At 34.5% G+C, this 57,671-nt stretch carries 52 protein-coding genes and 2 pseudogenes (2 of these 54 running past the window's edge); 29 read left to right on the top strand and 25 right to left on the bottom strand.

The genetic code is table 11. From position 1 onward, the window contains the following. Nucleotides 1-2,076, top strand: partial view of an ATP-binding cassette domain-containing protein gene (locus tag HMPREF3134_RS02665; protein WP_070440507.1) — the 3' portion only. 183 nt of this gene lie to the left of the window's left edge; 2,076 of the gene's 2,259 nt are visible here — the last part of the coding sequence; the start codon falls outside the window, past its left edge; the stop codon is at nt 2,074-2,076. Nucleotides 2,077-2,137: 61 nt separating this feature from the next. Here the strand turns inward: HMPREF3134_RS02665 and HMPREF3134_RS02660 are convergent. Further along, nucleotides 2,138-3,913 (bottom strand): annotated as a pseudogene (locus HMPREF3134_RS02660) (oleate hydratase). Between the two features lie 196 nt (nt 3,914-4,109). Here HMPREF3134_RS02660 and HMPREF3134_RS02655 point away from each other — a divergent pair. Then, the gene (locus tag HMPREF3134_RS02655; RefSeq protein WP_011274633.1) at nt 4,110-4,697 is read left to right on the top strand and encodes a TetR/AcrR family transcriptional regulator; all 588 of its coding nucleotides are present in this window, start codon (nt 4,110-4,112) and stop codon (nt 4,695-4,697) included. 86 nt (nt 4,698-4,783) lie between these two features. Here HMPREF3134_RS02655 and pbp4 read toward each other — a convergent pair whose 3' ends face one another. From pbp4 to HMPREF3134_RS02635, 4 genes are all read right to left on the bottom strand, one after another. Further along, entirely contained in the window at nt 4,784-5,935 is a 1,152-nt protein-coding gene (pbp4, locus tag HMPREF3134_RS02650; protein ID WP_070440505.1) for a penicillin-binding protein PBP4, read from the bottom strand. Between the two features lie 213 nt (nt 5,936-6,148). Continuing rightward, entirely contained in the window at nt 6,149-7,288 is a 1,140-nt protein-coding gene (locus tag HMPREF3134_RS02645; protein ID WP_011274631.1) for a polysaccharide deacetylase family protein, read from the bottom strand. A gap of 404 nt (nt 7,289-7,692) precedes the next feature. Then, nucleotides 7,693-9,339: a phospho-sugar mutase gene (locus HMPREF3134_RS02640; protein WP_070440503.1), complete on the bottom strand. Its 1,647-nt coding sequence runs from the start codon at nt 9,337-9,339 to the stop codon at nt 7,693-7,695. Nucleotides 9,340-9,597: 258 nt separating this feature from the next. Then, nucleotides 9,598-10,575, bottom strand: a complete 978-nt coding sequence (locus HMPREF3134_RS02635; protein ID WP_033079784.1) for an SMP-30/gluconolactonase/LRE family protein — start codon at nt 10,573-10,575, stop codon at nt 9,598-9,600. A gap of 276 nt (nt 10,576-10,851) precedes the next feature. On the opposite strand from HMPREF3134_RS02635, the gene HMPREF3134_RS02630 reads away from it, so the two are divergent. The 3 genes from HMPREF3134_RS02630 to HMPREF3134_RS02620 all read left to right on the top strand — a co-directional run bounded on the left by HMPREF3134_RS02630 (nt 10,852) and on the right by HMPREF3134_RS02620 (nt 14,154). After that, nucleotides 10,852-11,814 carry an oxygen-dependent tRNA uridine(34) hydroxylase TrhO gene (locus tag HMPREF3134_RS02630; protein ID WP_037537555.1) on the top strand — a complete coding sequence of 321 codons (963 nt, stop codon included), beginning with the start codon at nt 10,852-10,854 and terminating at the stop codon, nt 11,812-11,814. 110 nt (nt 11,815-11,924) lie between these two features. Then, complete coding sequence (locus tag HMPREF3134_RS02625) at nt 11,925-13,127, top strand: MFS transporter (protein ID WP_037537553.1); 1,203 nt, start codon at nt 11,925-11,927, stop codon at nt 13,125-13,127. 52 nt (nt 13,128-13,179) lie between these two features. Beyond that, a complete protein-coding gene (locus HMPREF3134_RS02620) occupies nt 13,180-14,154 on the top strand; it encodes a choloylglycine hydrolase family protein (protein WP_070440501.1) in 975 nt (324 codons plus the stop codon). Nucleotides 14,155-14,205: 51 nt separating this feature from the next. Here the strand turns inward: HMPREF3134_RS02620 and HMPREF3134_RS02615 are convergent, their stop codons facing one another. From HMPREF3134_RS02615 to HMPREF3134_RS02600, 4 genes are all read right to left on the bottom strand, one after another. Beyond that, a complete protein-coding gene (locus HMPREF3134_RS02615) occupies nt 14,206-15,582 on the bottom strand; it encodes an MFS transporter (RefSeq protein ID WP_070440499.1) in 1,377 nt (458 codons plus the stop codon). Between the two features lie 147 nt (nt 15,583-15,729). Next, nucleotides 15,730-17,088 carry a gluconate:H+ symporter gene (locus HMPREF3134_RS02610; protein WP_070440497.1) on the bottom strand — a complete coding sequence of 453 codons (1,359 nt, stop codon included), beginning with the start codon at nt 17,086-17,088 and terminating at the stop codon, nt 15,730-15,732. A 12-nt stretch (nt 17,089-17,100) separates the two neighbouring features. Beyond that, nucleotides 17,101-18,468, bottom strand: a complete 1,368-nt coding sequence (locus tag HMPREF3134_RS02605) for a four-carbon acid sugar kinase family protein (RefSeq protein ID WP_070440495.1) — start codon at nt 18,466-18,468, stop codon at nt 17,101-17,103. Between the two features lie 9 nt (nt 18,469-18,477). Beyond that, nucleotides 18,478-19,353: an NAD(P)-binding domain-containing protein gene (locus tag HMPREF3134_RS02600; protein WP_070440493.1), complete on the bottom strand. Its 876-nt coding sequence runs from the start codon at nt 19,351-19,353 to the stop codon at nt 18,478-18,480. Nucleotides 19,354-19,471: 118 nt separating this feature from the next. On the opposite strand from HMPREF3134_RS02600, the gene HMPREF3134_RS02595 reads away from it, so the two are divergent. From HMPREF3134_RS02595 to HMPREF3134_RS02555, 9 genes and pseudogenes are all read left to right on the top strand, one after another. Continuing rightward, nucleotides 19,472-20,083, top strand: a complete 612-nt coding sequence (locus HMPREF3134_RS02595; RefSeq protein ID WP_070440491.1) for a GntR family transcriptional regulator — start codon at nt 19,472-19,474, stop codon at nt 20,081-20,083. A 291-nt stretch (nt 20,084-20,374) separates the two neighbouring features. Then, nucleotides 20,375-21,079: a DUF969 domain-containing protein gene (locus HMPREF3134_RS02590; RefSeq protein ID WP_011274624.1), complete on the top strand. Its 705-nt coding sequence runs from the start codon at nt 20,375-20,377 to the stop codon at nt 21,077-21,079. Further along, on the top strand, nt 21,072-21,998 hold the full coding sequence (locus tag HMPREF3134_RS02585; protein WP_011274623.1) for a DUF979 domain-containing protein: 927 nt from the start codon (nt 21,072-21,074) through the stop codon (nt 21,996-21,998). The genes HMPREF3134_RS02590 and HMPREF3134_RS02585 overlap by 8 nt, the downstream gene beginning before the upstream one ends. Nucleotides 21,999-22,022: 24 nt before the next feature. Continuing rightward, on the top strand, nt 22,023-22,661 hold the full coding sequence (pcp, locus tag HMPREF3134_RS02580; RefSeq protein ID WP_011274622.1) for a pyroglutamyl-peptidase I: 639 nt from the start codon (nt 22,023-22,025) through the stop codon (nt 22,659-22,661). A 193-nt stretch (nt 22,662-22,854) separates the two neighbouring features. Continuing rightward, a pseudogene (locus HMPREF3134_RS02575) lies at nt 22,855-24,412 on the top strand (ABC transporter substrate-binding protein). Continuing rightward, on the top strand, nt 24,405-25,364 hold the full coding sequence (locus HMPREF3134_RS02570; RefSeq protein ID WP_070440488.1) for an ABC transporter permease: 960 nt from the start codon (nt 24,405-24,407) through the stop codon (nt 25,362-25,364). The pseudogene HMPREF3134_RS02575 and the gene HMPREF3134_RS02570 overlap by 8 nt, the downstream one beginning before the upstream one ends. Then, a complete protein-coding gene (locus HMPREF3134_RS02565) occupies nt 25,354-26,121 on the top strand; it encodes an ABC transporter permease (RefSeq protein WP_070440487.1) in 768 nt (255 codons plus the stop codon). Before HMPREF3134_RS02570 ends, HMPREF3134_RS02565 begins: the two co-directional genes overlap by 11 nt. Then, nucleotides 26,088-26,861, top strand: a complete 774-nt coding sequence (locus HMPREF3134_RS02560; protein WP_053022268.1) for an ATP-binding cassette domain-containing protein — start codon at nt 26,088-26,090, stop codon at nt 26,859-26,861. Before HMPREF3134_RS02565 ends, HMPREF3134_RS02560 begins: the two co-directional genes overlap by 34 nt. Continuing rightward, complete coding sequence (locus HMPREF3134_RS02555) at nt 26,848-27,480, top strand: ATP-binding cassette domain-containing protein (RefSeq protein ID WP_070440485.1); 633 nt, start codon at nt 26,848-26,850, stop codon at nt 27,478-27,480. Before HMPREF3134_RS02560 ends, HMPREF3134_RS02555 begins: the two co-directional genes overlap by 14 nt. A 72-nt stretch (nt 27,481-27,552) precedes the next feature. Here HMPREF3134_RS02555 and HMPREF3134_RS02550 read toward each other — a convergent pair whose 3' ends face one another. Then, a complete protein-coding gene (locus HMPREF3134_RS02550; protein WP_070440483.1) occupies nt 27,553-28,215 on the bottom strand; it encodes a CPBP family intramembrane glutamic endopeptidase in 663 nt (220 codons plus the stop codon). Between the two features lie 155 nt (nt 28,216-28,370). Here HMPREF3134_RS02550 and HMPREF3134_RS02545 point away from each other — a divergent pair, with 155 nt between their 5' ends. Further along, complete coding sequence (locus tag HMPREF3134_RS02545; RefSeq protein WP_083279086.1) at nt 28,371-29,189, top strand: CPBP family intramembrane glutamic endopeptidase; 819 nt, start codon at nt 28,371-28,373, stop codon at nt 29,187-29,189. Nucleotides 29,190-29,319: 130 nt separating this feature from the next. On the opposite strand, the gene HMPREF3134_RS02540 is transcribed toward HMPREF3134_RS02545, so the two are convergent. The 4 genes from HMPREF3134_RS02540 to HMPREF3134_RS02525 all read right to left on the bottom strand — a co-directional run bounded on the left by HMPREF3134_RS02540 (nt 29,320) and on the right by HMPREF3134_RS02525 (nt 33,481). Next, nucleotides 29,320-29,928 (bottom strand): NDxxF motif lipoprotein, encoded by a 609-nt coding sequence (locus HMPREF3134_RS02540; protein WP_011274614.1) that lies wholly within the window; start codon nt 29,926-29,928, stop codon nt 29,320-29,322. 164 nt (nt 29,929-30,092) lie between these two features. Beyond that, on the bottom strand, nt 30,093-30,911 hold the full coding sequence (locus tag HMPREF3134_RS02535; RefSeq protein WP_011274613.1) for a CPBP family intramembrane glutamic endopeptidase: 819 nt from the start codon (nt 30,909-30,911) through the stop codon (nt 30,093-30,095). A gap of 104 nt (nt 30,912-31,015) precedes the next feature. Continuing rightward, on the bottom strand, nt 31,016-32,548 hold the full coding sequence (locus HMPREF3134_RS02530) for a sodium:solute symporter family protein (protein ID WP_070440481.1): 1,533 nt from the start codon (nt 32,546-32,548) through the stop codon (nt 31,016-31,018). A 51-nt stretch (nt 32,549-32,599) separates the two neighbouring features. Then, nucleotides 32,600-33,481: an N-acetylneuraminate lyase gene (locus HMPREF3134_RS02525; RefSeq protein WP_011274611.1), complete on the bottom strand. Its 882-nt coding sequence runs from the start codon at nt 33,479-33,481 to the stop codon at nt 32,600-32,602. Nucleotides 33,482-33,723: 242 nt separating this feature from the next. Between HMPREF3134_RS02525 and HMPREF3134_RS02520 the strand changes: the two genes are divergently transcribed. After that, nucleotides 33,724-34,587, top strand: coding sequence for an ROK family protein (locus HMPREF3134_RS02520; protein ID WP_070440479.1), 864 nt, complete (start codon nt 33,724-33,726; stop codon nt 34,585-34,587). Nucleotides 34,588-34,646: 59 nt separating this feature from the next. Here HMPREF3134_RS02520 and HMPREF3134_RS02515 read toward each other — a convergent pair whose 3' ends face one another. Continuing rightward, on the bottom strand, nt 34,647-35,453 hold the full coding sequence (locus HMPREF3134_RS02515; RefSeq protein WP_053016214.1) for a MurR/RpiR family transcriptional regulator: 807 nt from the start codon (nt 35,451-35,453) through the stop codon (nt 34,647-34,649). A gap of 173 nt (nt 35,454-35,626) precedes the next feature. Between HMPREF3134_RS02515 and HMPREF3134_RS02510 the strand changes: the two genes are divergently transcribed. Both HMPREF3134_RS02510 and nagB read left to right on the top strand, forming a co-directional pair. Beyond that, the gene (locus tag HMPREF3134_RS02510; protein ID WP_011274608.1) at nt 35,627-36,298 is read left to right on the top strand and encodes an N-acetylmannosamine-6-phosphate 2-epimerase; all 672 of its coding nucleotides are present in this window, start codon (nt 35,627-35,629) and stop codon (nt 36,296-36,298) included. Between the two features lie 24 nt (nt 36,299-36,322). Then, a complete protein-coding gene (gene nagB / locus HMPREF3134_RS02505; protein WP_011274607.1) occupies nt 36,323-37,051 on the top strand; it encodes a glucosamine-6-phosphate deaminase in 729 nt (242 codons plus the stop codon). 68 nt (nt 37,052-37,119) lie between these two features. Here the strand turns inward: nagB and HMPREF3134_RS02500 are convergent, their stop codons facing one another. Next, nucleotides 37,120-37,368 (bottom strand): hypothetical protein, encoded by a 249-nt coding sequence (locus HMPREF3134_RS02500; protein WP_011274606.1) that lies wholly within the window; start codon nt 37,366-37,368, stop codon nt 37,120-37,122. A gap of 129 nt (nt 37,369-37,497) precedes the next feature. Further along, complete coding sequence (nagA, locus tag HMPREF3134_RS02495) at nt 37,498-38,655, bottom strand: N-acetylglucosamine-6-phosphate deacetylase (RefSeq protein ID WP_070440477.1); 1,158 nt, start codon at nt 38,653-38,655, stop codon at nt 37,498-37,500. A 218-nt stretch (nt 38,656-38,873) separates the two neighbouring features. On the opposite strand from nagA, the gene HMPREF3134_RS02490 reads away from it, so the two are divergent. Both HMPREF3134_RS02490 and HMPREF3134_RS02485 read left to right on the top strand, forming a co-directional pair. Then, on the top strand, nt 38,874-40,496 hold the full coding sequence (locus HMPREF3134_RS02490) for a BCCT family transporter (RefSeq protein WP_070440475.1): 1,623 nt from the start codon (nt 38,874-38,876) through the stop codon (nt 40,494-40,496). 274 nt (nt 40,497-40,770) lie between these two features. After that, nucleotides 40,771-41,556, top strand: coding sequence for a putative hydro-lyase (locus HMPREF3134_RS02485; protein ID WP_011274603.1), 786 nt, complete (start codon nt 40,771-40,773; stop codon nt 41,554-41,556). 66 nt (nt 41,557-41,622) lie between these two features. Here the strand turns inward: HMPREF3134_RS02485 and HMPREF3134_RS02480 are convergent, their stop codons facing one another. Continuing rightward, nucleotides 41,623-42,822, bottom strand: coding sequence for a DUF819 family protein (locus tag HMPREF3134_RS02480; protein ID WP_070440473.1), 1,200 nt, complete (start codon nt 42,820-42,822; stop codon nt 41,623-41,625). A 191-nt stretch (nt 42,823-43,013) separates the two neighbouring features. Here HMPREF3134_RS02480 and HMPREF3134_RS02475 point away from each other — a divergent pair, with 191 nt between their 5' ends. The 3 genes from HMPREF3134_RS02475 to HMPREF3134_RS12370 all read left to right on the top strand — a co-directional run bounded on the left by HMPREF3134_RS02475 (nt 43,014) and on the right by HMPREF3134_RS12370 (nt 45,342). Next, nucleotides 43,014-44,432 carry an anion permease gene (locus tag HMPREF3134_RS02475; RefSeq protein ID WP_070440471.1) on the top strand — a complete coding sequence of 473 codons (1,419 nt, stop codon included), beginning with the start codon at nt 43,014-43,016 and terminating at the stop codon, nt 44,430-44,432. 195 nt (nt 44,433-44,627) lie between these two features. Beyond that, nucleotides 44,628-44,795 carry a hypothetical protein gene (locus tag HMPREF3134_RS12135; RefSeq protein WP_011274600.1) on the top strand — a complete coding sequence of 56 codons (168 nt, stop codon included), beginning with the start codon at nt 44,628-44,630 and terminating at the stop codon, nt 44,793-44,795. Between the two features lie 25 nt (nt 44,796-44,820). Next, nucleotides 44,821-45,342 carry a hypothetical protein gene (locus HMPREF3134_RS12370; protein ID WP_235585606.1) on the top strand — a complete coding sequence of 174 codons (522 nt, stop codon included), beginning with the start codon at nt 44,821-44,823 and terminating at the stop codon, nt 45,340-45,342. A 103-nt stretch (nt 45,343-45,445) separates the two neighbouring features. Here the strand turns inward: HMPREF3134_RS12370 and bioB are convergent, their stop codons facing one another. Together bioB and HMPREF3134_RS02460 are read right to left on the bottom strand one after the other, a co-directional pair. Next, nucleotides 45,446-46,411: a biotin synthase BioB gene (bioB, locus tag HMPREF3134_RS02465; RefSeq protein WP_070440469.1), complete on the bottom strand. Its 966-nt coding sequence runs from the start codon at nt 46,409-46,411 to the stop codon at nt 45,446-45,448. 237 nt (nt 46,412-46,648) lie between these two features. Continuing rightward, nucleotides 46,649-47,842: an NADH-dependent flavin oxidoreductase gene (locus HMPREF3134_RS02460; RefSeq protein WP_070440467.1), complete on the bottom strand. Its 1,194-nt coding sequence runs from the start codon at nt 47,840-47,842 to the stop codon at nt 46,649-46,651. 240 nt (nt 47,843-48,082) lie between these two features. Here HMPREF3134_RS02460 and HMPREF3134_RS02455 point away from each other — a divergent pair, with 240 nt between their 5' ends. The 5 genes from HMPREF3134_RS02455 to HMPREF3134_RS02435 are packed head-to-tail and all read left to right on the top strand — an operon-like array spanning nt 48,083 to nt 52,177. After that, nucleotides 48,083-49,084 (top strand): LLM class flavin-dependent oxidoreductase, encoded by a 1,002-nt coding sequence (locus tag HMPREF3134_RS02455; protein WP_083279085.1) that lies wholly within the window; start codon nt 48,083-48,085, stop codon nt 49,082-49,084. A gap of 21 nt (nt 49,085-49,105) precedes the next feature. Then, on the top strand, nt 49,106-49,447 hold the full coding sequence (locus HMPREF3134_RS02450; RefSeq protein WP_011274595.1) for a glycine cleavage system H family protein: 342 nt from the start codon (nt 49,106-49,108) through the stop codon (nt 49,445-49,447). Beyond that, nucleotides 49,448-50,245 (top strand): protein-ADP-ribose hydrolase, encoded by a 798-nt coding sequence (locus HMPREF3134_RS02445; protein WP_011274594.1) that lies wholly within the window; start codon nt 49,448-49,450, stop codon nt 50,243-50,245. It begins immediately after the preceding gene. Next, nucleotides 50,229-51,143, top strand: a complete 915-nt coding sequence (locus HMPREF3134_RS02440; RefSeq protein ID WP_070440465.1) for an SIR2 family NAD-dependent protein deacylase — start codon at nt 50,229-50,231, stop codon at nt 51,141-51,143. Before HMPREF3134_RS02445 ends, HMPREF3134_RS02440 begins: the two co-directional genes overlap by 17 nt. A gap of 11 nt (nt 51,144-51,154) precedes the next feature. Further along, nucleotides 51,155-52,177 (top strand): lipoate--protein ligase, encoded by a 1,023-nt coding sequence (locus HMPREF3134_RS02435; RefSeq protein WP_037550787.1) that lies wholly within the window; start codon nt 51,155-51,157, stop codon nt 52,175-52,177. Nucleotides 52,178-52,429: 252 nt separating this feature from the next. Here HMPREF3134_RS02435 and arcC read toward each other — a convergent pair whose 3' ends face one another. From arcC to HMPREF3134_RS02420, 3 genes are all read right to left on the bottom strand, one after another. Continuing rightward, nucleotides 52,430-53,359, bottom strand: a complete 930-nt coding sequence (gene arcC, locus HMPREF3134_RS02430) for a carbamate kinase (RefSeq protein ID WP_053024404.1) — start codon at nt 53,357-53,359, stop codon at nt 52,430-52,432. A gap of 18 nt (nt 53,360-53,377) precedes the next feature. Next, nucleotides 53,378-54,376: an ornithine carbamoyltransferase gene (gene argF / locus HMPREF3134_RS02425; RefSeq protein ID WP_037550791.1), complete on the bottom strand. Its 999-nt coding sequence runs from the start codon at nt 54,374-54,376 to the stop codon at nt 53,378-53,380. Nucleotides 54,377-54,681: 305 nt separating this feature from the next. Beyond that, entirely contained in the window at nt 54,682-55,668 is a 987-nt protein-coding gene (locus HMPREF3134_RS02420) for a PTS sugar transporter subunit IIC (protein ID WP_240558777.1), read from the bottom strand. On the opposite strand from HMPREF3134_RS02420, the gene HMPREF3134_RS12625 reads away from it, so the two are divergent. Next, nucleotides 55,622-55,759, top strand: a complete 138-nt coding sequence (locus tag HMPREF3134_RS12625) for a hypothetical protein (protein ID WP_370591667.1) — start codon at nt 55,622-55,624, stop codon at nt 55,757-55,759. The two genes, HMPREF3134_RS02420 and HMPREF3134_RS12625, sit on opposite strands and share 47 nt — an antisense overlap. Before the next feature lie 647 nt (nt 55,760-56,406). Here HMPREF3134_RS12625 and HMPREF3134_RS11700 read toward each other — a convergent pair. Together HMPREF3134_RS11700 and HMPREF3134_RS02410 are read right to left on the bottom strand one after the other, a co-directional pair. Continuing rightward, nucleotides 56,407-56,811, bottom strand: coding sequence for an NINE protein (locus HMPREF3134_RS11700; protein WP_080287549.1), 405 nt, complete (start codon nt 56,809-56,811; stop codon nt 56,407-56,409). Between the two features lie 152 nt (nt 56,812-56,963). After that, nucleotides 56,964-57,671: the 3' portion of a CPBP family intramembrane glutamic endopeptidase gene (locus tag HMPREF3134_RS02410; RefSeq protein WP_037550794.1), read on the bottom strand. It continues 150 nt past the right edge of the window; 708 of the gene's 858 nt are visible here — the last part of the coding sequence; its start codon lies beyond the right edge, outside the window; the stop codon is at nt 56,964-56,966.

Below are 57,671 nucleotides of genomic sequence, written 5' to 3'. Positions count from 1 at the left end.
CAACATCAACTGACACAATATGAAAAACCAGACGTCGATCAAATTAAACATCTTCCTGTCGCAATGATTATTAATCAGAAACGTCTTGGCGGTAACTCTCGTTCAACTGTAGGTACAATTTCTGACATTTACGCGTCTGTCCGACTGCTATGGTCACGTATTGGCGAACCATTTGTCGGTTATTCAGATATCTTTTCTTTCAATAATCCTAAAGGTATGTGTCAAACATGTTCAGGACTAGGCTATGTTGAAGATATTGATTTAAATGAATTGCTTGATTATGATAAATCACTTAATGAGGATGCAATTAAATTCCCTTCATTTAGACCTGATAGTTGGCGAGGTAAACGTTATTTATATACAGGTTTATTTGATAATGATAAGAAATTAAAAGATTATACGAATGAAGAAATGGATACGTTTTTATACACCGAACCAACTAAATTAAAGAATCCACCGTCAAATTGGCCTAGAACTGCCAAATTTGAAGGATTAATTCATCGATTCCGCCGTTCATTTTTACTTAATGATAATTTCGAAAAGAAACGTTTTAAAGAAGATATTGACCGAGTGGTATCGAAACATGATTGTCCTGATTGTCATGGTCAACGTCTTAATGACACTGTATTAAGCTGTAAAATCAATGGCTTAAATATTGCAGAATTCACAAACCTACAAATTGATGAGGCGTTAGCCTTTTTAAGAAAAATAAAATCAGGCAAAGCACGTGTGATTATAGAGCCACTTAAGAAACAACTAGAAGCATTAAGTTATATTGGGTTGAATTATTTAACACTAGCGCGAGAAACAACTTCGCTATCTGGTGGTGAGTCACAACGTATTAAGCTCATTCGTCACCTTAATAGTCCTTTAAGCGACTTAATCTATATTATTGATGAACCAAGTGTCGGACTACATCCAGAGGATATTCAGCGTATCAACGATATCATTCAATCCTTAAAAGATAAGGGCAACACAGTCCTCGTTGTAGAACATGATCCAGATGTTATAAAGACCGCTGATCATATTATTGATTTAGGACCTTTAGCAGGCAAAAATGGTGGTGAAATTACATTTACTGGCTCTTATAATGAATTACTCAGTTCGAACACAAGTACTGGTCAAGCGTTGAACCGACAGCATCAACTTAAAAAAACGCCACGTAAATCGAAAGACATGCTTCAAATTGCTAATATTAGTCGCAATAACTTACAAAATGTCTCAACTAAACTACCTAAGCATGCAATGACTGTTGTTACAGGTGTTGCAGGTTCAGGTAAAAGTTCACTCATCACTGCAGGATTTGAACGTGAACAAGAGGCTATCTTTATTGACCAGAAACCTGTCCATGCATCAAATCGTTCTAATCTACTTACTTATTTAGATATCTTTGATGATGTACGTAGTTTCTTTAGTCAACATACTGGTCTTAAGAAGAGTATGTTCAGCTATAATTCAGAAGGTGCCTGTCCGGAATGTCATGGTAAAGGTGTTTTAAAAACGGAACTTGCATTTATGCCAGACTTTTCACAAGTATGTGAATTATGTGGTGGTACAAGATATCGTCCAGAAGTGTTAGAAGCTAAAGTAGAAGGTTATTCTATTGCGGATATTTTAGCATTAACCGTGGATGAAGCCATTGAGAAATTTAGCGACAGTCCAGGTATTATACGACCGCTTCAAGCATTAGCGGATACAGGATTAAACTATATGACTCTCGGACAATCATTAGATACCCTTTCAGGTGGTGAAATTCAACGTGTGAAACTAAGCCGTTACCTGACACAAGATGTGACCGATAAGATCTTTATCTTTGATGAGCCAACAACTGGGCTACATGAAGATGATTTGCCAATTCTAATCGATTGCTTTAACCATCTTATTGAAGAAGGCAATACGGTTATCTTGATTGAACATAATTTAACGATGATGACTCAGGCGGATTGGTTAATTGATATTGGGCCTTATGCTGGAGATAAAGGTGGCCAATTACTTTACGCGGGTGAACCTGAAGGCATCTTTGACATCGACAATTCCATAACCGCTAAACATTTAAAACGATATATTGGCCAATAAATAAACTAAACAAATATCCCCACATGCTAATTCGTCATGTGGGGGTGAATTTTATCTACACTTATAGTAACTTGTGTTGGTGCAACAATTCTTCGATATAGGTACCTTTTATTTTCTTCAAGAAAGCGTTAAGAGCGAGTTTCTGTATTTTGTTATGTTCTGAGAGTTCTGATAAATTTTTACCATCATTAAGTTCATATAAGGCATCCATCAATATACGAAGGTCGAATTCTGTTGCAACCACTTCAGGGACACCTCTATCTATGTCCAATAATTGGTATACTGCTTCCATAGCAGTCCTTACCGAATATTCAGTGGTAAATACAGTATCTCTTTCTGTTTCTGCAAAATTACCAATAAAGGCTATGTTGCGAGCATTTTCAGGCACGACAAGTGGTCTGTCTCCAATGGATCTAGGCATAAAATAAGAACAGATATATGGCATATAGACTGGTATCGTATTACATTGCGTTTTAGCGAGGTCTTCAATTTGATTGATAGGAACGCCCATATGATATAACCATTCTTGGCAAATTTCATTTCCACTGCACTCAGTGATAGGTTTATGGATGTAATCCCCGTTTACGTTTGAGTATAATGCATAGATCCAAACGCTCACCTCGTCTTCGGGTTGGCTTTTAAATTGTTGTTGACGATTAACAGTAAAACTCATTTGCCATTTAGAATCATTAACAGTAACAATACCACCTGTCACTGTCTTGCCGGCTAGAGGGTCTCGTTTACAAATTTGCTCGATTGTATTAATAATTGTCATGTTATTTGTCGTCGCGGTTGCTGATACAAACCAACTTTTGTCTGGTAAACGATGATAGAACTTTTCGGGACAACCAAACTCAGGGCTCTGTTTGGCAAGATTACGCCATAACGTCCAACTACCACCGATTTCTTTTGTAGGGGGTGCGGGTGTGTTGTTATCTCCATAAGTTGAACTTTCAGTGATACTACCATTTGTAACAAATACTAAATCATCTGGCGTTAGAGGAATGGTATCATCTTTACCTGAACGCTTAAGTTGTATTTCACGCGCAACCTTCTCTTTTGTTGTGATATCTACTTTTATATTCAACACTTGAACATCATATTGAAATTGCACACCGTGGGACTCTAAGTAAGCAATCATCGGAAGAACTAGTGATTCATATTGATTATATTTGGTGAACTTAAGGGCACTGAAATCTGCTAATCCTCCAATATGATGTACAAAGCGCATTAAATATCGACGCATCTCCATTGCAGAATGCCATGGCTCAAATGCGAACATCGTTTTCCAATAGATCCAGAAATTCTAATGCAAAAAGTCATTTGAGAAGACATCCGTAATCTTCACGTCGTTTAATGTCTCTTCTTTCATTAAACATAAATGAATGATTTCTTTAATGGCTTGTGGCGTCAAAGTAAAATCACCATCAGTAGATAACTGATGCCCCCTTTTCTCAATAACACGACAACGTGAGTAATTAGGATCTTCTTTATTTAACCAATAAAACTCATCTAGAACTGAAGCATTATCCATTTCAAGTGACGGGATGGAGCGAAATAAATCCCACAAACATTCGAAATGGTTCTCCATTTCTCTTCCCCCTCTCACAACATAGCCTTTCAAAGGAAGTTCATCTCCATCTAAACTTCCACCAGGTTTATATAATTCTTCTAAAACATGGATTTTTGACCCATCCATTTGTCCGTCTCTAATCAAGAAACATGCAGCAGCTAGAGATGCTAATCCGGAACCAATAAGATAAGCTGATTTAAGCTCTACATTTTCTGGTTTTTTAGGACGTGCAAATGCTTCATAATTTCCATTACTATAGTACATACGTATCACTTCCCAAGTTTTCATAGTTTTTAATTTTTAGATTGAAAAGTAGTAAACTATAAGTAATCTTAAAGAAATTAATCTACCCTTCGATAGTATTATAAAATGACGAGGGGCAAGAATTGTGTGTCACTTATGTGTGTTTGTAACATAAGCGACATTTTATTCAAACTGTCCGATATGAGGAGTGATTAAGTTGAACAAACAAGATTTACGCGTCCAAAAAACACATCAAGCCCTAATTACTTCATTTTCTGATTTACTACAAACTAAATCTTTTGAACAAATAACGGTTCAAGACTTATGTGCAAAAGCAAATGTACGACGATCAACCTTTTATCGTCATTTTAATGATAAGTATGACTTGTTAAATCATGTTGTCGGCACGTTGATTGATCATTTTAGAGAGCTATATTTACCCGACATTAATCCCGACAACCCACGACAATTTTTTGAGAAATTGATGAGAGATGTTTTGACATTTATTCACGATAATAAAGACATTGTCCGTAGCGTTATAACACTCAATTTTTACGGCGAAGTTTATACTATTTTTTATGAACAAATCTATAAAGCAGTTCAAAAGCAAATTGAATTTGATCGACAGAGTGGTCAATTTTATGTAGATGTAACAATATATGGAGAATTTTTAACTGGAGGTATTTTGAGCGTCATCACGAATTGGATTCAACATGGACAACAGCAATCGATAGATAAAGTGACGAAAGAAATTGTTAATATGATATGTGGCGCAAGAGAAGTACATTTGAAGAAACTGAGCTAAAACGCCTTTATTAAAGATATTCATTATTTGAAAAATGTCGCCAAGATGAAAACTTAGCGACATTTTTTCTAATTTAATTTATTGATTTAGAACCATTTCCATTTTTTATCAACAGCTACACGTGGATACTGACTGCCTGGTAAGAAGTCCCTATAATAATGAACATAAACTTTGCCTTTACTATTGATAGCCAGATGCCATTTGGATTTGTCTTTAGGGACAACATCATATAAATCTTTTTTTACATGATATTTCTTGCCATCTATCTCATGGTCTCCTTCAGTTAACACTTTCTTATATTCATATTTTTGACGATATTGTTTAATGATTTGATTACCTATTCTATTTCTATTGTACTTCGCATTTACATCACCAAAGGGTTTCACATTCATTATTGTTTCATTTAGACGTAATTGATCTTGCTTATTTGTTAGTGCAATGTTATAACCCTTATTACTTGTACCTGTCTTTAAGCCATCTGTACCAGGTAAATATAGTGGTTGTCCTTTTAAAGATAGATTCGTACTTTTAAAAGTATTTCCTCTTTGAGTATCCCGTGGCAACTTAGATATTTGTAATATCTGAGGATACTTCTTAATTAACGCTTGCATTAAAAGGTTCATATCTTTAGCGGTACTTTTAGGGAAATCTTGTTTTTTAAATTTTGAAGGTGCATATTGATCTAACAAACTATTTTGCGCACCTGCCGGATTGACAAAGTTTGTATTAGTCATATTAAACGATTTAGCTTGTTGATTCATTTTATTAGTAAATGTATTATTATCGCCACTTACTTTCTCACCTAATATCATTGCTGCGGCATTACTTGATGCTAAAGTGGTTTGTTTAATTAATTCTTCAATAGTATACGTTTGACCTTGTTTCAATGATACTGATGATAGGTTTGGTAGGTTGGACATGGTAGCATACTTATTTGTAATTTTCACTTTGTCATTGAGCTTTAACTTCCCATTCTCAATCGCTTCATAAGTTAAATATAAGGTCATCATTTTAGACATAGAAGCAGGGTCAACCTGATTATTTCCCCGGTAATTATATAGAATTTGCCCTTGATCAGTAGTAAGCATGACACCACTAGGCTGATATTTCGTACTAATACTACTATTCTTTTCTTTATTAGCAATAGTTACTGGCGATTCACTCGCATCACTTATCGAAGTATGTAATAACGAAATCGTAGTGATAATACCTATTCCTTTTACAAATTTACCAAACAAAATATCCCCTACTTTTTTTAATATTAATAATGTTGCACAATACCTTTTATAACAATATTATAGGAATAATACAACTATATTCAAAATCATAATCCCTTAACTATATTGTTGTTACTTACTATACATTTTGATATCCATTAAACTTTACTTGCTTTTTAATGAAAAATTGAAACTCTGAGAACTACCATAATGCAATTCTCAGAGTTCGACTAATTATTTATAACCTTTCTCACCTTTAAAATAACTACGATCTTCTTTGCTATAAACTTTGTCTGGATCTACAAATGGTTTCAACTTGTACTTAAAGTCATATAGATTCAAACCATCGATAGCAACACGGTCTTGATAAACGCTATCTTCACCAATATCAGTAAAATTATTCGGACCTACCCCAGCTAAGAATTTAAATCCTGCTTTATTCTCTAGGTACTGATAGCCTGCTGAACCTCTATCTTGCGCACCATGAGGGAAAATAAATAAATCCGTTTTGCCAATAATTGGCGTTACTTCTTTCTTCCAACGTTCTGTATCCTTCACAATACGATCATATGAACTATTTGCAAAATCAATGTGCCCCCAAGAATGACTTGCGAATGTCCAACCATCGCGTTTCATTGCATTTGCAACTTTTATCGCTTGTTCTTTACGCTTAGAGTAGTCTTTACTATCCAACTCATTCGTGCGATATCCGAGTACCCCATTGTATCCAGTTAAACCAACTACACCTTTTTGTCCATTCAATGAAAAATCTGGATGTTCTTTTACGAAACGATTTAGAATCGGAACAATATCATTCGATTCACTTTGAGTAAACTTACCATCTTTGCCTTTCGTTTGAGATACAACATGATTATATTTGTCTAATACTAAACGATCTGCATAACCATTTCCTCTCATATATTCATAATAATTCATATCATCTATTGATAAGATTAACGGTTTCTTTCCTTTAGGCAACTTAAGTGATTTCTTTTTAATAGGTTTAGAATTGAAATCATATGCATCATGTGGATCAATCAATATGTAATGATGCTTATATAATTCATCAAGTGAGCGTTTAAATTCTTCAACGGTAATCATCCAATCATTATTGCCTTTGGCTTGATTCGCTTCACCAGTAAACGCCACTTTAGGATCCGTAATTAAAGGATGGAAGAAGATATGTGCTACATCACCCTTATATTCAACCCAATCATTTTGACCAGAACTACGCTTTTTCGCATAAATATTCTCTTCTTTATTATGCGTTTCTTCTTTAGCTTTTTTCTCATGCGTTTGCGATGTCGATTGACAAGCACATAAAACAATGGCTATTAAAACAGTGAATACACTCAACAAATATTTTTTAATCATGTATTGGCTCCTTTATGTAAGAAAGTGATTTTATGCCGATCACTAAATATTATATAACATTTTTATACTATGCATAACATATCATTTCTAACTTAACGGAATTTTTACATGAAATTAATTTTATTCAGTATTAAATTATTTGTTTCTTCTTTTCGCGAGAAATTTCATACTTACATTAACTACAATCGCTAAAACGAATAAGCTTTTCAATATTAATTCATAATAAGTTATATAATCGACAAATAGACTTTTTAAGAAAATATTAATTAAGAAAACAGCTTATGGTGCACTTTGTGATATGTACCATAAGCTGTTTTATATTATTTTTTAATTTTGAAAATGAACGATTGAGGTGGAATGATATTTAATACTGCTTACTTGCATATAAATGGTTTTTTGTCACGCTATTCGCTATCACTAAATATATAATCGTATATGTCTTGTGAGACTTGTTCGAAGTTATCGACGTTAAGTGATAGGTAGAATTTGAGTTTAGGTTCTGTACCTGATGGTCTCAAAGCAATAAATCCTTCTTCTAAGAGAATTCTAATTACATTCGCTTTTGGTAATGATATTGCTTCTTCCGTGTTGTCTTCTTTATAAATGCGTTTCAATGTCTCATAATCTTCTACTGCAACAACTTTTAATCCTGCAATGACATCAGGAATATTACGTCTTAATTGATCCATTAAAGCGTTAATTTGTTGTTGCCCTTCTCTACCTTCAAAGACTTTAGACATCGGTTTATCACGATAATAGCCTACTTCTTTATGGATTTCTTTTAATTCATCGTGCAGTGTTTTGCCTTCATTTTTCAAAATAGAAGCATACTTAATAATCAATGGCACAATTTGAATGGCATCTTTGTCTCGCACGAAGTCGTCAGCTAAGTAACCATAGCTTTCTTCATAGGCAAATAAAAATGATTCTGTATCATCTAACTCACGAATGGCTTTAGCAATGTGTTTAAAGCCGATTAAGACTTCCTTCACAGTCACACCATATTGTTGTGCAAGTCGTTTACCTAACTCGCCACTTACAATAGATTGAATGACAACCGAATGATTCGGCACATTCGTGTATTCGAGCAGATATTTAATGAGTAATGCGCCGATTTCACTGCCACCAAAGTAGTATATTTGACTATTTTCATTTCGTTCTACAAATCCCATGCGATCGACGTCAGGATCTGTTGCAATAATTAAATTAGCGTCGATATCGTGAGCTTGTTGAATTGCTAAATCAAAGGCTTCTCGCTCTTCGGGGTTCGCACTTTTAACGGAACTGAAATTTGGATCTAGCTCACTTTGCGATTTGACTAAACTTACATTCTGAAAATTAAGATGCTTTAAAACGTCAGGAATAATCGGCACACCAGTACCATGCAAACTCGTATATACGACCTTCAAATCAGATTGTGGAATATCACCTATAAGATTTGTAAGTTCGTTTATGTAACTATCATAAACCGCTTCTGGTAAATCAAAGGTGTTCTTCTCAATAAGTTCTTGATTTAAGTCAATATTCAACTCAAGTGGATTACCTAAGTTATTGATATATTGAGCAACTTCTAATGAAGTATCCTCATCTAATTGCGCACCATCTGCACCATAAACTTTGATGCCGTTATAATCTTTAGGGTTATGACTTGCTGTAATCATGATACCGGCAGATGTTTGCAAGTATCGGACAGCAAAAGATAATTGTGGCGTTGTTTTATATACATCTGCCAGATAAACTTTGATGCCATTCGAAGTCAAAATTTGCGTAATAATATGCGCGAATTCTGAAGATAAATGACGAATATCATAGTGAATGACAATTGAAGGATTATCTTCTTTATCTTTTAAGTAATTAGCAACTCCTAATGCCAGACGTTGTATGGTATAGCGATTTAAACGACCTGGACCAAGTCCAAACTGGCCACGAATACCTGCAGTACCAAATGCTAATTCAGTTTCAAATCCTTGTTCTTGAAACGTCGTGGTCTGGCTATCATAGAATGATGATACAAGACTGTCATCTTTATATTTCATCCAATTGTCTTTCATCATATACTCCTTTCATACTTATGCGGATGTCTTATTATTCTATTACAGTATACTGGATATTCGAAAAAGTTTCATTGGATTAGAAAATAAGCATTACTTAGTAATCATTTATGCTAGACAAATTAAACTTGCAATAAGTTACTCATAGTGATATAATACATTCATAAATTAATTCCATTGGCAACACCAAACCCCTCACTAGGTGGATAGTGAGGGGTTTTATGGTGTGTTAGACGATGTCGCTTATTTCTTTATTACTTACTGAAATTGATAGCTTTCATGACCTTTCGCAAAAGCTTCAACGGTATAAATCATTGAACCACCTTCTGAGCCATTCTCAATGTCATTGGTACAAATGAGCAATTGATTTGTTCCAGGAATAAATTGTGGATGTGTTGAACGTAACATTTTACCTTCATCACGCCCTGGCATTAAGATTTGACCAATAGGATAGCCACGTTTGTTGAAGACTAGAACACGCCCTTGTCCATACATTGCTACGTATAAATTATCATCGCTATCAATACATACTGAGTCTGGTCCTTCATGGCCAGTAAAGTAATATGGAATCGTTGCGCCAAACGGTGCAATTGTCACGCCATCGTCCTCTAATTGAATACGATGAAGTCGGTTTGTCGTCGTTTCCGTAACCCATAGTACTTTTTCATCCGTACTTAAAGCTACACCATTCGCTACTGAAATATTCTGAATGACTGGGGTCACTGTCTTGAAGTCAGGCGAAACATAGTAGACGCCACCTTTAGGATTTGTAGAATAACCTCTGAAATCAGTGAAATAGAAACCACCTTTACTATCAAAGACCATGTCATCAATACAATATTCAGTGTTGAGTTCCGAAATGATTTCTTCAAATTGTTCACCATGTTCATTTGTGGCGAAGATACCACCTGTTGACTCGAAATCGCCTAAATAACAAGTGAATAAACGTCCATCTTTATGTATTTTAACTGCAGCTGGATTTTGTTTTGTTGATTGAAACGCTGTTGAAACCTCTTTTGTGTCTATGTCGACTTTAAAGATTTTACCGCCAAACACTTCACATAAAAATAAATTATGATCTCTATCAAAGATAAGACCTTCAAGTTGAAGTCCTTCATCTGAAATTTTTAACCAAGGTTCTGCCGTTACCGTTTGTAATTCGCTTTCAGAAATAATAGGTACTGCACTTTTTGATGCCCCAGTATATGTTAATTTTGGTAAAGATTGATTTGTCATAATTAACAATTCCTCCCTTTTCGAAAAGTATAATCTTAATTCATTATAATCCTTTACTTCACTTTCTACTTATCGTACTACATGTAATCGTTTTCAAAAAGTAATTGTACTTCTAACATAGGTCTGTTGCCCTATTTTCAAAACCGAAATATTGAAAGTTATTGTAAATTTGGTAAAATAATATAATGTTGATTTTTATAAAAAGATAAATTAATGAATAACTAAATGATACGGCTTGCCTTTACGATAAATAAATTTTTAGAGGAGAATTAGAAAATGGATTATAGAGTGTTATTATATTACAAATACACAACAATTGATGACCCTGAAACATTTGCAGCTGAGCACTTAGAATTCTGCAAATCAAACAATTTAAAAGGTAGAATTTTAGTTTCTACAGAAGGTATCAATGGTACATTATCAGGTACGAAAGAAGATACTGATAAATATATCGAACATATGCATGCAGATGAACGTTTCGCAGATATGACGTTCAAAATTGATGAAGCTGAAGGCCATGCCTTCAAAAAAATGCACGTACGTCCAAGAAATGAAATCGTTGCTTTAGGTTTAGAAGACGATGTTGATCCACGTGTTACAACTGGTAAATATTATTCACCTAGCGAATTTAAAGAAGCACTAGAAGATGAAGATACTGTCATCTTAGATGCTCGTAATGACTATGAATTTGATTTAGGTCACTTCCGCGGTGCCATTCGCCCTGATATCACACGCTTCAGAGACTTACCAGACTGGATTCGTGAGAACAAAGATCAATTAGATGGTAAAAACATCGTAACTTATTGTACAGGTGGTATTCGCTGTGAAAAATTCTCTGGTTGGTTAGTTAAAGAAGGCTTCGAAAATGTAGGACAACTACACGGTGGTATCGCAACTTACGGTAAAGACCCTGAAACTAAAGGTCAATATTGGGACGGTAAAATGTACGTCTTCGATGAACGTATTAGCGTTGACGTTAACCAAGTTGAGAAAACAGTTATCGGTAAAGAACACTTTGACGGTACACCTTGCGAACGATATATTAACTGTTCAAATCCTGAATGTAACAAGCAAATTCTTGTTTCAGAAGAAAATGAAGACAAATATCTTGGTGCTTGTTCATATGACTGTGCCAAACATGAACGTAACCGTTATGTAGCTAAAAACAACATTAGCGATGAAGAATGGAATCGTCGTTTAGAAAACTTTAAAGACGTTCCAGAACATGCACATGCTTAATATCTAAATCATATCCCTTATGAGATTTAATTAGCTCATAAGGGATATTTTTTATGACTACCTAATGCTATACTAGTGTAAAATCACAAGTGTTATTGAGGTGTGGCAATATGAGAAAACATAGTAAAGACTACTTTCATCTGTTTTATAGTCAATTGTTTGCTAACACTGGTGATATTTTAACAATTGTTGGTCTTATTGCTATTGTTTTTAATATCACATCTAAAACGACCGCTGCCTCGATGATTCCCATTATCTTTACATCTGGCATTTTTGTGAGTAGTTTTATTTCCAATTATATTTATCAATATTTTACGCAAAAGCAAGTCTTATCTATATTTCAAGGTCTTAAATTAGTAAGTTTAGCAAGTATCGCTGGTTTATTAATATTTGGCATATCTCCCATTTTTATTTTTGTTTTACTTTTTCTTAATGCTATTTTTGATGGTTTTACAAACCCAATTAAGAACTCAATGATTCCTTTTATTGAGAATAAAGATGCGATTACATCTGCTAACGCTTTAATGAATATGATGAGTAGTGTTGTTCAACTTTCTACGTGGGCATTAGGCGGCATTTTAATGAGTCTTATAGGTGCGAAATACTTATTTTTATTTGCGCTAGTACTTGAAATGATAAGTTATTTTTTTATTTTACGCCTTTCAGAACGTCAAATTTACAAAAATGAGAAGGCAAATATTTTTAGTAGTTTTAAAGCTGTTATTCGTGATAATTATCGTGATAAATTGAGTTTGTATTTAAACATTTCTATTATTTTTGAATCTTTCGCAACGACCATATGGATAGCAGCTATCATTCTTACTTATACAAGAACCTATTTACATGTCCCTGATTATTGGTTTGGACTAATCAATGCCCTTTTCTTTAGTGGCACAATTATTGCAGGACTATGGATAAACCATAAGGATCGTTTCTTCACACAAATAAACTATCCAATAATTATTTACGTTCCTTTGCTTTTAGCATTTATTAATTTAAGTTTTATTCTTCACCATTCAATAATGATCGCATTGTTATTTTCATTATTTATGGGCATTTTCGAAGACATGCGTTATATTTCACTAAATTCAATGATTCAGCGCAACACACCAAAAGAAATTCTAACTTCTACATACATATTAAACAATTTATTTAACAGCATTTTCTTCGCTTTAGGAACTTTTATTATTTCGATAATCGTTGATTATTACGGTATTACTTGGGCCTATATTATTTGTTTTAGTATGTATATAGTAACTTTTATTTTAGGACTCTTTTTCCGAAAAACTTTAAAAATTGAAATGCATAATTAGAAATCTTATAATTGATAATAATTCTCATTTTAAATACTGGAGGTTTCTACATATGTGTACAGGTTTTACGTTTCAAGCTAAAAACGGTGACGTTATTTTAGGACGTACGATGGACTATGACTATCCATTAACTGGACATCCTGCTGTGCAACCACGTCACTACTATTGGGAATCTCGTGTAGATTATAAAGGTACAACGACGTATGGTTTTACTGGTGCCGGTTCTGATATGGAAGGCTTTATTTTCGGAGACGGTGTAAATGAGCATGGCCTCGCAATATCTAATCAATATGACCGTGGTTATGCCTCATACGCTAATAAAATACACGATGGATACATCAATATTTCACAAACTGAAGTATTAACATGGGTACTTGGTTACAACAAAACGATTGAGGAACTTATTGAACAAGCAAACCAAGTTAATGTCGTTGCACATACATTGAATGATATTAATGAAGCGCCGCCATTACATTATCATGTATCGGACGCGACAGGCCGAACTGCAGAGATTACGTTTGTAGAAGGTCGCATTGTCCTTCGTGATAATCCAGTCGGTGTACTAACAAATAGCCCTGATTTAAATTGGCATTACGAGAACTTGAAGAATTATGCGAATGTGACGCCTTACAAACCACAATATAAACGCTATAAAAATTTATATATAGGCAATGAAAGTGGTACCTCTGGACTACCAGGTGGTTATACGTCAGCAGAACGTTATGTAAGAGCAGCTTATCTTGTAAGTAATATGTTGCCTGACGATGGTGATGATGCAGTATTAGATGCGTTTAGAATTCTTGATAGTGTAAGCATTCCTAAAGGTGCAGTTCGCCCTTCTGAAGATGAATTCCACTATACGCTGTACCAAACTGTATTCAACTTAACATCGCGTACATTGTATGTGAAATACTATAATTCTAATCGTATTGCTGAATTACAATTAACTGAGGAGTTATTAAATAGCGACGATTTAGTTATATTTGATCCGATTCCGCAAGGATTGTCTACCGATAAAGTAAATTAATTATATATAAACAAACAAGCGTGACTGATTAAAAAGCCACGCTTGTTTTTATTATGCTTTAACATTTTTAGGAATCAGAATAAATGCTGATATAAGTCCAAGTATCATAATAATTGCCCCGACTAAGAATGAAATCATTGCTGACATTTCTACTGAATAGAATTGTTGGCATACTGTAAATACGGTCGTATTTAACGCGATACCAAAGGCTCCTCCGAGTGTAGCGCCCATCTTATATAAACCTGTCGCAAAGCTCACTTTCTCTTCTGGCATGTTGAATACAGCAATCGTTAAGCCAGGTGTAGCAACTAACCCATTACCAATCGCACATACAACAAATGCGAAAGTTACAATACCTACATACCAACTTGGCGATAAGAAAGTGAAGCTAATTAGAATGATACCAATTGCTGGAAATAGTGGCCCTGCAATTAACATACTTTTACCGCCATATTTTTGAATTGCTTTTTCACCTAAGCGTATCATCGCTATCGCCATGAAGACATACGGCACTGTAACCAAACCAGTTTGTGCTTCGCTCATACCAAATTGTTTTTGAGCGTAACCATTGAAGACGACTGTGGTACCTACCCCAGTGTTAAGCACAAAATTATTGATTGTTGAGCCCAGAAATGCTCGATTTTTTACAATTGAAAAATCAATAAATGGTGTGGGTCTGCCTTTTTCAAAAATATAAAATACAACTAAAGCAATGAGACCAACGATTGCAACAGTTAACGTGAATCGACTTGTCCAACCATATGTAAAACCTTGAGTCATCAATAGCATTAAGCAAGCGATAATTACGCCAAAAATCACCATGCCTACATAATCGAAGGGCTGGTGATCACGTTCTTGACGTGGCACTTCTTTTCTACGACTTAAAATAAAAATCGCAATAATTGATAAAGCGATAGAAATAACAAAAATAAATTGCCAACTTAAAAAGCTAGAAATAAGACCACCGACATAGGAAGAAAATCCTATTCCGCCAACTGTCGCAATCATCATAAAACTATAAGCTTTACGGAGTGATTGACCTTTAAAGTTATCTGATACTAAGCCAATTGTAGAAGGTAGTAATACGGCAGCTGATAGGCCTTGAAAAATGCGCCCAATAACTAAGAATGGCGTGACAGGAACAATAATAAGACTAAGGCAACCAATAATACTAAAGATGAGACCTATTATTGTCATCTTGAGGTTTCCAACTTTATCTGCAATATCTCCTGCACCCACCATAAAAATACCTGTAACGAATGATACAAGGCTGATAGATAGGTTAAGTGTAGAATCTGTAGCACCAAATGTCTTTTGTACACTAGAACCAATATTTATAAATGATTGCGCAAACAACCAATATGTTAACACTGCAAAACTAGCTGCAATGATTAATTTACCGTCGAACCTACTTTGATGTGAACTCACATCTGACACTTCCTTTACTGATATAATAAAACAGTAATTGAGAATTATTCTCATCTAACCTAAAATATTATATCATGCCCTTGAAAAAAATATATAGTTTAAAATTTTAAAGAGACTTCTACTTTTTTGTAAAAGTCTCTTTGAAAATCACACTATCAAGTTAACTATCAATATCAGTCCTAAACCAACTACTGATAAAATTGACTCTAATAAAGTCCATGTTAAAAATGTTTCTTTCATAGATAAACCATAATATTCTTTAAACATCCAGAATCCCGCATCATTAACATGTGAACAAAAGATACTTCCTGCTCCAATCGCTAAAACTACTAATGCGATATTGACGTCTACTGCTTGTATTAATGGTAGAACTATACCTACAGATGAAATTGCAGCTACTGTAGTAGAACCCAATGCAGTACGTAATAACGCTGCTGCTAACCAAGCCAAAATTATTGGTGACATTTCAGTACCCTTGAATATATCTGAAATAGTATCCCCGACTCCGCCATCAATTAAAATCTGCTTAAATGTACCGCCACCGCCAATAATTAACAACAGCATTGCTATTGGCGTTATAGCATTAGTAACTGTATCCATAATATTTTTCATATTTTTATTTCTTCTCAATCCCATAGTATAGATTGCTATTAGTACAGCTATTAACATTGCAGTAGTAGATTTACCGAAGAAGAATATTACACCTTCTATACCTGTAGCCTTTCCACTTTCATTTCCTGTGATTAATTGAACACCTGTTGAAAAAAGCATAAGAATAACTGGAGAAAGTGCTGTTAATAAACTTATACCAAAACTTGGTAATGCTTGTCTTTCATCATCTTTAACTTCTCCTAACTCTTCTTGGTTACCTAATTTTTCAAAAGCTGATGGAGAAAGCTTATAAGCCAATTTTGTAAATGTACCCCCTACTATAACTGCGAGTGGAATACCAATTATAAAACCATACATTAATACATATCCAATATTGGCATCTAGAGCTTCCGCTATCGCAACAGGACCAGGGTGAGGTGGTAAAAAGCCATGAGTTATTGCAATTGAAGTTGCCATTGGTAATCCAACAACTAAGTTAGATATTTTCATTCTTCTTGCTAATGTACAAACTAAAGGAATTAATAACACAAATGCAACTTCTAAAAATAATGAAATACCAATTATAAATGAAGCAATTAACATTGCCCATGTTACATATTTCTTTCCAAAAGCATTTATTAAGGTGTCAGCAATCTTAGTTGCACCTCCACCATCAGACAATAGTTTACCTAATATTGATCCCAAGCCAAATATTATTGCTATATGTCCTAAAGTATCTCCCATACCTTTTTCGATTGTTTCTACGATTTTTTCTAAAGGCATACCTAATAAAATACCAGTTACCATCGAAGTTATTATTAACGATATAAATGTATTCAATTTACATATCATTATTAATACCAATAATATAATTACCCCTATTACAACTGCAATCAATGGCCAAAATTCTCCCATAACCATTACCCCCTAATTATTCATTTTATATACTTGTGCCAACGTTTCTTTTTCACCCACATTCCCTGGAAAAATAACATATGGCATTTTAGGATACTTAGCTTCATCACCTGTTAACCAAACTGGAACTCCTTTTGTAACTTGACCAATGACTTCGGCCTTTTTAATATTCAAGCCTTTTGTAGCAACATCACTAGAAGTAATTCCACCTTTGGCAATAATAAATTTTGGTTTTATAGATATATTTTTTACAATATTAACCAAGCTATTTGAAATATTAGTTGATATACTCAAGTTATTATTAATATCTTCAGTTTTTATAACATCTCTAGATGTATATACAACTACACTGTTTCCATTAACGATTTCATATTCAACTTTCGTAATTAAAGTATTTATATATTCTTCTAAATTATCTTTAATAATTTCTTTTACATCGAATTCAAAAGGTCTAATATTTGTATTGTTAATTAAATAACTTAATTGTTCACTTGATTTTTTTACATGTGATCCAACAATTATTAACCCTCCATTTTTATTGCTACTAAACTTATTTAAATTAATTATTTCTCCTGGAGTTACGCACATAGCTTTTACAAATGATGCTGCAGTTCTAAAAATGAATTTCTTTTTATTACCTTTTAAAAAGTTAATTAGGCAACTTGCAAAATAATCCATATCACTATCATTTAAAGCGTCAACAACTACAGCACTAAAGTTCTCCAATCTTTCAAAAACAGTGAATATTTCTTTTTCTTTTTTTTCTCTTAACATTTCTAATGAAATATAAGATACTTCACTAGACTTTATTTCACCTTCACTTTTTTCTTCGATAAAATCAAACATGGTTTCTGATGAATAACCGAATGTTGTATCGTTTGAAAACTCACTTTGAACTACGGGTATGTACTTTTGATTTTCTTTTAAATAATGTATGCCATTATAGGTATATCGATTCCCTTCGAAAAATTGCGGTAAATAAAATACTCCATCAAAAGGTTGAGTTGCTGATTCACTTATTACTTTAGGCTCAAGATAAAAATGACCTCTTAATGTAGAGTCTCCTCTACTAATAATTAAATAATCCTCATTTAATTTATTCGCTACTTTTTCTATATTCTGACTAATTTCTTTATGTAGTTTCACAGTTTCCTTTTCATTTAAAGCTCGTGAATTAGTCAAAATGTAAAACATATCATTTTTTTGCAAAAACCCATCTTCAATCCATTTCTCAGTCCATTCTGTATAAACAGGTAAATCTTTAATTGTCTGTGTGCCAGTTGGATCATCGTCTAAAACAATAATTTTATAATTAAAATCACTTAAATTCTTGTTAATGAGTTTTGTATTCTTTTGATTTACTAAATTGTCACTAATCATAAAAATCACCTACATATTGTTTATTTTTTCAATGTATTTAACTATTCCAGAATGATCATTAAGTCCATTTCCATGACTAACTTCAGATTTATACATTTCTTTTACAATTGATGATAACGGTAGCGTGAGACCGACTGTATCAGCAGTAGAATTAACATTTTTTAAGTCCTTTAAATTTATATTTATAGTTCCACCTGGTTTGTAGTCTTCATTAATCATTTTAGGAAATTTTGCATCCATGACACTTGAACCAGCTAGTCCACCTCGTATTGCTTCATACATACCATTTAAATCAATATTAAATTTTTTTGCTAAAACTACTGCCTCTGATAGAGCTGCTATATTAGTATTTACAATTATTTGATTTGCCAATTTAACTACACTGCCTGAACCAACTCTTCCAACTCTAACTACTGAATTGGCAATTGGATTTAAAACTTCTTTTATCTCTTGTAAATCATTTTCACCGCAGCCTACCATAACTGATAACTCCCCACTTATAGCTAGTGGTTCTCCTCCACTTACCGGTGCATCAAAATATTTAATTTCTTTTTCTTCAAGCACTTTACTAATTTCTAACGATTCATTTGGAGTTAATGAACTAGTATCTATAACCGCTTTTATATTTATTTCACTATTATCTAAAATAGTATCTTCTCCGCTATACAATACGCTTTTAACAATTGCGCCATTTGGCAAAGATAGAATTAAGTAATCCGCCTCTCTTGAGATAGTTTGAACTGATGAACTTATAGCACCGTATTTAGCAACTTCTTCTAAGGCATCTTTATTAATGTCATTTACTAATACTTCTATGTCATTTTTTAGCATGTTTTTGACCATTGGCTTACCCATAATTCCTAAACCTATAAATCCTATTTTCATAAAAACCTCTCCTTTTGTAAGCGATTACAATATTTATGTATACAATAATACTATAATTGTATACATTTTAAAACCCCAAAATTTATAGTAAACTTAAATTATTACAAGGGGGATAATTATGGAAAATTTAAATTTATCAATCTATCAAAAAATTAGGAATGACATTATTGATGGAAATTTAAAGAGAAATGAAAAATTAACAGAAGCAAAACTTGCAAAAAAGTATAATGTCAGTAGAACCCCTATTAGAGAAGCATTGAAACAACTAGAATTAGAATATTTTATAAGAGACTCCTATATTTTCACTCCAACAAAAGAAGAATATAGACAAATTTTTGAAGTGAGAATTTTATTGGAAACATTTGCAATAAAAAAAGCTGGTATTGTTTATACTAAAGAAGATTTTGAAGAACTTAATCAATATACTCAGATAGATATTGATAAGGATGATGAACAAGAAATCATTAAAATCAATGATCAATTTCATCAAAAAATAATGAAGGCAACTAATAATCAGTTTATTTTAGAAACTTATCAAAAATATCGTAGTTTTATATATTTATTTAGCCAAACTGTAATAAATAAACGCAGACCTAACTTAATTGAAGAACATAAAGAAATAGTCTCGGAACTCGCAAAAGGTAATGTTCAAAATGCTACTAATTTACTTGAAAATCATTTAAAAAAAGACTTAGAATTTAGTCTCTATTATCTTGAATTTAAAAATTAAAAATTATAAAACCTTCTCATATATTTTATTTGAGGAGGTTTTATAATTTTTAATTTTTAAAGCTATTTATCATCTATATTCCAAACAATCTCTAAATATAAAATATTATTCAATTTATTTTAAATTCACTTTAATAGCAATTTTCGTTGTGTTAATATTAAGAAAATTACATCTGTTATTCACTTATCTTTTACATATTAATTAGATATGGGTACAGACATTAACTATATCTCTGAATCGCATCAATTAAATATTAAAGGTTAATTTGAATAACTGTTAAGGAGTGCTTTTATGGAATGGATTAAATTGATTGGTATTTTAATCATAATCATCGGCTTCATTCTTAAGTTTGACACTATCGCAATTATTTTAATTGCAGCAGTAGTCACTGGTTTAGTTGCCGGTATGGATATCGTTGAAGTACTTTCAACACTTGGAAAAGCCTTTGTAGATCAACGTCTTGTAACTTTATTTATGCTTACACTGCCTATGGTCGGTTTAATTGAACGTTTTGGTTTGAAGCAACAAGCTTCTAAACTAATTAGTAACGTTAAGAAAATAACAACCGGTCGCCTTCTTACTTTATATTTAATTATTCGTGAAATCGCTGGCGTAGCATCAATACGTATCGGTGGTCATCCTCAATTTGTTCGACCTTTAATTAACCCTATGGTTCAAGGTGCACTTCGAACACGTTACAATCTTACTGATAAAGACATCGATGAGAAAGATATTGAAAAACTAAAAGCCGAAGCATCTGCCATGGAAAATTATGGTAATTTCTTTGGACAAAACTTATTTGTTGGTGCTGCTGGTGTGTTATTGATGGTTGGGACTTTCCAATCTTTAGACATCAAAGTGAATGCAATGAGTTTAGTGCTCGCTTCAATTCCTGTTGCTATCATCACACTTATTTTAGTTTGGATTAAAAATATTTTACTCGATCGTTACTTCAATAAAAAATATGGAAATAATGAGGTGAAAAATCATGAGTGAAGCAACTTTAAACCATATTTTAGAAATATTTTACATACTGATTGGACTTCAATTTTTATATACAGCTTATCGCGCTTTACGTTCACAAGATAAATCTAAAAGTTTAGGTACAGCAGCATTTTGGACCATTTTAGCTATTTTATTTATAGGAGGTCCTTACATACCAGATGCAATTAATGGTCTTCTAGTTTTAGCAATGGGTGCGTTAACACTTTTCAGACAAGTGAAAATAAAAAATATTATCGATGTTAATGATAAAGAAGTTGAAAAAGGTTCTGCTAAATATGGAAATAAACTTTTCATTCCTGCAATTGTCTTAGCTGTGGTAGCAGTAGTTGTTTCAAACTGGACTCCACTTGGCGGTGCCATCGGTTTAGGTATTTCATCAATTGTGGGATTAATCGCAGCACTACTAATTATCAAGCCAAAATTATCTTACACATTGTATGACAGTGACCGATTAACGCAACAAGTTGGAACGACAGGTATATTACCACAATTCTTAGCTGCACTTGGCGTACTCTTTACTGCAAGTGGTGTGGGTCAAGTCATTTCAAAAGGTATCTCTTCATTTTTACCTGAAGGCAACCATTTAATAGGCGCAATTGCTTATATATTAGGGATGGTTCTTTTTACAATGCTTATGGGAAATGCTTTCGCAGCATTTACTGTTATAACAGCAAGTATCGGTATTCCATTCGTTATTGCACAAGGTGGCGATCCAATCGTTGCAGGTGCGCTTGCCATGACTGGTGGATTCTGTGGTACATTACTTACACCTATGGCAGCAAATTTCAACACATTACCAGTTGCACTACTTGAGATGAAACAAGAATTTGGCGTTATTAAAGCACAAGCACCTATAGCATTAGCACTTATAGTAATTCACATCGCTCTAATGTATTTCTGGGCATTTTAAATAATTCTAAGGAGGAAATGAATAATGAAAATTTTAGTTACAGCATTTGATCCATTTGGCGGTGAAAAGATAAATCCTGCATTAGAGGCAGTAAAGCAATTGGAGAATACGATTGGCGAACATACCATTTCAAAGTTAGAAATTCCAACCGTCTTTCATGAATCTAAAGACGTCATTGATAAAGAGTTAGCAAATGGCAATTACGATGTGGTCTTGTCTATTGGTCAAGCTGGAGGTCGTTATGACCTTACTCCTGAGCGTGTAGGTATCAATATCGACGATGCACGTATTCCTGACAACAAAGGTAATCAGCCTATTGATGTGGCCATTCAAGAAGATGGCGCACCTGCCTACTTCTCAAACTTACCTGTTAAAACGATGACGGAAGCGATTAAAGCAGCAGGCGTCCCTGCAAGCTTATCGAATACAGCAGGCACATTTGTTTGTAACCATGTCTTATACCAATTAGGTTATCTCGCTGACAAGTCTTATCCAGGGTTATTATTCGGTTTTATTCATGTACCATTTATCCCTGAACAAGTGACAGATAAGCCTGAGAAACCGTCGATGTCTATTGAAACAATTGCGAAAGGTTTAACAGCCGCTATTAAAGCCATTTCTAAAGAAGACGACGCCAAAGTTGCACTAGGAGAAACACATTAAAAAGAGGGTCCCCACCCTCTTTTTTTATTTTCAAAATTGAAAAACTTCTACATATCTATTCACAAATTTATCATTTCAAAGAATTTGTATAGGGTGTATCATATAATAATGTCTATTGATGGAAAAATATTTTCCAATAACTAAACTCTATTATAAAAAATAATGATGAATACAATGGAAAGAAGGTAAAACATTGAAAAAGCGCATATTCTATTCACTTTCTATGTGCGCGATGCTTATGTTAAGTGGTTGTGCTCAGCATCATAATGACACCAAAGAGGTTAAAGTCTCACTACCTCGTGAATTTAATGCAAATCAACTAGATGCACAAGGCTTTGATGCGCCTATGCCTGTGTACAATGCTATCTATCAACCGCTTGTAACTTATGGTAAAAATGGCAAGATTGAATCAGGACTTGCTACATCTTGGGAAGCTTCAGAAGACGGTAAACACTACCTATTTCATTTAAAGAAGAATGTAAAATTCAATGATGGGTCTGATTTTGATGCATCGGCTGTTAAATTCTCAATTGAACGTGCGAAGGCAACGGATACAACTGACCCTATGGAAACGTTAGATAAATTAAAATCAATCACAATAAAAGATAAACACACTGTTGAGATTGAGTTAAAATCACCATCAAATCAAGTATTAAATGAATTGTCTCAAGTTAGACCGCTTCGCATTATGAGTCCACACGCTGTTAAAGGTGGCAATACAACTGGTAAATTTGAAAAAGCGATTGGCACAGGTCCATTCAAAGTAGCAGATTCAACAAATGAAACTGTGAGTTTTCAACCTAATACATATTATCGCAATGGCCATCCACTTAATTACAATCTAACTTTCCAATCTATAGAAGATAGTGATTCAAGACACTTAGCAATTGAGAGTCACTCTATTGATATTACAGGTGGTTCATTAGGTCAGATGACACCACAACAAGTGAAAGAATCTCATAGAAACAAAGCACTATCTGTACATACGTCGCCAAGTACAGAAACGCAATTTATGGGATTTAATCCCCAGCATAAAATCTTACAAGACAATGCGTGAGGCGATTAGTAAAGCCATAAACACAGATGACCTATCGTCAAATAAGAAACTGAAGGGTCTATTTCAACAGAATGTTCAATACGTTAATGCTCACAATCAACCTGACCATGTTTATTCGCCTTCGACTTCTAAATCGTTAATCCGCTCTTTAGGTTATAAGATGAATAATGATGGTTATTTCGAAAAGGATGGTCACATACTTTCACTTAAACTCGCACTCCAAACGGATGAATTTCCAGAATGGAAGACGAAAGCTGAAATCATGCAGCAAGACCTTAAAAAAGTAGGAATTAAACTCTATATTAATATTTTAGATTCACAAACGTATTATGAAACTTTAACGGTGCGTAAAGATTTTGATCTCATTTATTATCGTACATATACAAATGCGCTAATGCCATACAATTTCTTGAATGCACGTTTTAAACAAGATGGCTCACGCCCTGGCGTATTCGCAAACGATACAACCTTAACATCTATGATTAAGCAATTTCCGACGATGATCAACATGCATGACCGACAACGCGCATTTAATAAACTATCGTCTTATATTGATCAGCAATATCTCATAGTTCCTATTTCATATCCTAATGAGACCTTTGTGACAAGTCCTAAAATCAGACAATTCGAGTTCTCAGGACAAACAGATGCACCAATAAATTACGATAAGTTGAAGGTGTCTAATAATGACTAACATTGTAAAACATTTCATCAGACTACTCATCTATTTAATCATCATTTCCTTTGTATTATTTCTTCTCTTAGAGAATACAACCGGTAACCCTGCCGTTCAATACTTACAAGAACATGGTGTTGCACAAATCACGCCTGAACGTATTAAAATGGCTCAAGAGAAACTTGGTTTAAGTCAGGCAATGCCAGTTCGATATGTCCAATGGTTAGGCAATGTCTTTACAGGCGACCTTGGTACGAGTTTTAGTAATGGTGAACTCGTAACTGAACGTATTTCCCAGGCAATTGTCCCAACCATTAAATTAATATTCGGTTCAGCTATCATACTGTTTCCTATAAGTTACGTAATTGGTTATTTATGTGGCAATCATTCACGAAAAAAGTGGTCAGTCGTAATAACTCGTATTGCCCAAGTAGTTACATCATTACCAGAATATTGGCTAGCAATTATTTTCATTTATTACTTTGGTGTGAAATGGCATCTATTCCCTTTCGTAGGAAGTAATAGTTGGCAATATTTTGTTCTTCCAATTGTCATACTCGTCCTTGTAGAAGGGAGTCATATGTTGTTGTTAAGCAGTCATCTTTTTGAAAGTACATTACAAAGCCAACCTTTCCAATTAGCTCAATTACGACAATTTAAATTAAAAGATCGTATCTATGTACAAGTAAAAGAAATTTTGGCACCACTCATGACAATCACCATTAATAATTTTATTCATTTATTTAGCCGAGTGATTATTTTAGAAGTTATTTTTAGTATTTCTGGATTAGGTAAGTTATTAATCAATAGTATTAATTTACGTGACTACCCTGTTATTTTAGGCATTTTAATGATGATTATTACTTTCATAATGGTGCTTAATTTCTTCGGCGATGTTTTACTTGAGAAAAGTGACCCACGTCTAAGAATGTCAAAAAAGTCAGGAGGCCGAATAGCTTATGAAGATTAAACATTGGATATGGCCTATGATTGCAATCATATTCGTTATACTTGCTTTTCTGTTTTATGACAAAGCAAACATGATTCATCAATCGGAAGCACTTTTACCTCCAAGCCTTCATCATCTATTAGGCACTGACCATTTAGGACGTGACTTCTTCACTCGCCTATTTGTTGGTAGCATGGTTACACTTGGTTTAACGACGCTCATTATAGTTGGGAGCGTAATATTGGGACTAATATTAGGGCTAGCAGCTGCACTAATTGGTCGTTGGTTAGATGCACTATTGATGGCATTTGCTGATATGTTAATTGCTTTACCATCTATTATTATCGCACTTGTCGTATTAGGCTTTATTAATAACTCAATTGTAGGTTTATGTTTGGCCTTGATGATTGGGTGGTTAGGACGCTATTTACGTTATTTCAGAAATTTGGCTCGTGATGTACAAACGCAACCTTTCGTTAAATTTGCATCATTAAGTGGTTTAACAAGGACACAAACGACAGTACGTCATATTATTCCACATCTTATGCGTAACGTGACTGCACTCATTACTGCCGATTTTGGAAAATTAATGCTTAGTATTTCAGGATTAGCTTTTATTGGATTAGGAGTAAAACCACCATTGCCAGAATTAGGTGCCATACTCTACGACGGTAAGAGCTACTTTTACTCAGCACCTTGGTTATTCTTCTTTCCAGGAATATTGTTAGGAGGGTTCGCGCTCATATGTCAAATACTCAATCGTCGATTCACTCAATAAATGCTTTACTACATTTGAAGAATGTCTCCGTTTATGACGGAAATCATGCATTGTTGAATCAAGTAGATTTAACTGTTACAGAGGGTAGCTTTCATTGTTTAGTTGGAGAGAGTGGCAGTGGTAAATCTTTATTAGCACGTACAGTTTTGAATATGCGTCATCCTCATCTAAAGTATCAAGGTCAAATTGCTATTGATTTAAATAATACCGATGCCATGTTCCAAGATACTAATAGTAATTTCTTCCAAAATGTACGTATTCGAAAACATTTTGATGCACTGTTTGATGCATTAAATACGCAATTGTCGCGACAACAGCAACATGAATTTGTTCTACGTCAATTTAGACATTTAGGATTAGAGAATCCTGAAGATTTATTTAATGACTACCCTTTTCAATTGAGTGGTGGTATGGCTCAACGAATTGCCTTAGTAATGTCAATTGTTAGAGAAGCTAAATTATTGATTGTGGACGAACCGACAAGTGCACTTGATTTTGACAATCGAAATCAACTAATGAAATTATTAAATCATGTTGTTCAAGAACATAATATGACATTACTATTTATCACGCATGACCTAAGTTTAGCGATGGATTACGCAACACATATTAGTGTGATGCGTAATGGCCAAATGATTGAAAGTGGCGAAGCAAACGATATTTTAGTGCGTCCCGAGCACGCTTACTCACAGCAATTAATTGAATTAGCGCATAGGAGATACCGTTATGTTGCAGATTAAATTCTTAAATAAATCATTTTCTGAAAAGCAGATATTTAAAAACTTTAATTTAGAACTTGAAGGTACTGATAATTTAATTATTAGTGGGTCTAGTGGGAGCGGTAAGTCTACGCTTGCACAAATCATTGCAGGTTTAGGTGATCATTACGAAGGTATCGTAAGCTATAAAGATATGATGCTTGGACACGTATCTCATCAAGATTGGATTAAACATATTCAATACGTGCCTCAATATAATGCCAATACATTAGATCCTAAAAAAACAGTGTCTTGGATTTTAAAACAACCTTTAAAACACTTTAATATTCCTAAAAATCAACATGACGATAAGATGTTAAGCGTCATAGAACAGTGTAAGCTCGACAAATCTTTATTACCTAAAAAAGTGAGCACCTTAAGTGGCGGACAATTCCAACGTTTATGGATTGCGAAGGCATTATTAGTTGAACCTGAAGTATTAATTCTAGACGAGGCTACAACGAATCTTGATGTGATAAATGAAGAAATCATACTCCAAATGTTACGAAATATGGATAAGTTACAGCTTATTATTATTACGCATGATCCTTATTTATTAGACAGCCTTCCTGGTAAACACTTAAAAATCGAACATAATTAAGTTAAAAAGCAATGCCTATCAAAACCTAGGCATTGCTTTTTGTTGCGTATATACTATGTAATTAAAGTATTTCTACCAAAAATAATTTTGAAATGTAGCCAGTATATTACCAAGCATGTGTATGATAATAGGTATTTCGAGCCGTTTTGTTTTTAAATATGCAACAACGAAAATGAAACCTGAAAAGCCGTAAATAAACCATTCACCCATGTTGCTTGGGCCATGAGCGCCAGCGAATAAAATAACAGATACTATGCCACCAACTATAGGCGCACCTCTAAAGATACCTTTAATTAACAATCCTCTAAATATAATTTCTTCTAAGATAGGAGCTAAAATACCTATCGCAATGAGTTGTAAATACAGTGGTACATTGCGGTAACTTTCCTCTAACTCCTTTTCATTCCCTGTTGTAGGCATGAATTCAAAATAAATATAATCTGCACCATTGGCAAGAATGAATCCAATGATAATGATTAGCCATTGCTTTTTAGTTATTCGACTAAATTGAAATAGCTTCAACTTACTTAATTTTAAAATTAGAAATGCGATAATGACCCCTACAATAGCAATCCAAAAGTACTTTGGCTTCTCTACTAAAAATATAACCATTGATTCGGCAACAAATAAAATACAAATTAAAAATAGAGATTGTAATAGCAACTTCCAATAAGATTTTTGAGAAATTTGGAAATCTCCTGTTATATGGTCATGTGACATTTCATCTTTAGACATAGTTAACCTCCTAAACATATAATTGAAATGTTGATTTTTAGTTAAGATAACGCATTTTTATGAAGTGACCTACAATAAATGTCAAATATATGTTACATTCATATAGAGGTATTCATTTTCAAGATTTTATATTTCTAGACAAAGGTGGGTTTATTATGATGAATCATCAGAATATGGATACAATTTCTAATACTACATCTTCTTCAAATGAAGATAATTCAACTAAAGACCACATACATACTGAAAAACGTCGTCCAACTGGTAATAAGTTTGTACGTGCCCTTATTTTTATAGGCTGGATGCTACTAATTCAAATTCCTATTGTGAGTAGTATGTTTATCTATAGTTTTTCTATTTATATGGATACATTAACTTGCACATTAGTGACCATCATTTATTTCATACTAGCTGCTGTAATAATATGGCTAGTTAGAGGCTATTACAAACGTCATACCTATGAAAAGCCTAAAAAATTTACAGGTAAGGATATTGCAGTAAATGTTGGTTGGGCCGTACTTCTTAGATTAATCGTTATTGGTATGTCATATTTAATGTTATTTGCGACAGGTTCAATGCAAACACAAAATGACAAAATGTTATTAGGTGATATGAACGCTGCCAAACCAACGCCGGATCAATTGGGCCAAGTCTTCCCGCTAATTGTCTTCGTACTGACGATTACATTTGTAGCACCTTATTTAGAAGAACTTGTTTATCGTGGCATTTTCAAAGAAACATTATTTAAACGTACACGATTCTGGTTGCCATTCATCCTATCATCACTTATCTTTGCTTCTCAGCATGGTATTTCAAATTGGGTAGCAATTCTAATGTATACAATGATGGGAATGATATTCTATCTTGCTTACCATCGTCGTAAAAATGTTCGCGACAGCATTATGGTTCATATGATCCATAATGGTGTGAGTGGCATCATGGTTCTAGTAAGTTACTTTATGGTATTTTTTAGTTAAACATTGAACTCTTAAACTAGTTCTAACATAACAAATATTGTCGCAATTTAATCTTAAATATTTCTTAATTTAGAAATGATTATTTACACAGTAAAAGCAGGACTTCATTCCGTCGAAGTCCTGCTTATTTTTATTTATCAAATGCAATGGTTTGGATATTTTTCTCTTTTAAAAATTTCTCAATTTTTGCTTGTTCTCGACCATTCGCAATATTTTTGTCTTTATTGACGTCGAGAATATCTTTTAATGATGCATCTTCATCTAAATTTAACGCACGTTGATTGGTTTGATATATTGCTATCATATAATTGCTTATCTTTTTAGTGTATTGTTCATATTCTTTGTTAGGCATTTGATTATTATTTATGTAATTGGCAAAGTTTTTTAAATTTCGTTCTTGTAAGTCAACAATGTGATTGAATTTTTGTTCTTTCTTTTTAGATAACTTTTCGTCAGAGTCTAACTTGTCCTCGTATGGCTCTCTAGCATCTGTTAGTTTTCTATCGGTATCTAAATAGGTTTTAATATCTTTTTTTATCGTACTCTCAGAAATCTTCTGATTTTTTGTTGTTTTATCAAAAATATGTTTCGGTATCTTGTGATTATGTTTAGAACTATTTTGTGACTGCTTGTTATCATTAGATGTGTCTTTAGAATTTTTTTCTTCTGACGATGACGAACATCCTACTAATGTAAAAGTAAGAATAATTACAGGAATAACTAATAGATATTTCTTCATATTAATGCTCCTTTATAATGTAAGTAATTCTTTCCTTATTTTAGTATAAACAACTATATAAATAATTTAAATAATCCATGTAATATAACAACTACTTTTAAAGTAATATGTTTACTATGCCTAATTTCACGAGAGAATATCACTCTTTAGAAATCTGAACCCTTCTATTGAATATCTCTATGCTTAATCATTAGTAAAATAAGAATAACGCCTATGTATCCTGCGATAGATATAATGGATGCTTCATAACCAAATTGATTGCCTGTGATGGCTATGTTGTTCGTATGTACGACATATTGCCAAATACTATACTGACTTTCCTTTTCAGTGATAAGTAAAAGTTGGGATAAATTCCAACAAAAATGTAGTGTAATGCTTGCCCAAATGGTATTGAATTTATAGGTTGCTAAACCAAACATAATACCTACTAATGAACCGCTAATTAATAATAAGAAGAAACTAGTTACATTTAGTCCACCGTTTAATAAATGAATGGCACCAAAAAAGATTGCCGTGGAAATAATGGCAATATTGATGTTCGTCTTCTTCTCAATATATCCCATCAATAAACCTCTGCATACCATTTCTTCAACGACTGCGCCACCAATGGCTGTTACAAAGATAGCCCAGAAAAACGTGTGCAATATATCATTTAAAGTACTAAAATGATGTACGATGAAATCACCTGGAACAAAGATGACATATACCGCATAAACTGCTACCGGTAAACCTATACCTAATACAACATAGATGACACTAAATTTAGGTTTCGTGATGCGATATGCGTTCAAGCGATCTTTTAATACATGTTTAATGAATAATCGAACGACTAAAAAAGCAAAAATGATATATAAAATCCCTTGTAAAATAGCGCCCATACCTAGAAATGGAATTAAATCACTAAAGATGGATGCAATGCCTTGTGTAACGACCATGATAAGTAGTGCTAATAAGAACATACCTGCAATTTTTAATATTTTCATGATGATACCTCTATTTGTTTTATAGTTCATTTTTATCTTAGCATAACTCTAGAGACATAAAATGCGAGTCGAACAAAAACTTGTGTTCAACTCGCAACAAAATATTATTTTTTCTCTACTACTTTAGAAATATATGTTGATGGTTTATCTTTATCGAAGATCGTTAATCCAGTAATATCTTTTGCATTTTTAGATGGTACGACAAGACTTACTAAATAACCAAAGATGAAAGCAACAACGAATGAAATGATTGATACGTAGAATGGTGCGTTACCGCCACCGACGCCATTTAATACGTAAGCAATGATTACACCTGCTACTAATCCTACTAAGACACCAAATGTATTGGCACGTTTCGTAAAGATACCTACTGCAAAGATACCAGCTAATGGTACACCAAATAATCCAGTGATTAATAAGAATAAATCCCATAAATTGTTTGAATCGGCAGCAATTAAGTAAATTGAGATTCCATAGCTTAATAAGCCTGCCACAACAATGACTAATCGTGCAAAGTTAACTTCTGATTTATCTGCCCCTTTTCCGAAGAAACGATGTTTAATATCTTCAGAAATACAAGCAGAGATAGAGTTCAAACTAGATGAAATCGTTGACTGTGCAGCAGCAAATATAGCTGCAATAAGTAATCCGCCCACGAATGGTGGCATTTCAGTTAGAATGAAGTAAGGCACGATAGATGATGTATTGAATCCCTTAGGCAATACCTGTTCATGTTGATAGAAAGAATACATCATAGTTCCCATTCCATAGAAAATAGGTGCAGAGATTAACGCTAAAACACCATTTGTCCACAATGATTTCTTCGTTTCATCCATAGAATCCGACGCTTGATAACGTTGAACAACATCTTGACTCGCAGTATATTGATGAAAGTTGTTAAAGATATTTCCTAAGAAGATAATAGGGATCGCAGCAGCAGCGCCATTTAATTTCCAGTTATCTGCACTAATAATCTTCTTATTGGCAATTGCATCACTGACAATTGTGCCGAATCCTCCTTTGATTTCAAAAGCACCGATGATAATTATCATTAATGCGCCACCAAGTAAAATAACCCCCTGAATGAAATCGCTCCATACAACGCCTTCGAATCCGCCTAAGAAAGTATAAAGAATACATAAAATTCCTACTAAACTAGCTACGATAAATGGATTCATATCTGATACCGCTGTGATTGCTAATGTTGGTAAGTAAATCACAATTGCTATGCGTCCTAAGTGGAAAATGACGAATAGTAATGAACCAATGACACGAATACTTGGGCCAAAACGCGCCTCTAAATATTCGTACGCTGATGTGACGCGTAACTTTTTAAAGAATGGTACATAAAATGCGATTAAAATTGGAATAATCGCGACAATCGCAATATTACCAGCGATGTATGCCCAATCTGTTAGAAATGCCTTTTCTGGTGTAGACATAAAAGTAATCGCACTTAATGTCGTTGCATAAATCGAGAACCCAATGGCCCACGAAGGCAAACGACCACTTGCCGTAAAGAAACTATCCGTATCTTTACCAGCCCTTTTAGTAAAGTACGCTCCAATTAATAACATAATGACAAGATAACCAATAACAGCTACCCAGTTCCATGCCCCAAAACCGACTTGATGCATAATCAACACCCCTTGTGTTACATATTCTGTTGTTAAATATTCTCAGTTTGCTTATAAATCATATTTTTTAATTAATGTGTCTAATGCGTCGCGATGTGATTCATCAAATGGTCGGAATGGACGTTTAGGTAATCCGCCATCGATACCACGAGATTTTAATATTTCTTTGAGTGTTGGGTAAATGCCCATACTTAATACCGTTTCGATGATGTCATTCGTATCATGTTGAATTTGGTATGCTTCAGCAATTTTTCCTTCTCGTGCTAAATCAAATATTTGTCGTGCACGGCGACCATTCACATTGTATGTTGAACCAATTGCCCCATCGACACCTGAAATTGTCGCTTGCACTAACATTTCATCAAATCCAGATAATATGAGTTTATTAGGAAATGCCTTACGGATACGTTCTAATAAGAAGAAGTTCGGTGCAGTGTATTTCACGCCTACAACTTTTTCATGATTAAATAACTCGCCAAATTGTTCGATGCTAATATTGACACCTGTTAAGTCAGGAATAGCATAAATAATCATATTGTTTTGTGTTGCTTCGATAATGTCGAAATAATATTGCTTAATTTCTTCAAAAGAGAATGGATAATAGAATGGTGTCACTGCTGATAGCGCATCATAACCTAGTTCTGTTGCGTATTTCCCAAGTTCAATCGCTTCATTTAAATCTAATGATCCAATTTGCGCAATTAAGTTCACATCGTCTCCAACAGTTTCTTTCACTACTCTAAAAATTTGTTTCTTTTGTTCTTTACTAATTAGGAAGTTCTCCCCAGAACTACCATTCACATATAGACCATCAAGTTTTTCAGTCTCAATCGCATTTTTAGCAATTTGCTTTAACCCTTCTTCTTTTACTTGTCCATGTTCATCAAAAGGTACAAGTAATGCGGCGTATAATCCTTTTAATTTATCTTCCATGTCACGTTCCTCCAAATCAATTTTTATTCAAATTCATTTTTATAAACTTTGAGATAAATTCAATTACAATAAATTTCTATTTACATCTCGAATTGTAAACGCTATCATTTGCTTAAACAACTACTTTTGAAAAGATTTAACAAAATATTGCGAATTTGATGAAAATATTTTTCAAAAAGAATGATGACGATTACTTTAATTTGAAGTGTCGTTATAATAAAGACGACTAAGGAGGTACCAAAATGTATAAAATAGCTGTAGATATAGGTGGAACAAATATTAAAGTGGCAGTCATTAATGATGACTTAGAAATGATTGATTATAAAAAGATTAAAACGCCAGATAATATTAATGTGCGTATTGTAGATGAAACATATCAATTAGTAGCAGCATTTATGAAACAATATCAACTTAAAAATCCATTTATTGGTATTTCAAGTGCTGGTGTCGTAGATTCAGATTTAGGTCAAATTATTTATACGGGGCCAACCATTCCTAATTATGACGGTACACAATTCTTCGAAGTCTTCAAAGATTTATCGTCTGATATTGCTGTTTATAATGATGTGGATGCGGCATTGTTAGGGGAACTTAAACTCCATCATTATGAAGAAGATAATATATTTTGTTTAACTTTGGGGACAGGTGTTGGTGGTGCATTTTACAGTGAAGCTTCTGGCATTTATCAAGGTTCTCGTCACCGTGCCAATGAAATTGGTTACTTACTTTATCGTGAAGAAGATGGTAAAACATTTGAGCAACGTGCCTCTACATCAGCTCTTAAAGATTTAATGACTAAACACCAATTTGAACATGGTACGGATGTACCTAGATTATTTGATCTAGCAGAAGATGATAATGAAGAAGCACTTAATATTCTCAATGAATGGAGTAATTATGTTGCAGAAGGTATTGCTCAAATTCAAATTATTTATGATCCAAGCTTGATACTTATCGGAGGCGGTATTTCATCTCAAGGAGAAACACTTCTCAAATATATAGAACCTAAAATTCATCATTATTTACCTTCTGACTATGGTATTGCTAAGATACAAACAACTCAAACAGAGAATCATGCTGCTTTATTCGGTGCAATCACTAAATAATAGCTGGATCTAAATAGAAGTGGGAGAGAATTCATAACGAATTCTCTCCCACTCCTCACTCATTCTTTCTCATTTCCTAAAATGACGTCTCGTGTTTGTTGATACACTTGGTGCATATGTGTATCATTCAGTAATAAATAACTCACGATATCTAATAAAAATAGTGTTGCAATTTGTGAGTTGATGAATTTTGAATCATTGTTACTTGATTGAGCCGTCGTGATTAATACTAAATCTGCATTCTTAGTAAGCCCACTACCTTCGAAATTTGTTATGACTACGACATACGCCCCTTGATTGCGAGCAATCTTCGCAGCTTCAATTAATTCTAACGTTTCTCCACTATTTGAAATAGCGACAAACATATCTCGTGATGAAAGTAGCGACGCTGATATCTTCATTTGGTGCGCATCTGTTGATACAGAACCTTTGATACCCATACGCATTGTGCGATAGTAAAATTCACTTGCCGTTAATCCTGAACTTCCTAATCCTGCGAAATTGACTTGTCTACACGTTTTCAAATTGTGTGCTAGACGCTTAATCTTTTCCTCGGAAATAAATTCACCCGTTTGTTGGATAATGTTTTGATGATAACGATGAATGAGCTGAACAAGCGGTGCATTTTCTACTACCTTTTCTGATTTTTCGTGTTGCAAATTAAACTTCATATCTTGAAAGTTGGCATAATTTAATTTGCCACTAAACCTTGTAATGGTAGCTGGTGATGTCCCGATAGCATAAGCTAAGGAATTAATTGTAGAGAAATTTTCATCAAGTTCATGTGTTTGTATATATTCAATAATTTTTTTATCCATTTTCGTTAATAAATGACGACTTCGTTGAATACGATTTTCAAATTTCATAACAGCACCTCGTAATTAAGTTAGTTAAACTGTATTATATTTGAAAATGTTTTTCAATTCTCAATTATAAATTGATAAATATTTTCTTAATGTTATGATATGAATGAATAAACGAATCAATTACAAATACTATTTCTATTTACAATTTTGAAAAAGACGGAGCGTGTTTAAAAATGTTACCAAATGGATTAATCGTGTCATGTCAGGCGTTACCTGACGAACCATTACACTCATCATTTATTATGTCAAAGATGGCTCTAGCAGCTTATCAAGGCGGTGCGGTTGGTATACGTGCGAATACTAAAGAAGATATATTAGCGATTCGAGAAGAAGTATCTCTACCGGTTATCGGAATTGTAAAACGAGATTATGAAGGTTCTAATGTATTTATTACAGCAACTTCTAAAGAGGTGGATGAACTAATAGAAAGTGGATGTGAAGTAATTGCTTTAGACGCGACAACGCAAACACGTCCTAAGGAGTCCCTTGAAGAATTAGTACATTACATTCGAGAGAAAGCACCCCATGTTGAAATCATGGCGGATATTTCAACTGTTGAAGAAGCCATCAATGCAGATCATTTAAACTTTGATTACATTGGCACAACATTACGTGGGTATACGTCTTATACAAAGGGACACATTCTCTTTGAAAATGATTTTGAATTTTTAAAAGAAGTATTAGAAAAGGTCAACGCGAAAGTTATCGCAGAAGGTAATGTCATTACACCTGAGATGTATAAAAAGGTAAGCGACTTAGGCGTACATTGTACGGTTGTCGGTGGCGCAATTACACGTCCTAAACAAATCACTGAACGTTTTATAGAAGCTGTCCAACAAAAATAATTGCTTAATTTGGAGGCGTAAATCATGAAGATAACGAACTTAGTAGATAAAAAATTGGCGAGTGATTATGTTGCAATTGAACTATTGAAGTTAATTAAAGATAAGCCTGATGCTATATTAGGACTTGCTACTGGTGGCACGATGACGGATGTCTATCCCCGCTTTTCAGAATTGCTATCAGCCAATCACGTTGATTTAGCAAATGTTCAAACATTCAATTTAGATGAATATGTAGGGTTAGAACCTGAACATGCTCAAAGTTATCATACGTATATGCATCAATTATTATTTGATCATAATGCTAGTTGGAATGCCGATAACATTCATATTCCTCAAGGCCATGTTGATGATTTAGAGCGTGAGGCACGTCGTTATGAGAATCAATTGAAACAAATTGGTCAACCCGACATTCAATTATTGGGTATTGGTGAAAATGGACACATCGGATTCAATGAGCCTGGCACATCTTTTGAAAGTGAAACGCGTGTGGTTGATTTAACTGAATCAACGATTAATGCTAACAGTGTTCATTTTGATCATATTGATGATGTACCTAAACAAGCCGTTTCTATGGGATTAAATTCTATTATGCGTGCGAAACGAATTATCTTATTAGCATTTGGAGAACGTAAACGTGATGCAATTCATCAACTCTTGAATGGTGAAACAAATGAATCATTGCCTGCATCTATCTTGCATCAACATCCTAATGTAGAAATCATTGTTGATGACACTATTTTCAATCGTTTATAGTATCCTACCCAGCATAAAACAAAAACAGAAAGTGGATTGATAACCAATCCGCTTTCTGTTTTTTCATTTTATGAATGTTTAAATAGTTTTAAAATTAAATACATAATAATACTAATAACCGCAATAACTGAGAAAGTAATTAAGAATATTAATTCTGTTTGGTGGAATTCAAATGCTAACGTAAAGTTATTAAAACTTTTGAATGTGCTATAAACGATTAAATTAAGTATGATTAATGCGATTAAAGCAATGATGGATAACCACGCTAACCAACTAAAGAAATGCTTAGCGTTAGGAAACCTGAAATCATTATTCATGTGTGGACACCTCTCTTCCGTCGCAATTGTTTCGAATCAAAACATTTACTACATATATACACTAGAATGTATATCTTTAAACGCGAATAGAGGCTACATAGCATTTATAATCATACATCATCCAATTCTTTAATATTGATGTACAACCCCTGATTTGATTGTTTTATCAACACGAATCGTATCATCTACTACTACGATATCAGCATCTTTACCGATGGCTAAACTACCTTTATGGTCATCAATTTTTAATGCGATGGCTTGATTCAAACTCGTTACACGCCATAAATTCTCTAATGAATCATGTGTATATTCAATTAAATTATACAAACCGTCATTCATTTTCAAGATGCTACCTGCTAAAGCGCCACTTGCTAGGCGAGCCTCTTTTCCTTTAACGATGACATTCTGTCCGCCTAAATCATATTCACCGTCTTCCATTCCTTTCGCACGCATCGCATCAGTGATGAGATACATGTGTTCATTTCCTTTTTGCTTATAAGCAATATGTACAGAAGCAGGATGTGAATGAATACCATCAACTATAATTTCCGTATTTAATTGTTCATTCGTCCACGCCGCACCAAAGACACCTGGATCGCGATGTTCAAATGGTGTAGCTGCATTATATAGATGTGTTACATGTTTTGCACCATGGTCCACCGCTTCATTCGCTTCATCAAACGTTGCCACAGTATGCCCCATTGAGAAGATAATATCTTCATGCAATTGATTAAGTGTATCATGTGCGCCTTCAACTTCAGGCGCAAAGGTAATAATTTTGATTTGCTGATTCGCAACTTCTTGGAAATGTTGAATCTTAGACGCAGATGGACGTTGCACATATTTAGGATTTTGCGCGCCAACTTTATGCTCTGAAATAAATGGTCCTTCTAAATGAACACCACCTACTTCAGCCGCTTCTTCTCGTTGTTGATCAGCTTGATATGCCACAATGTTTTTCAATGCCTTTTCAATATTAGCGTCCGATTGCGTCATCGTCGTTGCTAAGAATGTTGTTGTTCCCTCTGATAATAATTGTTCAGCCAAATGTTTTAACCCGTCATAAGAAGCATCCATTGCGTCCTCACCATAGCCACCATGAATGTGAATATCTATGAAACCTGGTAATACATTTTGACCTTTCACGTCGATTTGTTCTAATTCTCCAGTATACGTTCCTTGTTGAATATCACTTATTTTGCCATCTTCTACTACAAGATATCCATTTTCAATAACTTGTTTTTCCGTATAAATTTTACCATTTGTAATGACATAGTTTGTTGACATGATATACCTTCTTTTCTATTTAATTCTTCAATTTTTCATCTCAATTATAGCATTTCATTAGCTCGTATTTTGCCAATTTTCACTTTTGGAAAAAGTTTTCAAAACAGAGCGCTATTACTTAGAAATCATGATATTTCAAAAAAAATGAATTTTGAAAACATTTACTATTATAGGTATACTCAAACTAAATAAAATATAAAGGATGACGTAATTGAACAATGAATGACAAGCGGAAGAAAAATAATTATTTAGTATATGGGATATCCGTAGCCATCATTATACTTATTACTGCAATGGCCGGGATCTTTCCTAAAGCATTTGGCGCTAATGCACAACATATTTATAATTTTATTTCTAATTCATTTGGTTGGCTGTTCTTACTTATTATATTTATTTTAGATATCTTTTTAATCTCTTTAGCAATTTCTCGTTACGGTCGTTTCAAATTAGGCAGTGATGATGAAGAACCAGAGTTTTCATTTTTATCATGGCTAGGGATGTTATTTTCAGCAGGACTAGGTGTCGGTATTGTATTCTGGGGTGTTGCTGAACCACTCACACATTATCTTCATTCACCTTTTCCAAAAGATGTGCCAAATCAATCAGCCGAATCAGCACGTGTAGCCATGGGCTATACCTTCTTTCATTGGGGGATATCACAATGGTCAATCTTCGCTATGGCTGGACTTATCGTGGCATATTTCCAATTTAGAAAGAAGCGAGATGGTTTAATTTCTACAGCAATGGAACCTATCTTTGGTCAAGCTTACAAACGTCCATTTCGAAATGTGATTGATATTTTAGCAATTATAGCTACAGTCATGGGTATTGCCACTTCTATAGGTCTTGGCATCATGCAAATTAGTGGTGGATTGAATCATGTCTTCCATGTACCAAATAATAACGTTACAAAAATTGCTATTACGGTACTCATGGTTTGTATTTTCTTAGGTTCTGCAATAACTGGTTTAAATCGGGGCGTTAAATGGCTAAGTAACATCAATATTATTTTAGGCGCTGTTTTACTACTATTCATGCTTATCTTTGGAGACTTAAAATTCATCTTCGAATCTTATACTTTAGCAATCGGAGACTATATCAGACATTTTGTTGAATATAGCTTACGTATTAATCCATATTCTGGCAATAATGCTTGGATACAACAGTGGACTGTCTTTTATTGGGCATGGGTAATCTCATGGTCACCGTTCATAGGAGGTTTCGTCGCTCGCGTATCTCGTGGACGTACAATTCGTGAATTTATCATGTGTGTATTAATCGTACCTCCACTCATTTCATTCGTATGGATTGCAGGATTTGGTGGTATGGCCGTTAAAGTTGCTATGGGTGGCGATAACATCGCTAAATTAGTAGATAAAGATTACACAGTAGCTTTATTTGAATTACTATCAAAATTTCCATTAGCAGATATTACGAGCATATTAGCAGTCGTCTTAATATTCTTACTCATAGTGACAAGTGCAGACTCAACAACACATATTGTTGCTGGCATGGCAACAGGAGGTAGCGAGAATCCAAAGGTGAAACATAAAGTGATTTGGGGATTGCTGATCGGTGCCATTTCAGTTGCAATGACAATTGCAGGTGGTTTGACGAGTTTACAGACTGCATCCGTTGTAACAGGATTACCATTCTCTATTATTCTATTACTAATGACACTTTCTATTATGCGCGCGCTTCGCAGAGAACATACGAAGCACTTCCAAATGTCTTATATTGATGATGACAAAGATTATTCCATTCCATTAGAACAACGAGAAGATCATAATAAATCTAATGAAAAAGAACAAGGTAAGGAACAGAACAATGAAGAAGAATAACAATATGAATCTGTACTTTAATTTACTGCCTTTAATTGGACTAATCATAAGTATATTTTTATTCATACTATATTTTGTCATTTATCATGTAGATGATAATTGGGTTATTGTAAGTTTATATTGTTTATTACCAATATTTGTGAATAGTTCGATCACTTTAGCATACAAGCTTTTTAATAAATAGCGCATATACCGCTCTTGTCATATGTGTAATTTTAAAATATTGTAGTAATAAGCACTTTTTATCATTAAGGGGAAACAAGGGGGATTTATAATGAATTACAAACAGTCATCACCTGAAGTCTTACGTCAATTAATTCGAGATGGAGAACTTGTCGGTCACACAAGCGGTATGGCTGAAGGTTATATACAAGCTAATGTGGTTATATTGCCATCGAAATATGCTTATGATTTCTTAAAGTTCTGTTTTAGAAATCCAAAGACTTGCCCACTCTTAGATGTATCAGAAGTTGGCGCACATTCTTTTCCATATTATGGGCCATATGCGGATATACGCACTGATGTTCCGAAGTATCGCATTTATGAACATGGGCAATTGATTAAGGAAGTTGACGATATCACTGATCTTTATACTGAAGATATGGTTAGCTTTCTAATTGGTTGTAGTTTCACTTTTGAACATGCATTGTTGGAAGCTGGCTTACCTGTACGTCATATTGAAGAGGGTCATAATGTACCTATGTATCGTACTAACATCCCTGCCGAATCAAGTGGCTATTTTAAAGGTAACATTACAGTTAGTATGCGTCCGATGACTATGACTCAAGCGATTAAGGCAACAGAAATTACTTCACATTTTAAGAATGTTCATGGCACGCCGATTCATATTGGTACACCAGAAGAACTGGGAATCACTGATATCGATAAGCCTGATTATGGAGAAGCTGTCACAATCAAACCTAACGAAATGCCTGTCTTCTGGGGATGTGGCGTGACACCACAATCTGTTGCACTTGATGCCAAACCTGAGTTAATGATTACACACTCACCCGGACACATGTTTATTACAGATATTAAAGATAGCGAATTAAATGATTAATTTTTTTGAAAAAGGGAGATACGCAGCTAAAAATTATGCTGAGATATCTCCCTTTATGTATTTATATTATCCAATGTGTATTAAAAGTTGATAAATAAGTGTGCCCGCATAGTTCCCTATGACATAACCTAATGTACCTATAATTAGTATTGGTCCAACAAGACCTTGCCATCCTTTACTAATAGCTAAAGCTGCTGCCGTTGTAGGACCACCAGCAGTAGCATTACTTGCCAACAGTATTTCTTCAATCTTAAAGTTAAATAACTTTCCTAGTATTAAACTTAAACCTAGATTGAAAATTAAAATAATCCTCACAAAGACAAATAATAGTGGTGCTGTTTTTATAATCGTCATAAATGAAGCAGGTGTTCCTATCACTACAAAGAATATGTAAATAATAAATGTTCCAATTTCTGAAGAACCGGCTAATTTATCAAAGAAATCTCCCCAAATAGCCACTGCCAATAATGTAAGTGTTGTAAGTAACAAGTATTGATCGCCAAAGAAAGAAACCAGTATCGTAAGTAGGACATTAGACTGCGGTATCACATGTTGAATGATCTCAGATAATTTAAAACTGATTGCTACTAATGCCACTGCAATCGCTATTGAAAGTGCAATATCTAATAATTGAATTTGCTTCGGTTGCCAATAAGATTGTTGCGTTTCTGGTGTTGACTCAGTTTGATAATCTGTCTTAAACCACCTTTTTATAATAGGTAAAGACGGTATTACAATCAACAACATAAAGTACAATGCCATAACACTATTATCTGCAACGACTGTTGATGAAATCATGTCGCTCGGCGTTTTAAACTTTGTGCTTAAAGCTGCAAAGTTCACGCCACCTCCTATATAGCTTCCTGTCATCATCGCACCAATTTTTGCTAAATATGGAATCCACTGATGAAGTAAAATAAATCCTACCGTTGTCCCCATCAATGTTCCAACTGATGCAATTAAGAAGATATATAATAATCGACGACTTTCCTTCCAAATCTTTAAAATATTAGAACTGAACAATAATAAAGGAATTGATATTGGTACCGCGTAATCCCATACTGTATCATAAACCGGCGATTCAGTCGGGATAATCTTAAAATTAGATAATAACATAGCCCCTACTAATGCAATGATGGCACCTGAAATGGTACTTGCCCATTGATATTTCTGTTCCAAGAAGATACTGACTGTCGCCCAAACTATAATTATGGCCCATAATATCCACGTATCATCTTTTGCGATTAATGTCCCTATTGTAAACATCATCCCATCCCCTTTCTTGAGTAACATTTTATACTATTCATAATTTAATTTCGATAGTCTATGCCGTTTTTATAACGTTATAATCTACTGATAATAATTCTCAATAAAATGTAAAAATGCTCTGTACATTGCTTAAAAATAGGACTGTTCTATGTATGAAAATGTTCGAAATTTGGAAAGAAGGTTTCTAGATGAATAACTCTGTTAAATATAAAAAATTTATATTACCTCTAGTCATAGGCATACTTATAGCTGTGCTTGCACCTTTCAGACCTGAATCATTAAGTCTGGATGCATGGCTAATGTTTGCTATATTCGTAGGTACCATTATCGGCTGTATCACACAACCTATGCCGATTGGTGCCGTATCGATCATAGGGTTCACGCTAACCGTGTTAGTTGGCGTTATCGATACAAAGACTGCCGTACAAGGTTTCGGTAATCCTAGTATTTGGTTGATTGCAATGGCATTCTTTATCTCTAGAGGCTTCGTTAAAACTGGACTCGGTCGTCGTATCGCACTTCAGTTCGTAAGATTATTTGGGAAGAAGACACTCGGTCTAGCATACTCACTTGTCGGTGTAGATTTGATTTTAGCACCAGCAACACCTAGTAATACTGCTCGCGCAGGTGGAATTATGTTTCCAATCATTCAATCGCTCTCTAAATCATTTGATTCTGATCCGAAACAAGGCACCGAGCGTAAGGTGGGGTCATTTTTAATCTTTACTGAATTCCACGGCAACCTTATTACTGCCGCGATGTTCTTAACTGCAATGGCCGGTAACCTGCTTGCTCAGAACTTAGCTGAGAAGACTGCACATGTTCACGTTACTTGGATGAACTGGTTCTTAGCAGCCATCGTCCCTGGTATTGTGTCACTTATCGTCATACCATTTATTATTTATAAAATGTATCCGCCAACAGTTAAAGAGACACCTGATGCGAAAGATTGGGCTGAAAATGAATTAGCTGATATGGGTTCAATTGCTAAAGCTGAAAAATTCATGATTGGTGTATTTATTATCGCATTACTACTTTGGGTAGTCGGTAGCTTTATTGGTGTAGACGCAACATTAACTGCTTTTATCGCATTATCTTTATTACTTATTACAGGCGTGTTAGATTGGATAGATATTTTAAATGAAACTGGCGCTTGGAATACATTAGTTTGGTTCTCAGTGCTAGTTATGATGGCAGATCAACTGAATCAATTAGGCTTTATTCCATGGTTAAGCCATACTATCGCAAACAGTTTAGGCGGTCTAAGTTGGCCAGTCGTCCTTGTGATACTAATAATCTTCTATTTCTATTCACATTATTTATTTGCTAGCTCAACTGCTCACGTCAGTGCTATGTATGCAGCATTACTCGGTGTAGCCGTTGTTGCAGGTGCACCACCGTTATTTAGTGCATTAATGCTTGGTTTCTTTGGTAACTTAATGGCCTCTACAACACACTATAGTAGTGGTCCTGCACCTATTCTTTACGCAGCCGGTTACGTCACTCAGAAACGTTGGTGGCTGATGAACCTAGCCTTAGGCGTTGTGTACTTTGTAATCTGGCTCGGTTTAGGTTCCTTATGGATGAAATTGATAGGTTTGATGTAATTATATTAAGGAGAGAAACAGTGAATTCTGTTTCCCTCCTTTTTTGTTCTTTATTCCTTTATATTTATCTCTTCCTTAGTCAATACTATTGAACAAATAAAGACTTTTACTTACATATCTTTTCTGTTGCCAAATATTTTAATACGCATTATAATTTATAAAAAATATTATATTATAACAAATGGAGATGATACTATGATTCCAGAAGAAAGAAATTCATATACTTTAACTGAAGAAGAAGCTATCATATTTGCAACTGCAAAGTTTAAGCCTTTTCATAACCGACTTGAAGAAGATACACCACAACCAAATCCATTTAAAAAACTAGTAGAAAATGAAAAAGATAAACCATCAACTTTGTAATATCTTTGAACTTACTAACTATGAGATGGAAGATGAATTTCTTCTCAAACTTATCCGACGAAATATAAGTAAATTTAAAACTTCTTCAAACCCTTCTATTGCATCTTACTTGCAAGACAAAGCTCTTTCTTTAAATAAACAAAATTCAATCCGCACGTATTTATTAATTGATTCCGATACTTCAGAACTCATCGGATATTTTTGTTTAAAAATAGTCATCATAAAATTTGAAATTAATGTAAGTAAAAATATTAAAAAGAAAATTTCTTCTGATGCTATGAAAAACAATGAATTTCCATCTTTATTAATTACGAAACTCGCTAGAAACGACCAATATAAAGGTTTAGTTTCAGGGAAAACAATTTTAGAATATGCATTCTCAATAGCTTATGATATTTATAAAAAAACTGCATTGAAACATGTTTGCGTTGACTGGTACGATCATTTCAAACTAGAAAAATTTTATTGTGAAGATTGCGGCTTTAAAATATTTCAATATAGAAATACAGATAAGGGTAAAATTGTTTCTGCATTTTATAAATTTTAGTAATTGTAAGTTTCCCCCATTTTATATCAAACCAATAAAATATTTTCATTCTCTTCCAAATATTATTCTCTTTTATCGTATCAAATATCAAAGTCTTCCTAAATTACCCATCAATCTCAAACCCTAAATCTTCAATCATTTGATAATCGAGTTCATTCGGTTGCCCACCTGTAATCAGATAATCACCTACAAAGATGGAATTGGCTGCTTTTAATGCGATGGCTTGTAAAGAACGTAAATTGACTTCACGCCCACCTGCAATACGAATTTCTTTAGATGGGTTAATCAATCGAAACATCGCAATAATTCTTAAACATTTCATTGGTGACAATAAATCGAGTCCCCCGAATTTTGTCCCTTTAATTGGATGTAAGAAATTAATTGGAATACTATCAGCATCAATTTCTCTCAACGCAAATGCCATATCGATGATATCCTCGTTCGTCTCACCCATGCCACAAATAACTCCAGAACATGGCGAGATATGATTCGCTTTCATAATTTCAACCGTACGCACACGATCTTCATATGTATGTGTTGTAACGACTTCATTATGATACCTTTCGCTTGTATTCAAATTATGATTATAGCGATCCACACCCGCTTCTTTTAACTTCTCCGCTTGTTCTTCATTTGTTAAACCTAAACATGCGCAAATTTTAAGTTGTGGATGCAACACTTTAATATCATGAACCGTCTCACAGATATGATCAACCTCTCTATTTGTAGGCCCACGTCCACTCATGACAATACAATATGTACCAATATGATTCTCCGTCGCTACCTGTGCACCAGCTTTAATTTTGTCAGATTCAACTAACGCATAGCGTTGTTTTTCTTTCATTTTCACCGATTGAGCGCAATAACCACAGTCTTCTGAACAAATTCCACTTTTCGCATTTAATATCATATTGAGTTTCACTTTTTTCCCGAAAAAGTGTTTCCGAATGATATATGCTTCATTTAATAATTCAAATGTATCAATCGTTTCATCTTCAAATAATGCTAACGCCTCATCCTTACTTAATACGTCTTGATTTAAGATACGTTCTGCTAAATTTAATCTCATGTTATTAAACCCCTTACTTTAAAAAATCCCGTAAAAATTCTAAATGTAAACTTTATATATAAATAAGTTTACATTAACGGCGTGAAAAATTAAATATTTAGCCGGAAATTAAACAAAACAATAGACTAGAATATCTTAAAATATCCCAGCCTTAATCAACATATTCACCGTTATAGTCTTCATTGCAAGGGCAAGGCAACGAAATCTTTTTAACACACTCGATTTCTGCCTTACTCTCTATTCCTCATCATAATTTTTCTCTAATTTACGCAATTCATCGCGTGTTTTCTTCTGCAGACCTTCACCGTAATCCATCATTTGAACAATGTCTTTAAAGGCAGCATGTGGAATGGCCAGCTCATCTAACTCATCTGGATGTACATGTAAATCAATGTCGTCTTCACGTCCTTCTGCCAATTTATGAACGAAGTCAGGTTCTGTAACAAATGGTGACGACATGCCGACCATATCAGCGTTATTTAAAGCATCTAGTGCCGTTTCAGGTGTATTAATACCACCACTCGCAATCAATGGCACACGTCCATTTAAATACTCATATACGACTTGATTGACGCGGCGTCCATAATTGTCGCCTGGTGTACGCGTCTTATTCTGGTAAATATTGCGTCCCCAACTTGCGATAGCCACATAATGAATATTTGCGACTTCCATGACCCAATCTAAATATTGATTAAATTCATCAACTGTATAGCCTAAATCACTACCTCTTGTCTCTTCAGGTGTCGCTCTGTAACCGAATATGAAATCACTAGGCGCCTCTTCAGCGATGACTTTTTGTACTGCCTGCATGACTTCTAAGCCAAAGCGTGCTCGGTTCTCTAACGAATCAACGCCATATTGATCATGTCGTTGATTTGAGAACGTAGAGAAGAAAGTTTGAATGAGTAAACGTTGTGCAACGGAGATTTCAACGCCATCAAATCCAGCTTGAATTGCTCTAGATGTTGCATCGGCATATTGTTGTATGACGTTATGAATTTTCTCCACCGACATTTCTAAAACGTCATGTTTAATTGGAGAGTGTAACGTCATTGGACTTGGGCCATAGACTTCCCCATAATTCATAATTGCAGTATTTGAGAATCTTCCAGCATGTGCAAGTTGAATAATCGCTTTATTCCCCTCTTGTTTCATAGCTTGCGCCACTTTTCTTAAACCAGGAATACAAGCATCATCAGAAATATTAAACCCATATTCAAATAACTGACCATATGGCTCGATATAAGCTGCGCCAGTTACTTGTAATCCTGCTGAATTGGCACGACGTTTCGCATAACGTATGTCTTCCTCTGTTATATGCCCTTCTTTAGTAGACGAGTTCGTCGTCATGGGCGAAAGAACAAATCGATTAGCTAATGTAATGCCATTAGATAGTGTAATAGGTTCTAGCAGTGGTACGAATTTCGACATTTTATGACATCCTCTTTCGTTCATTTTTGTATTATTTTCAAAGTATCATGCTTTATGACAATACTCAATCGACTTGTTTGTGAACTGTTTTAGCACCCCTTTTCAGAAAAAGAAGAAAACCACTAGAACATTTGTGTGACGTATAAACTAAATTCCTACAAAATTTCACTAAACACGTTAAAATGGTGGTGGGTATTATAATTAAGGGACTAAACAATTAACTTTGGAGATGAGCGCCAAGTGGATTTCAATATATTAGATTATGCCATGATTGATGAAGGCAAGGATGCGACGCAAGCTTTACAAGATACCACAAGACTTGCGAAACTCGCTGATGACTTAGGCTACAAGCGTTTCTGGTTAACAGAACATCATGATGTTCCAGCGTTTGCGAGTGGTAGTCCTGAATTATTAATGATGCATTTGTTAGGGGAAACGAAGCGCATTAAGTTAGGGTCTGGTGGCGTCATGTTGCCTCACTATAGCCCGTTTAAAGTGGCCGAAAATTTTAAAATGTTAGAGGCACTCCATCCTGGTCGGGTTGACTTGGGTATCGGCAATAATCCAGGTACAGCGGTGGTCAAACGTGCAATGGATGAGGACAAGCGTGACTATCTTGATTATGCACAAAGCATTGAGGATATTCGTCATTATTTGACGCAAGCACCAGAGGAACAACGTGTAGGACAAGTGATTAGTCAACCTCACCTATCACGTCATCCAGAAATGTGGCTCTTAAGTGCAAGCCAACGCTCAGCTAAATTAGCTGCTACACAAGGCATGGGCTACACATTAGGAACATTCTTATTACCTAGCCAAGATAAGATTGATGCAGCTAAAGCGTCAGTAGAGACGTATCGTGAACACTTTCAACAAACTGCGTTAAACATGTCACCCACAGTCATGTTAACAACGTTTGCGATTGTAACGGACACTGAAGAAGAAGCGCAAGACTTACTACACGCACTTGACGTGTGGCTACTAGGCAAACGTCAATTTGCCGAGTTCGACCGCTTCCCATCCATCGAAATAGCACGACAATATAACTTAAGTGACCGTGATAAACGCGTTATCGCTCAGCATCGTGCACGCATCTTAGCTGGCACAATCGAGCAAGTGAAACCCCGCTTGGACGCAATGATCCAAGAATTTAAGGCGGATGAAGTCTTAGTCGTACCGCTATTACCAGGCATCGACCAACGATGTCGTACAATTGAACGCATCGCACAAGCGTATTTATAAATAAAGAAAGGATGATATGAAATGGCTAAATTAGCTAATTATTTATATGTTGAAAAGGTAGGAAACCAATATATTTATCGTATGACACCTGAATTACAAGATGACGTAGGTACAGTAGGTTATGTAGAATTTATGGGACCAGATGACGTTAACGTCAATGATGAAATCGTGAGTATCGAAGCATCTAAAACTGTGTTAGATGTGCAATCTCCACTTGCAGGTAAAATTGTCGAACGTAATACGAAAGCTGAAGATGAGCCAGCTATTTTAAATTCTGAAAAGCCAGAAGAAAATTGGTTAGTTAAATTAGAAAATGTAGATGAAGCAGCATACGACGCATTACCAGATCCAGATGAGGACTAAATGTCAGTGAACCAACAAGAACGTTTAGCTTATCTTATTGAAACGATGTGGAAGGAACAATATGGTGACAAACCTTTAGACCTCCCTCACACTGACACAGAACAGTGGGAATTGTATCGTGGTTTGGCCAATGTTCGTCCACCTGAGCCTGTCAGTTCTGAGTACTTAGATATTCAAGATGCCTATTTATCTACATTAAACAACCAACAAGACATTACACATATTGATGATTTAACACCTGTTTCAGATGAGCCATTATATTTATGGCTAGGTGACATCACAACACTTGATATTGACGGTATCGTCAACGCAGCGAATAGCCGATTCTTAGGATGTATGCAAGCGAATCACGACTGCATAGATAACATCATTCATACCAAGGCTGGTGTACAGTTACGTCTAGATTGCGCTCATATAATTGAGCAACAAGGACGTAAAGAAGGTGTTGGTAAAGCAAAGGTTACCTCTGCTTATAATTTACCAGCCAAATATGTCATTCATACGGTTGGCCCGCAAATTCGTAAACAACCTGTATCTCAGATGAATAGAGATTTGCTTGCACGTTGTTATCGTAGCTGTCTAGCGCTTGCCGATGAAAAGGGGTTAAGACACTTAGCATTCTGTTGTATTTCAACAGGTGTCTTTGGATTCCCACAAGACGAGGCAAGTCGTATAGCGATTGAAACGACACGTCAATATTTACATGAAACTGGCTCAGAGTTGAAAGTACTCTTTAACGTATTTACAGATAGAGATTTAGAACTATATAAGGAGGCTTTCAATGACAACAACAGATAACCCAACGCATAACGAGAATTGGATAGCGCTTGATAAGGCGCAACAACAAGACCCCACTCAAACGGATATCTTGGCACAAGCCATTGATGAAGCTGATGCCATCGTTGTCGGCATAGGCGCTGGTATGTCTGCTTCAGACGGTTTCACTTATATTGGTGAACGTTTTACGCAGAACTTTCCCGACTTTATCGAGAAATATAATTTCTTCGATATGTTGCAAGCGAGTTTGCACCCGTTTGATAGTTGGCAGGAATATTGGGCATTTGAAAGTCGTTTCGTGAAGTTGAACTACTTAGACCAACCTGTCGGCCCTTCTTACGTTGCACTTAAAAAGATGCTTGAACACAAGGATTATCATATTATTACGACCAATGCAGATAATGCCTTTTTAGTGGCAGATTATGATTTAAATAAAGTATTTCATATTCAAGGAGAATATATTCTTTGGCAATGTAGCCAACACTGTCATGCACAAACATATCGTGATGATGATGCCATTCGCGAAATGGTAGCCAAACAAGAAGACATGAAAATCCCATATGAGTTGATTCCACATTGCCCAAAATGTGATGCCCCTATGGAGATTAACAAACGTAAAGCACAAGTCGGCATGGTTGAAGATGCAGATTTCCATGCACAATTAGATCGCTACAATCATTTTCTAGATACTCATAAGAATGGCAAAGTGTTATATCTTGAAATTGGTATTGGTTATACGACACCACAATTTGTGAAACATCCTTTCCAACGTATGACGCGTCACAATCCCAATGCCGTGTTTATGACGTTAAACAAGAAAGCGTATCGTATCCCTAAATCAATCCAAGATAGAACCATTCATCTCACTGAAGATATAGCATCATTAATCATTAACGCACAAAGACAATTAACAACTTAGGAGACAAAAACATGTATTTAATAGAACCTATTCGTAATGGTAAATATATCGATGATGGCGCCGTAAACTTGGCGATGCAAGTATATATTAATAACAATATCTTTCTGGACGAAGATATATTACTTCCATATTATTGCCAACCTAAAGTAGAAATCGGTCGTTTCCAGAATACAGCGGTTGAAATCAATCAAGACTACGTCGATGAGAACAACATTAAAGTCGTACGTCGTGATACAGGCGGTGGCGCAGTTTACGTCGACGATGGTGCCGTCAACGTATGTTGTATTTTAGAACAGGATACATCCATTTATGGTGATTTCCAACGCTTCTATCGCCCTGCTATTCAAGCGTTACATAATTTAGGCGCAACTGACGTCATTCAAAGTGGTCGTAATGATCTCGCTTTAAATGACAAGAAAATTTCAGGTGCTGCGATGACATTATTGAATAACCGTATTTATGGTGGTTATTCATTACTATTAGATGTCGATTACGACGCCATGGTCAACGTATTGAAACCAAACCGTAAGAAGATTGAATCTAAAGGCATCAAATCAGTACGTGCCCGCGTCGGTCAAATCCGCGATGCATTAGACCCTAAATATCAAGACATCACCATTCATGAATTCAAAGATCTCATGATTAAGCAAATTATGGGAATAGATGACATTAAAGATGCCAAACGCTATGAATTAACAGACGAAGATTGGGCTGGCATCGATCAATTAGTCGCTGAAAAGTATGATAATTGGGAATGGAACTATGGCCGTTCACCACGATATGAATACAATCGAAATGAGCGCTTTAGTTGTGGCACAATTGATATTTCCCTATCAATTGAACATAACCGTATTGCCGCTTGTCGTATTTATGGCGATTTCTTTGGTCAAGGTAACATTCACGATGTTGAAGAACATTTAATTGGTACGCGTATGGTCAAAGCTGACTTGATTGAACGTTTGAATGACATTGATTTAAAGTTCTACTTTGACAATCTTAGCGTAGAAGAATTTGTGGCATTTATATTGAGTTAATTACAATAAAGTAATTTGAAGTCGCATTTTACACTTTCTGATATTGAAATATTTTAACAAGTTTCATAATACATTTAGTAAACATCAATCCCCTCACTACGCCAACTAGTGAGGGGATTTTTAATACCCAAAAGACCACTAAAAAACCTGAGCTTACGTATGTAAATCACACACATTAAGCCCAGGTTCAACTTATTTATTAAAATGTATTGAGTGTTATTGTATAACCATGTCAAAAGTTAATCGCGTTTATTATTTTTTAATTAATGTACCAATTTTACCGTCTAGGGCATCTCCTAAATCTTCAAGAGATGTAATTAATACACTACCTTCCGGATTTTTCTCGATAAATTGTAATGCCGCTTCTACTTTAGGTAACATACTACCTTTTGCGAATTGACCGTCAGCAATATGTTGATTCATTTCATCCACTGTTACTTCACCTAAAGCTTCTTGATTATCTTTACCGTAATTAATATAAACATAATCTACTGCTGTTAAGATAATTAATTGATCTGATTTTAAGTGTGCCGCAAGTAAAGCGCTTGTTTTATCTTTATCGATAACAGCATCGACGCCTTTATAGTTACCTTCTTTTTTAACAACTGGGATACCGCCACCACCAGCTGCAATAACTAATGTACCGTGTTTAATTAATGTTTCAATGCTATCTAGTTCTACAATGTTGATTGGCATTGGAGAAGGTACAACACGACGATAACCTCGTCCAGAGTCTTCTACGAATTTGTAACCTTTTTCTTCCATTGTTTGTTCCGCTTGTTCTTTTGTATAGAATAAGCCAATTGGTTTCGTAGGATTATTGAATGCTTGGTCATCACCATCTACTTCAACTTGAGTCACTAATGTAACCACTTGTTTATCAATATTTAAAGCATGAAGTTCATTTAATAAACTTTCTTGTAATTGATAACCAATATAAGCTTGACTCATTGCGCCACATTCTGGGAATGGAAACGCTGGTCCTTGACCATTTTCAGCTGCATAATTTAATCCTAAATTAATACTGCCGACTTGTGGTCCATTACCATGGCTGATTACAACTTCATAACCTTTTTGGATTAAGCTAACTAATGATTTAGCTGTTCCTTTAACTAATTCTAATTGCTCTTCAGGTGATTGTCCTAAAGCGTTACCACCTAAAGCCACTACGATTTTAGACATAGGTAGGTCTCCCTTCAATTATTCTCCTAAAGTTGCAACCATTACAGCTTTAATAGTGTGTGCTCTGTTTTCAGCTTCTTGGAAGACAACAGATTGTTCACTTTCAAAGACTTCGTCAGCAACTTCCATTTCAGTTAAGCCATATTTTTCTTGGATTTCTTTACCAATTTTAGTTTCAGTATCGTGGAATGATGGTAAGCAGTGTTCAAAGATGGCACGTGGGTTACCAGTTTTTTCCATCATTTCTTTAGTTACACGATATGGTTCTAATAACTTGATACGTTTTTCCCAAACTTCGTCAGGTTCACCCATTGATACCCAAACGTCTGTGTAGATAACGTCTGATCCTTTAACACCTTCATCGATGTCATCAGTTACTAAGATTTCGCCACCATTTTTAGCTGCGATTTCTTTACAACGTTTTAATAACTCATCAGTTGGATTTAATTCTTTAGGGCAAACTAAGTGGAAAGTCATTCCCATGATAGCTGCACCTTGCATTAATGCATTTGCTACATTGTTACGTCCATCTCCAACATATGTGAAGTTGATTTCATGGTAAGGTTTTTTCAATACTTCTTTTGCTGTTAAGAAGTCAGCAAGTACTTGAGTTGGATGATCTTCATCTGTTAAGCCGTTCCACACAGGCACACCTGAATATTTCGCTAATTCTTCAACAGTACGTTGTGAGAAGCCGCGGTATTCGATTCCATCATACATACCACCTAATACACGAGCAGTATCTTTCGCAGATTCTTTTTTACCCATTTGGCTTCCAGTTGGTCCAAGATATGTCACGTGAGCGCCTTGATCATATGCTGCAGTTTCAAACGCACAACGTGTACGAGTAGAATCTTTTTCAAAAATTAATGCGATGTTTTTACCTTTAAGTTTTTGCTGTTCTATACCGGCGTATTTCGCACGTTTTAAATCCTCTGATAGATTTAGTAAAAACTCAACCTCTTTTTGTGAAAAGTCTAATAGTGTTAAAAAACTTCTGTTTCTTAAATTTTGCATCTTGTACAACTCCTTTGTGATATCTTTCACATGTATTGTAAGCGATTGCAAAATATAATACAACACTTTTTAAATAACTTTATAAATTATTTATGTATAATTGACAAAATGTTTACAATAACATGTTTTTTGATATATTTACAATTTTTAGCGCTATAATGAAAGTGATTACTATGATTTTTACGATTTTATTATTACACATAAAACAGTATTATTAAACTTATTTAGTAAATACTTTCTTTTAGGGATTTATATACCAAAAACCTTCTTTGTAATGACAATACAAAGAAGGTTTATTTTTAATACTATGCGTCTTTAGCACCTCGATCAATCATATCTTGTTTAGTAACAATTGGATATTTCTTAAATACGAGTGAACCAATCCAACCTGCAAGTCCACCAACGATAGCCATGACAACGCCATAAATAACGACTGTCATTGGATTGTTAAAACCAAACATTACAAGGAATCCAGCAATCGGTGTTGCTGTACCTGTCGCATCATTGATCATGCCAGATAATGCGATTATTAAACCTGCAGCTGCTCCACCAAAGAAATTCGTTATGTAAATTGGAATTGGGTTAGCTGACACTATATCTGCTTGTGACAAAGGTTCTATGCTTACTGAAATCGTTGACTTGCGATCACCTAATTTTAAACGATGGAATAATGTACCGTTTATAAATGCCGAACTAAATGCTGCCATTGCCCCGATTGCCATAGGTATACCTGTTAGTCCTAATAAAGCTGTTAATGCCATTGAACTTAATGGCGCAGTACCAACAACTGTAATAATACCGCCAAGAACGATACCCATAAATATTGGATTCGTATCTGTACTACTTTGAATAATGTCACCAATTTTTAAAAGTGTATTATTAACGACTGGCGTTAAACCTGCTGCAATCAATCTTGCAAGTGGCGCAAGTAGAACTACTGAACCAATCAAATCAACGCCATCTGGAACATATTTCTCTGTATACTTCATAACGTAACCGATAAGGTAACCTGCGAAGAAACCTGGTAAGAGATCCATACCACCACAGGCAGCACCAATAACTAGTGCATAGACTGGAGATACACCAATCGCAAGCGCAGTTAATCCAGCTGCAGCAACACCGCCAAGACCTCCCGCAGCATCCCCTAACTCTTCCAGAAATTTGATTCCGAATACTTCTCCACCAACATACTTGTTGAATGCTTCGACTAAGAATGTCGCAATAGCCGCATTTGCCAGTGCTCCCATCGCACGCATTCCGTTAGGCGCTTTATACGTAAATAATGTAAAAATAATAAGAACTAAAATTAAGAATAAAGTACCAATTAGTAAATCCATAAAATTTTTCCATCCCCTTGTAGATAATAAAAAAATGAGAATATAAGTTAACTGTTTTAGACGTTTAAAGTTATCTTTCATCCTCGTTTGGTGACTATTTTACTAAAAAAACAAATTATATTCCACGGAATTTATTATTTTTTATGTAAAAAGCAAAATTAATACTATGCAAAAGAATATATACGAATTTCGCATTTAATATTATTATTTGTTAATTGGAATGACTTTTTATTCATTATTAGCGTAGCACAATTTAAAGTAGATTACTTTTGATTTAAATAAAGTTAATATTTTTATTCTTTTGTTTGTAAAAAGAATTTTATTTTAATTTGACTGGGTATTTATTAAAAGTAGATACATAATTGATGTATTTGTTTTGGGGTAATCATTGCATTAGTAATTTCTTACGTGTTGAATTACATGCTCTTTTCTTTTCAATTTAGATTGAATTACTCACACTTCCTTAAATTATAGAGTACATTTATGAATCACTAATGATCCCATGCCGATAAAATGTATCCTTACTATACATTTTATTAAAAGCCAATAATTGTATTTTCCCAAAACGTCAATATGGCCGTTAAAGCACTTATAGTTCCCCCAATGCTATAAGTGCTTTTGCTATGTATAAAACAAGGGAATGAAACTGAATTCAAGTTAAATTCTGTCCCACTCCCTACCCCATATTATGTCTTAAATATTACCTTGGGCATCTGCAGTTTTTATAAATGCTATAACTCCCTCTATTATTCCAATTACACCAGGAATACCTGTCCAACAAAATAATATATATAATAGTGCTTTACCATATTGTTTTCTATAAAATCTATGTGCCCCCAAGCCACCTAAGAAAAATGCTAACGCTGCATAAACATATTTATTCACTATAAGTTCATCTCCTTTAACCAAATGATTTAAAGAAACGCCAAAAAGTTCTGTCATCTCCAATAATGAATGTATGTCTGGAGAACTGACATCCCTTTCCCAATTTGAAATAGAATGTCGAGAAACATTTAGTTTTTCTGCCAACCTCTCTTGAGACATCTTTTTAGACTTCCTTAAGTTTCTAATACGTTCTCCTACACTCTTGGTTTTCAAATTGATCCGCTCCTTTACGTTGCCATCATATGGTTAAAATCTTGTTTATTCTAGCGAAAATTGTGAACAAATACGTTATTTTTGTAGAAATTTTGCGATATGCAATTAATTTTGTAATTTAAGACCTTCCGGAATAGAGGGTCAGTCTAAAATTAAAAATTATAAATATGGTTTGATTTCTTGATAGTTTTAATTAAAAATAAAGCAATTAAACTAAAAATCACTATTCCAACAAGTCCAGTTGAACCATAAAGTAATGGATTGAATTGTGATTCTTTTATAGAGAAAGTAGTTACAGTACTTGAAAATTGATTTAAAATTCCGTGCATTATCGCTGGGACAAAGATATTTCCAGATTTGATATATGAATAAAATAGAATAATGCCAAACGGAATACACACTAATATCATCATTATATTTCCTAGAATTGGATGATTAGGATAATTATGTCCCATTAAGATAAGAGGGAGATGCCATAATCCCCATATAAAGCCGCCTAAAATTAATCCTTTTGTTACTCCAATATTGGTCAATTTAGGGTACATAAAAGCTCGCCAACCTAACTCTTCACCTAGATAAGCAATCATACTAAATAGTATACCTATTGATAGATTAAGTATTATTGGAATCAATAAGTTGATAAATAGTGGTACATCTGGTAGGAAAATAAAAATATCTTTCATTCTATCTTGTTGTTCTGTGCTATTTAGAAATTGATTGGGATTCAACATATAAGAAACTAAGTATATAATTATCAAAGCCAATAGCATCATCAATGGATGTATAAACCAATTTTTAATTTTACCTAATCTAAGTCCGAAGAACTTCCAAAATTTTTTGTCACGATAATAAATTGCCCA

This window comes from Staphylococcus sp. HMSC14D10, assembly GCF_001808125.1.
Taxonomy (GTDB): Bacteria; Bacillota; Bacilli; order Staphylococcales; family Staphylococcaceae; genus Staphylococcus; species Staphylococcus haemolyticus.
The sequence above is the reverse complement of the archived record's forward strand: the minus strand, read 5'-3'. Positions and strand labels throughout refer to the sequence as shown.

What these genes read in the sequence shown, in the direction of transcription:
- HMPREF3134_RS02645 (WP_011274631.1), bottom strand. Translation starts at nt 7,288, where the DNA reads ATGATTAAAAAATATTTGTTGAGTGTATTCACTGTTTTAATAGCCATT.
- HMPREF3134_RS02640 (WP_070440503.1), bottom strand. Translation starts at nt 9,339, where the DNA reads ATGAAAGACAATTGGATGAAATATAAAGATGACAGTCTTGTATCATCA.
- HMPREF3134_RS02635 (WP_033079784.1), bottom strand. Translation starts at nt 10,575, where the DNA reads ATGACAAATCAATCTTTACCAAAATTAACATATACTGGGGCATCAAAA.
- HMPREF3134_RS02630 (WP_037537555.1), top strand. Translation starts at nt 10,852, where the DNA reads ATGGATTATAGAGTGTTATTATATTACAAATACACAACAATTGATGAC.
- HMPREF3134_RS02625 (WP_037537553.1), top strand. Translation starts at nt 11,925, where the DNA reads ATGAGAAAACATAGTAAAGACTACTTTCATCTGTTTTATAGTCAATTG.
- HMPREF3134_RS02620 (WP_070440501.1), top strand. Translation starts at nt 13,180, where the DNA reads ATGTGTACAGGTTTTACGTTTCAAGCTAAAAACGGTGACGTTATTTTA.
- HMPREF3134_RS02610 (WP_070440497.1), bottom strand. Translation starts at nt 17,088, where the DNA reads ATGGGAGAATTTTGGCCATTGATTGCAGTTGTAATAGGGGTAATTATA.
- HMPREF3134_RS02605 (WP_070440495.1), bottom strand. Translation starts at nt 18,468, where the DNA reads ATGATTAGTGACAATTTAGTAAATCAAAAGAATACAAAACTCATTAAC.
- HMPREF3134_RS02600 (WP_070440493.1), bottom strand. Translation starts at nt 19,353, where the DNA reads ATGAAAATAGGATTTATAGGTTTAGGAATTATGGGTAAGCCAATGGTC.
- HMPREF3134_RS02595 (WP_070440491.1), top strand. Translation starts at nt 19,472, where the DNA reads ATGGAAAATTTAAATTTATCAATCTATCAAAAAATTAGGAATGACATT.
- HMPREF3134_RS02590 (WP_011274624.1), top strand. Translation starts at nt 20,375, where the DNA reads ATGGAATGGATTAAATTGATTGGTATTTTAATCATAATCATCGGCTTC.
- HMPREF3134_RS02585 (WP_011274623.1), top strand. Translation starts at nt 21,072, where the DNA reads ATGAGTGAAGCAACTTTAAACCATATTTTAGAAATATTTTACATACTG.
- pcp (WP_011274622.1), top strand. Translation starts at nt 22,023, where the DNA reads ATGAAAATTTTAGTTACAGCATTTGATCCATTTGGCGGTGAAAAGATA.
- HMPREF3134_RS02570 (WP_070440488.1), top strand. Translation starts at nt 24,405, where the DNA reads ATGACTAACATTGTAAAACATTTCATCAGACTACTCATCTATTTAATC.
- HMPREF3134_RS02565 (WP_070440487.1), top strand. Translation starts at nt 25,354, where the DNA reads ATGAAGATTAAACATTGGATATGGCCTATGATTGCAATCATATTCGTT.
- HMPREF3134_RS02560 (WP_053022268.1), top strand. Translation starts at nt 26,088, where the DNA reads ATGTCAAATACTCAATCGTCGATTCACTCAATAAATGCTTTACTACAT.
- HMPREF3134_RS02555 (WP_070440485.1), top strand. Translation starts at nt 26,848, where the DNA reads ATGTTGCAGATTAAATTCTTAAATAAATCATTTTCTGAAAAGCAGATA.
- HMPREF3134_RS02550 (WP_070440483.1), bottom strand. Translation starts at nt 28,215, where the DNA reads ATGTCTAAAGATGAAATGTCACATGACCATATAACAGGAGATTTCCAA.
- HMPREF3134_RS02545 (WP_083279086.1), top strand. Translation starts at nt 28,371, where the DNA reads ATGATGAATCATCAGAATATGGATACAATTTCTAATACTACATCTTCT.
- HMPREF3134_RS02540 (WP_011274614.1), bottom strand. Translation starts at nt 29,928, where the DNA reads ATGAAGAAATATCTATTAGTTATTCCTGTAATTATTCTTACTTTTACA.
- HMPREF3134_RS02535 (WP_011274613.1), bottom strand. Translation starts at nt 30,911, where the DNA reads ATGAAAATATTAAAAATTGCAGGTATGTTCTTATTAGCACTACTTATC.
- HMPREF3134_RS02530 (WP_070440481.1), bottom strand. Translation starts at nt 32,548, where the DNA reads ATGCATCAAGTCGGTTTTGGGGCATGGAACTGGGTAGCTGTTATTGGT.
- HMPREF3134_RS02525 (WP_011274611.1), bottom strand. Translation starts at nt 33,481, where the DNA reads ATGGAAGATAAATTAAAAGGATTATACGCCGCATTACTTGTACCTTTT.
- HMPREF3134_RS02520 (WP_070440479.1), top strand. Translation starts at nt 33,724, where the DNA reads ATGTATAAAATAGCTGTAGATATAGGTGGAACAAATATTAAAGTGGCA.
- HMPREF3134_RS02515 (WP_053016214.1), bottom strand. Translation starts at nt 35,453, where the DNA reads ATGAAATTTGAAAATCGTATTCAACGAAGTCGTCATTTATTAACGAAA.
- HMPREF3134_RS02510 (WP_011274608.1), top strand. Translation starts at nt 35,627, where the DNA reads ATGTTACCAAATGGATTAATCGTGTCATGTCAGGCGTTACCTGACGAA.
- nagB (WP_011274607.1), top strand. Translation starts at nt 36,323, where the DNA reads ATGAAGATAACGAACTTAGTAGATAAAAAATTGGCGAGTGATTATGTT.
- HMPREF3134_RS02500 (WP_011274606.1), bottom strand. Translation starts at nt 37,368, where the DNA reads ATGAATAATGATTTCAGGTTTCCTAACGCTAAGCATTTCTTTAGTTGG.
- nagA (WP_070440477.1), bottom strand. Translation starts at nt 38,655, where the DNA reads ATGTCAACAAACTATGTCATTACAAATGGTAAAATTTATACGGAAAAA.
- HMPREF3134_RS02490 (WP_070440475.1), top strand. Translation starts at nt 38,874, where the DNA reads ATGAATGACAAGCGGAAGAAAAATAATTATTTAGTATATGGGATATCC.
- HMPREF3134_RS02485 (WP_011274603.1), top strand. Translation starts at nt 40,771, where the DNA reads ATGAATTACAAACAGTCATCACCTGAAGTCTTACGTCAATTAATTCGA.
- HMPREF3134_RS02480 (WP_070440473.1), bottom strand. Translation starts at nt 42,822, where the DNA reads ATGTTTACAATAGGGACATTAATCGCAAAAGATGATACGTGGATATTA.
- HMPREF3134_RS02475 (WP_070440471.1), top strand. Translation starts at nt 43,014, where the DNA reads ATGAATAACTCTGTTAAATATAAAAAATTTATATTACCTCTAGTCATA.
- HMPREF3134_RS12135 (WP_011274600.1), top strand. Translation starts at nt 44,628, where the DNA reads ATGATTCCAGAAGAAAGAAATTCATATACTTTAACTGAAGAAGAAGCT.
- HMPREF3134_RS12370 (WP_235585606.1), top strand. Translation starts at nt 44,821, where the DNA reads ATGGAAGATGAATTTCTTCTCAAACTTATCCGACGAAATATAAGTAAA.
- bioB (WP_070440469.1), bottom strand. Translation starts at nt 46,411, where the DNA reads ATGAGATTAAATTTAGCAGAACGTATCTTAAATCAAGACGTATTAAGT.
- HMPREF3134_RS02460 (WP_070440467.1), bottom strand. Translation starts at nt 47,842, where the DNA reads ATGTCGAAATTCGTACCACTGCTAGAACCTATTACACTATCTAATGGC.
- HMPREF3134_RS02450 (WP_011274595.1), top strand. Translation starts at nt 49,106, where the DNA reads ATGGCTAAATTAGCTAATTATTTATATGTTGAAAAGGTAGGAAACCAA.
- HMPREF3134_RS02445 (WP_011274594.1), top strand. Translation starts at nt 49,448, where the DNA reads ATGTCAGTGAACCAACAAGAACGTTTAGCTTATCTTATTGAAACGATG.
- HMPREF3134_RS02440 (WP_070440465.1), top strand. Translation starts at nt 50,229, where the DNA reads ATGACAACAACAGATAACCCAACGCATAACGAGAATTGGATAGCGCTT.
- HMPREF3134_RS02435 (WP_037550787.1), top strand. Translation starts at nt 51,155, where the DNA reads ATGTATTTAATAGAACCTATTCGTAATGGTAAATATATCGATGATGGC.
- arcC (WP_053024404.1), bottom strand. Translation starts at nt 53,359, where the DNA reads ATGTCTAAAATCGTAGTGGCTTTAGGTGGTAACGCTTTAGGACAATCA.
- argF (WP_037550791.1), bottom strand. Translation starts at nt 54,376, where the DNA reads ATGCAAAATTTAAGAAACAGAAGTTTTTTAACACTATTAGACTTTTCA.